Annotated in this window: 52 protein-coding genes; 24 read left to right on the plus strand and 28 right to left on the minus strand. The window is 74.0% G+C overall.

From position 1 onward, the window contains the following. The 10 genes from Q0848_RS17585 to Q0848_RS17630 form a co-directional block, all read right to left on the minus strand. Positions 1-1,041 (minus strand): LysM peptidoglycan-binding domain-containing protein (locus Q0848_RS17585; RefSeq protein ID WP_299039903.1); only part of this gene is annotated, 1,041 nt, incomplete at its 3' end. Further along, positions 1,038-1,490, minus strand: a complete 453-nt coding sequence (locus tag Q0848_RS17590; protein WP_299039905.1) for a hypothetical protein — start codon at positions 1,488-1,490, stop codon at positions 1,038-1,040. The genes Q0848_RS17590 and Q0848_RS17585, both read right to left, overlap by 4 nt. Beyond that, positions 1,487-1,957: a TadE family protein gene (locus Q0848_RS17595; RefSeq protein WP_299039907.1), complete on the minus strand. Its 471-nt coding sequence runs from the start codon at positions 1,955-1,957 to the stop codon at positions 1,487-1,489. Before Q0848_RS17595 ends, Q0848_RS17590 begins: the two co-directional genes overlap by 4 nt. After that, entirely contained in the window at positions 1,954-2,406 is a 453-nt protein-coding gene (locus Q0848_RS17600) for a hypothetical protein (RefSeq protein WP_299039909.1), read from the minus strand. The genes Q0848_RS17595 and Q0848_RS17600 overlap by 4 nt, the downstream gene beginning before the upstream one ends. Positions 2,407-2,478: 72 nt before the next feature. After that, positions 2,479-2,712: a hypothetical protein gene (locus tag Q0848_RS17605; protein WP_299039911.1), complete on the minus strand. Its 234-nt coding sequence runs from the start codon at positions 2,710-2,712 to the stop codon at positions 2,479-2,481. A 124-nt stretch (positions 2,713-2,836) separates the two neighbouring features. After that, positions 2,837-3,733 carry a hypothetical protein gene (locus Q0848_RS17610; RefSeq protein ID WP_299039913.1) on the minus strand — a complete coding sequence of 299 codons (897 nt, stop codon included), beginning with the start codon at positions 3,731-3,733 and terminating at the stop codon, positions 2,837-2,839. Then, positions 3,730-4,644 carry a type II secretion system F family protein gene (locus Q0848_RS17615; RefSeq protein WP_299039915.1) on the minus strand — a complete coding sequence of 305 codons (915 nt, stop codon included), beginning with the start codon at positions 4,642-4,644 and terminating at the stop codon, positions 3,730-3,732. The genes Q0848_RS17610 and Q0848_RS17615 overlap by 4 nt, the downstream gene beginning before the upstream one ends. Further along, positions 4,644-6,248, minus strand: a complete 1,605-nt coding sequence (locus Q0848_RS17620; protein ID WP_299039917.1) for a CpaF/VirB11 family protein — start codon at positions 6,246-6,248, stop codon at positions 4,644-4,646. The genes Q0848_RS17615 and Q0848_RS17620 overlap by 1 nt, the downstream gene beginning before the upstream one ends. After that, entirely contained in the window at positions 6,245-7,114 is an 870-nt protein-coding gene (locus Q0848_RS17625; protein WP_299039919.1) for a hypothetical protein, read from the minus strand. The genes Q0848_RS17620 and Q0848_RS17625 overlap by 4 nt, the downstream gene beginning before the upstream one ends. Next, complete coding sequence (locus Q0848_RS17630) at positions 7,114-7,992, minus strand: SAF domain-containing protein (protein ID WP_299039921.1); 879 nt, start codon at positions 7,990-7,992, stop codon at positions 7,114-7,116. Before Q0848_RS17630 ends, Q0848_RS17625 begins: the two co-directional genes overlap by 1 nt. A 131-nt stretch (positions 7,993-8,123) precedes the next feature. Here Q0848_RS17630 and Q0848_RS17635 point away from each other — a divergent pair, with 131 nt between their 5' ends. Next, positions 8,124-8,519 (plus strand): helix-turn-helix transcriptional regulator, encoded by a 396-nt coding sequence (locus tag Q0848_RS17635; protein ID WP_299039922.1) that lies wholly within the window; start codon positions 8,124-8,126, stop codon positions 8,517-8,519. 186 nt (positions 8,520-8,705) lie between these two features. On the opposite strand, the gene Q0848_RS17640 is transcribed toward Q0848_RS17635, so the two are convergent. The 3 genes from Q0848_RS17640 to Q0848_RS17650 all read right to left on the minus strand — a co-directional run bounded on the left by Q0848_RS17640 (position 8,706) and on the right by Q0848_RS17650 (position 11,781). Further along, positions 8,706-9,353: a hypothetical protein gene (locus tag Q0848_RS17640; RefSeq protein ID WP_299039924.1), complete on the minus strand. Its 648-nt coding sequence runs from the start codon at positions 9,351-9,353 to the stop codon at positions 8,706-8,708. Continuing rightward, positions 9,350-10,270, minus strand: a complete 921-nt coding sequence (locus Q0848_RS17645; RefSeq protein ID WP_299039926.1) for a ParA family protein — start codon at positions 10,268-10,270, stop codon at positions 9,350-9,352. The genes Q0848_RS17640 and Q0848_RS17645 overlap by 4 nt, the downstream gene beginning before the upstream one ends. Positions 10,271-10,863: 593 nt before the next feature. Further along, positions 10,864-11,781 (minus strand): hypothetical protein, encoded by a 918-nt coding sequence (locus tag Q0848_RS17650; RefSeq protein ID WP_299039928.1) that lies wholly within the window; start codon positions 11,779-11,781, stop codon positions 10,864-10,866. 552 nt (positions 11,782-12,333) lie between these two features. Here Q0848_RS17650 and Q0848_RS17655 point away from each other — a divergent pair. From Q0848_RS17655 to Q0848_RS17690, 8 genes are read left to right on the plus strand one after another with little or no spacing between them, the layout of a single operon-like run. Then, positions 12,334-12,594 (plus strand): hypothetical protein, encoded by a 261-nt coding sequence (locus Q0848_RS17655; RefSeq protein WP_299039930.1) that lies wholly within the window; start codon positions 12,334-12,336, stop codon positions 12,592-12,594. After that, the gene (locus Q0848_RS17660; RefSeq protein WP_299039932.1) at positions 12,591-13,751 is read left to right on the plus strand and encodes a conjugal transfer protein; all 1,161 of its coding nucleotides are present in this window, start codon (positions 12,591-12,593) and stop codon (positions 13,749-13,751) included. Before Q0848_RS17655 ends, Q0848_RS17660 begins: the two co-directional genes overlap by 4 nt. A gap of 47 nt (positions 13,752-13,798) precedes the next feature. Continuing rightward, a complete protein-coding gene (locus Q0848_RS17665) occupies positions 13,799-14,257 on the plus strand; it encodes a hypothetical protein (protein ID WP_299039954.1) in 459 nt (152 codons plus the stop codon). 25 nt (positions 14,258-14,282) lie between these two features. Then, the gene (locus Q0848_RS17670) at positions 14,283-14,870 is read left to right on the plus strand and encodes a hypothetical protein (protein ID WP_299039955.1); all 588 of its coding nucleotides are present in this window, start codon (positions 14,283-14,285) and stop codon (positions 14,868-14,870) included. Between the two features lie 5 nt (positions 14,871-14,875). Next, positions 14,876-17,812: an ATP-binding protein gene (locus Q0848_RS17675; protein ID WP_299039956.1), complete on the plus strand. Its 2,937-nt coding sequence runs from the start codon at positions 14,876-14,878 to the stop codon at positions 17,810-17,812. After that, positions 17,809-20,085, plus strand: a complete 2,277-nt coding sequence (locus tag Q0848_RS17680) for a hypothetical protein (protein WP_299039958.1) — start codon at positions 17,809-17,811, stop codon at positions 20,083-20,085. Before Q0848_RS17675 ends, Q0848_RS17680 begins: the two co-directional genes overlap by 4 nt. A gap of 3 nt (positions 20,086-20,088) precedes the next feature. Next, positions 20,089-21,711: a M23 family metallopeptidase gene (locus Q0848_RS17685; protein ID WP_299039960.1), complete on the plus strand. Its 1,623-nt coding sequence runs from the start codon at positions 20,089-20,091 to the stop codon at positions 21,709-21,711. An 11-nt stretch (positions 21,712-21,722) separates the two neighbouring features. Then, a complete protein-coding gene (locus Q0848_RS17690) occupies positions 21,723-22,373 on the plus strand; it encodes a hypothetical protein (protein WP_299039962.1) in 651 nt (216 codons plus the stop codon). Between the two features lie 80 nt (positions 22,374-22,453). Here the strand turns inward: Q0848_RS17690 and Q0848_RS17695 are convergent, their stop codons facing one another. Both Q0848_RS17695 and Q0848_RS17700 read right to left on the minus strand, forming a co-directional pair. Next, the gene (locus Q0848_RS17695; RefSeq protein WP_299039964.1) at positions 22,454-23,245 is read right to left on the minus strand and encodes a hypothetical protein; all 792 of its coding nucleotides are present in this window, start codon (positions 23,243-23,245) and stop codon (positions 22,454-22,456) included. Positions 23,246-23,361: 116 nt separating this feature from the next. Continuing rightward, entirely contained in the window at positions 23,362-25,146 is a 1,785-nt protein-coding gene (locus Q0848_RS17700; protein ID WP_299039965.1) for an SIR2 family protein, read from the minus strand. A gap of 151 nt (positions 25,147-25,297) precedes the next feature. On the opposite strand from Q0848_RS17700, the gene Q0848_RS17705 reads away from it, so the two are divergent. The 3 genes from Q0848_RS17705 to Q0848_RS17715 are packed head-to-tail and all read left to right on the plus strand — an operon-like array spanning position 25,298 to position 27,662. Then, on the plus strand, positions 25,298-25,552 hold the full coding sequence (locus Q0848_RS17705; RefSeq protein ID WP_299039967.1) for a type II toxin-antitoxin system prevent-host-death family antitoxin: 255 nt from the start codon (positions 25,298-25,300) through the stop codon (positions 25,550-25,552). Further along, complete coding sequence (locus Q0848_RS17710) at positions 25,549-25,815, plus strand: type II toxin-antitoxin system RelE/ParE family toxin (RefSeq protein WP_299039969.1); 267 nt, start codon at positions 25,549-25,551, stop codon at positions 25,813-25,815. Before Q0848_RS17705 ends, Q0848_RS17710 begins: the two co-directional genes overlap by 4 nt. Before the next feature lie 53 nt (positions 25,816-25,868). Beyond that, positions 25,869-27,662, plus strand: coding sequence for an SIR2 family protein (locus Q0848_RS17715; RefSeq protein ID WP_299039970.1), 1,794 nt, complete (start codon positions 25,869-25,871; stop codon positions 27,660-27,662). A gap of 25 nt (positions 27,663-27,687) precedes the next feature. Here Q0848_RS17715 and Q0848_RS17720 read toward each other — a convergent pair whose 3' ends face one another. Beyond that, positions 27,688-28,416, minus strand: coding sequence for a hypothetical protein (locus Q0848_RS17720; protein WP_299039972.1), 729 nt, complete (start codon positions 28,414-28,416; stop codon positions 27,688-27,690). Next, positions 28,413-28,694 (minus strand): hypothetical protein, encoded by a 282-nt coding sequence (locus tag Q0848_RS17725; protein WP_299039973.1) that lies wholly within the window; start codon positions 28,692-28,694, stop codon positions 28,413-28,415. The genes Q0848_RS17720 and Q0848_RS17725 overlap by 4 nt, the downstream gene beginning before the upstream one ends. Before the next feature lie 279 nt (positions 28,695-28,973). Here Q0848_RS17725 and Q0848_RS17730 point away from each other — a divergent pair, with 279 nt between their 5' ends. From Q0848_RS17730 to Q0848_RS17740, 3 genes are all read left to right on the plus strand, one after another. Next, positions 28,974-30,521, plus strand: coding sequence for a competence protein CoiA family protein (locus tag Q0848_RS17730; protein ID WP_299039975.1), 1,548 nt, complete (start codon positions 28,974-28,976; stop codon positions 30,519-30,521). 538 nt (positions 30,522-31,059) lie between these two features. Beyond that, entirely contained in the window at positions 31,060-33,543 is a 2,484-nt protein-coding gene (locus Q0848_RS17735; protein WP_299039977.1) for an FtsK/SpoIIIE domain-containing protein, read from the plus strand. Further along, positions 33,540-33,788, plus strand: a complete 249-nt coding sequence (locus Q0848_RS17740; RefSeq protein WP_299039979.1) for a hypothetical protein — start codon at positions 33,540-33,542, stop codon at positions 33,786-33,788. The genes Q0848_RS17735 and Q0848_RS17740 overlap by 4 nt, the downstream gene beginning before the upstream one ends. On the opposite strand, the gene Q0848_RS17745 is transcribed toward Q0848_RS17740, so the two are convergent. Beyond that, entirely contained in the window at positions 33,785-34,783 is a 999-nt protein-coding gene (locus Q0848_RS17745) for a DUF4236 domain-containing protein (protein ID WP_299039981.1), read from the minus strand. The two genes, Q0848_RS17740 and Q0848_RS17745, sit on opposite strands and share 4 nt — an antisense overlap. Positions 34,784-34,953: 170 nt before the next feature. Here Q0848_RS17745 and Q0848_RS17750 point away from each other — a divergent pair, with 170 nt between their 5' ends. The 5 genes from Q0848_RS17750 to Q0848_RS17770 all read left to right on the plus strand — a co-directional run bounded on the left by Q0848_RS17750 (position 34,954) and on the right by Q0848_RS17770 (position 36,880). Next, positions 34,954-35,418, plus strand: a complete 465-nt coding sequence (locus Q0848_RS17750) for a hypothetical protein (protein ID WP_299039983.1) — start codon at positions 34,954-34,956, stop codon at positions 35,416-35,418. After that, complete coding sequence (locus Q0848_RS17755; protein ID WP_299039985.1) at positions 35,415-35,735, plus strand: WhiB family transcriptional regulator; 321 nt, start codon at positions 35,415-35,417, stop codon at positions 35,733-35,735. Before Q0848_RS17750 ends, Q0848_RS17755 begins: the two co-directional genes overlap by 4 nt. Continuing rightward, entirely contained in the window at positions 35,732-36,070 is a 339-nt protein-coding gene (locus Q0848_RS17760) for a hypothetical protein (protein WP_299039987.1), read from the plus strand. Before Q0848_RS17755 ends, Q0848_RS17760 begins: the two co-directional genes overlap by 4 nt. A 105-nt stretch (positions 36,071-36,175) precedes the next feature. After that, a complete protein-coding gene (locus Q0848_RS17765) occupies positions 36,176-36,487 on the plus strand; it encodes a hypothetical protein (RefSeq protein ID WP_299039989.1) in 312 nt (103 codons plus the stop codon). 96 nt (positions 36,488-36,583) lie between these two features. Beyond that, positions 36,584-36,880, plus strand: a complete 297-nt coding sequence (locus Q0848_RS17770) for a hypothetical protein (protein WP_299039991.1) — start codon at positions 36,584-36,586, stop codon at positions 36,878-36,880. Between the two features lie 69 nt (positions 36,881-36,949). Here the strand turns inward: Q0848_RS17770 and Q0848_RS17775 are convergent, their stop codons facing one another. Continuing rightward, entirely contained in the window at positions 36,950-37,792 is an 843-nt protein-coding gene (locus Q0848_RS17775; RefSeq protein WP_299039993.1) for a hypothetical protein, read from the minus strand. A gap of 161 nt (positions 37,793-37,953) precedes the next feature. Between Q0848_RS17775 and Q0848_RS17780 the strand changes: the two genes are divergently transcribed. Then, complete coding sequence (locus Q0848_RS17780) at positions 37,954-38,301, plus strand: hypothetical protein (protein WP_299039995.1); 348 nt, start codon at positions 37,954-37,956, stop codon at positions 38,299-38,301. Here Q0848_RS17780 and Q0848_RS17785 read toward each other — a convergent pair. The 8 genes from Q0848_RS17785 to Q0848_RS17820 form a co-directional block, all read right to left on the minus strand. Beyond that, positions 38,249-39,214, minus strand: a complete 966-nt coding sequence (locus Q0848_RS17785; protein ID WP_299039997.1) for a helicase associated domain-containing protein — start codon at positions 39,212-39,214, stop codon at positions 38,249-38,251. The genes Q0848_RS17780 and Q0848_RS17785 overlap by 53 nt on opposite strands. 77 nt (positions 39,215-39,291) lie before the next feature. Continuing rightward, complete coding sequence (locus Q0848_RS17790) at positions 39,292-40,584, minus strand: AAA family ATPase (protein WP_299039999.1); 1,293 nt, start codon at positions 40,582-40,584, stop codon at positions 39,292-39,294. Between the two features lie 61 nt (positions 40,585-40,645). Further along, positions 40,646-41,395: an A24 family peptidase gene (locus tag Q0848_RS17795; protein ID WP_299040001.1), complete on the minus strand. Its 750-nt coding sequence runs from the start codon at positions 41,393-41,395 to the stop codon at positions 40,646-40,648. Positions 41,396-41,400: 5 nt separating this feature from the next. Next, positions 41,401-42,612: a hypothetical protein gene (locus tag Q0848_RS17800; RefSeq protein ID WP_299040004.1), complete on the minus strand. Its 1,212-nt coding sequence runs from the start codon at positions 42,610-42,612 to the stop codon at positions 41,401-41,403. Next, positions 42,609-42,869, minus strand: coding sequence for a hypothetical protein (locus Q0848_RS17805; protein WP_299040006.1), 261 nt, complete (start codon positions 42,867-42,869; stop codon positions 42,609-42,611). Before Q0848_RS17805 ends, Q0848_RS17800 begins: the two co-directional genes overlap by 4 nt. Positions 42,870-42,906: 37 nt before the next feature. After that, positions 42,907-44,127 (minus strand): DUF2201 family putative metallopeptidase, encoded by a 1,221-nt coding sequence (locus Q0848_RS17810; protein ID WP_299040008.1) that lies wholly within the window; start codon positions 44,125-44,127, stop codon positions 42,907-42,909. Beyond that, on the minus strand, positions 44,124-45,263 hold the full coding sequence (locus Q0848_RS17815; protein ID WP_299040010.1) for a hypothetical protein: 1,140 nt from the start codon (positions 45,261-45,263) through the stop codon (positions 44,124-44,126). Before Q0848_RS17815 ends, Q0848_RS17810 begins: the two co-directional genes overlap by 4 nt. Positions 45,264-46,062: 799 nt before the next feature. Beyond that, positions 46,063-46,479: a hypothetical protein gene (locus tag Q0848_RS17820; RefSeq protein ID WP_299040012.1), complete on the minus strand. Its 417-nt coding sequence runs from the start codon at positions 46,477-46,479 to the stop codon at positions 46,063-46,065. Positions 46,480-46,603: 124 nt separating this feature from the next. On the opposite strand from Q0848_RS17820, the gene Q0848_RS17825 reads away from it, so the two are divergent. Further along, positions 46,604-47,356: a hypothetical protein gene (locus Q0848_RS17825; RefSeq protein ID WP_299040013.1), complete on the plus strand. Its 753-nt coding sequence runs from the start codon at positions 46,604-46,606 to the stop codon at positions 47,354-47,356. Between the two features lie 76 nt (positions 47,357-47,432). On the opposite strand, the gene Q0848_RS17830 is transcribed toward Q0848_RS17825, so the two are convergent. Next, entirely contained in the window at positions 47,433-48,002 is a 570-nt protein-coding gene (locus tag Q0848_RS17830) for an Rv3235 family protein (protein WP_299040014.1), read from the minus strand. Between the two features lie 264 nt (positions 48,003-48,266). Here Q0848_RS17830 and Q0848_RS17835 point away from each other — a divergent pair, with 264 nt between their 5' ends. Continuing rightward, on the plus strand, positions 48,267-48,521 hold the full coding sequence (locus tag Q0848_RS17835; protein WP_299040016.1) for a hypothetical protein: 255 nt from the start codon (positions 48,267-48,269) through the stop codon (positions 48,519-48,521). Further along, positions 48,509-48,664: a hypothetical protein gene (locus Q0848_RS17840; protein ID WP_299040018.1), complete on the plus strand. Its 156-nt coding sequence runs from the start codon at positions 48,509-48,511 to the stop codon at positions 48,662-48,664. Before Q0848_RS17835 ends, Q0848_RS17840 begins: the two co-directional genes overlap by 13 nt. Positions 48,665-48,849 lie beyond the last annotated feature (185 nt).

The following is a 48,849-nucleotide window of genomic DNA, read 5'->3' on the forward strand; positions in this document are numbered from 1 at the left end:
CTCCTGGGCGGCGGCCTCCTGGGCGGCGGCCTCCTGGGCGGCGGCCTCCTGGGCGGCGGCCTCCTGGGCGGCGGCCTGCTCGGCGGCGGCCTGGGTGGGCTCCTGCGGGGTGTCGGCGCTGGGCACGGTGACCTGCCACCCGGGCTGGATGAGGTCCGGGTCGGTCAGCTGCTGCCCGTCGGGCTGCACGGTGGAGGTGGTCGCTGCGGCGATCTCGTCGTAGCGCTGTCCGTCCCCCAGGTCCTGCTCGGCGATGTCCCACAGGGTGTCGCCCGGCTCGACGACGCGGGTCTCGGTGCTCTGGTCGTCGACGGCGGCCGCGGGGGGTGCGGGCAGCGTGAGGGTCCATCCCGGGCGCAGCGTGTGGTCGGTGCCCAGTGACGTGCCGTCGGTCTGGACGACGTCGTAGTTGAGGGTGGCGATCTCGCGCCACCGCTCCCCCGTGCCGAGGTGCTCGGCCGCGAGGTCCCAGAGGTTGTCGCCGGGGGCGACCTGCACGGTCGGCGTCTCGGGGGTGGGCTGCGCGGCCGTGGCCATGCCGACGCGGCCGTCGTCGCCGGCGACGGCGTCCTGGGCGGTGGCCGGGGCCTGCTCGGCGGTGGCGGGCGACTGCTCGGTGAGGACCTGCACGGCCGCGGTCGGCGCGCTGGTCGGCCCGGTGGTGGCGGCAGCGGTGGTCGCGGAGGCGCTGGGCACGACGACGCCAGCGGCGATGACGGCCAGCAGCACGCCGGCTGCTCGCTGCTGGGGGGCCAGGCCGGGCAGCCGGGGCGCGGGCATACGGCGGATCTGCGCGGGGATCTCGGCGACGACGGCGACGGCGAAGCTGGCCCACCCGGCCCAGCCGAGCAGCGCGACGGCGGACAGGAACAGGCGCCCGGTCGGGTCGGGCCGGGTGAGGTCGTCGAGGGTGGGCAGCGGGTCCGGCAGCGGGTTGCCGGCGGCGACGAGCAGCACGTAGGGCACGCCGACGAGCAGGGCGATGAGCAGGACCGCCGCGGCGAGCGCCTTGACGACCGCGGTGGCGCGGTGGGTGGTCATGGGCGCTCCTCGGTGATGCCTCGGGCGGTGCGTGCGGTGGCGGTGGCGGTCAGCTCGGTGCAGGCGACGCGGGCGAGCATCACGGGGCACCAGGTGGTGCTGGTGGTGACCCGGACGCTGGCGCCGGTACCGGTCGCCTGGCCGCTGACGCCGGCGGCCTGCAGGTAGGCCCGTGCTGCCCGGGCGCCGGTGGCGGTGTCGAGCTGGGCGCGGCTGCCGACGACGAGGTCGCCGGCATCCATGGCCTGGGCGGCGGCGCGGGCAGCCTCCTGGGCGGCGGAGTCGACCCGCTTGATAGTGCTGATGCGGTCGGAGGTGTCGGCCAGGAAGCCGAGGCCGGCGAGCAGGGCCGCTCCGACGATGAGCACCAGCATCGCGGCGGATGCGCCGCGCTGGCGGTCGGCGTCCAGGCGGGCGCGGAGCCAGCGGGCTGCGCGGGTAGTGGTCATCGGCCTCGCTCCCGGTAGGTGTCCAGCGGGCTGGTGGCCTCGGCCTGGCGGGTGGTAGTGCCGGGGACACCGGGGACCGACAGGTCGGACAGGGCAACCGTGCAGGTGACGGTCACGGTGACGGTGGCGGGCGTGCCGATGGGGACGGCGTACCCGCTGGTGTCGACGTCGACGTCCACGGCGGCGCAGTCGAGGTCCTGCTGGGTGAGGCGGGCCCGGGCCTCGTCGCCGGCGGCGGCGCGGGCCTGGGGCGCCGTGCGCGCCAGCGAGGCGGTGCGGGCGGCGGAGGAGGCGGCCTGCTCGACGGCGGCCTCGGCGAGCACGGCGCGGCCGATGATGAAGACGGCGCCGACCATGACCAGCAGCAGCGGCGTCAGGATCAGCGCCTGGAGGCTGTTGGCGCCTCGGTCGCGGGTGCTGGTGACCAGGCGCAGGCGGGCGCGCACGCGGCGCTGGGCGTGGCTCACGACGCACCGACGAAGCGCTCGACGGGGCCGGTGGCGGTGCTGGCCACGGGCAGCGTCGGCAGCAGCGGCAGCAGCTGCGGGGTGCTGCCGCTGACGGTGACCGACGCGGTCGCTGCGCTGCGCTGGACGTCGACGGTGATGCCCCGCAGTCGCTGGTCCAGGCCGGTCCGGGACATGAAGTCGGTGGCGGCGGCGCGTCCGGCGTCGCTGGTGGCGCCCTCGACGCGGGCGGCCTGCAGTCCCTCGCTGGCGGCGTTGGAGGCAACCAGCCGGGCCTGCCACCAGAAGGTCACCTGGGCGGTGGCCAGCACGATCGCCAGGACCAGGACGATGATCGGCAGCGCGTCGATGGAGGCGCTGCCGCGGTCGCCGCGCAGAACGTGGCGACCGCGACGCAGAGCCTGGAGAAGGCCGCCGTGGTGGTGATGGTGCGGCTGGTCGGTACGCACGACGGCATCCTCCGGGTCTGGCTCGTGGGTGGGGTTCGCTGTCGCTGCAGGTGGTCCCGCAGTGCGGTCGGCTCAGGTCAGCCGGCCGATCTCCTCGCCGTAGCGCGCGAAGAGGAACGCGGCGACGAGGGCGGCGACGATCAGGACTCCGCCGAGGATGATGATCATCTCGATGCCTTGGATGCCGGCGTCGCGGCCACCGCGGTGCAGACGCTCGCGGACGCTGCGGGCCCGGGTGCCGGTCAGCAGGACGAAGGCGGTCAGCGCGGTGGTCACCGCGGCGGTCATGCGCATGGTCAGGGCCATGGGGTTCTCCTTGGTGATGGGGCCTGGTGTTGCCGGTCGGTGCGGTCGGTGTGCGCAGGGCCACTCGTAGGGGGTAGGCCCTCGGGGGCGCCCTGTTGTGACAGCGGACATCGCAGGGGCCTCCTCAGACGCTCAGCAGCGCGGGCAGCAGCAGCATCACGATGTAAGGGAACAGCAGGACGGTGTTGGGGATGACGGTGCGGGCGGTGGCCGCCCCAGCGCGGCCGTGCTCGGCGGTGAGCATCGCCAGGCGCAGCGAGCGGGCGCGGGCGCGCAAGGAGTCGTAGACCGCAGCGCTGTCCTCACCGGCGAGCCGCATGATGTCGGCGACGTCGGCCAGCTCGGGGACGCCGAGCTCCTCGCTGAGGCTCGCCAGGCCCTTCCACGGGGTCTGGCCGGCGAGGCGGGCGCGCAGCAGCTCTTCGCGGATGCGGCGGAACGGTGCGGCTTGGGCGACCTGGGCGGCCGCGGTCATCGACCCGGTGACGGAGTTACCGCCGACGCGCTCGAGGGCCACGAGCTCGAGGTAGGCGCCGACGGCCCGGGAGAAGTCCTCGCGGCTGGCGGCGGCCTGCTGCCGGGCGAGGATGTCGGGAGCCATGAACAGTGCGACGGCCAGGAACACCCCGAAGACGGCCGGCAGGGCGAAGGCCGCCGACCCGGAGATGACGGTGGTGGCGATGCCGAGAAGGGCTGGTGTCACCAGCCCGAAGATGCCGAGCAGGATCTTCTGCCCGTAGAAGGCGTGCAGCGGCACCTGCAGCAGCGCGAGGTCACGCACGGGTACCTGCAGCCAGGTAGGGCCGGTGCCGATCCGGCGGTGCAGCAGGCCTCCCAGTCGGGACTGGATGCCTCCACCGGAGAGGTCGGCCCCGGTCGTGGTGCCGGCTCCGGTCGGGCGTAGCCGGCTCATCGCGTCGGTGAGGTCGGCCTGACGGGGGACGGCGACCTCGCGCACGAGGAGGAAGAGGCCGAACGCGGCCACGGCACCGGCCAGCAGCGCGAGCTGGGCGGCGCTCACGCGGAGGTCCGCTGGCGTGCGCCGGGGGCGGGCAGAAACCGCGGTGCGGGCTTGCCGACCGCCAGGGAGCGCACCCACACGAGCGCGCCGATGTAGACCGTCAGCAGGACGGCCAGCACCAGCTGGCCGAGCCCGCTGGAGTAGGTCTCGGTGAACGCCGGCCAGAACAGGAACGCGAGGACGAAGACCGTCAGCGTCCCGATCGTCATGAAGCGGGTCGTCTGGCGGGGTGTCTGGAGCCCGGCCTCGATCTTGCGGCGCAGGTTGACCTCCTCGGCGGTGGTCTCTGCGAGGTCCTTCAGCGCTTCGGACAGCCCGCCTCCTCGGCGCTGGCTGTTCAGCTGCAGGCTCGCGACGACGAGGTCGCCGGTGGCGTCGTCGAGGTCGTCGGCGAAGGCCAGCAGCGCCGGGCGCAGCCGCCAGCCGGCGTTCATCCGGGACACCAGCAGCTGCACCTGCGGCTTGATCGCGGCGGGAACCGACCGCAGGCTCGCGCGCAAGGTGGCTTCCAGGCTGCCTCCGGTGGCCAGGACGCCGACCAGGGTGCGGGTCCACGACTCCAGCGCGTCGAGCTTGTCGACGTCGGTGGCGCCTGCCGGCGGGCGCAGGAGCGTAGGCAGGCCCACCACGGCCGCCGGCAGAACCACCACGGCCAGCACCCACCCGCTGAACAGCCACCCGAGGACGCCGGCGGCCAGGCCGGCGACCAGGAGTCGCTGGTGGGTGCGCCGGGCCCGTGTCGGCAGGTGCGTGCCCAGGACGGCGGCCAGCGGCCGCGGCAGCGTGAAGGTGGACCGGCGGCGCCGGGTGGGGGCGCTGGGTCGCTCGGCGCGGGGCAGGAGCTCGCGGGCGAGCACGACGAGCCCGCCGACGGCGACCAGGACCCCCACGACGGTCAGCAGCTCACGCATCACAGCTCCCTGGCGCGGCGCAGGCCGGCGGGAAGCTCGGGCCACGTCGACAGGCGTCGCTCGAAGGCGGTCGGGTCCCAGCCGACGTCCTCGAGGTCCTCGACGAAGCTCGGCGCGTCCTCAGGGACCGCGCGGCCGTCCGGACCGGGCACGAACAGGGCCGTCGGCGCGCCCTGCAGGACCGTGACGTCGCCGTAGGACGGCTCGATGACCTCGCGCACGAAGCGGTGGCGCCGACCGGTGGTCCGGTCGCGGCGGGTGCCGATGTGCACGACGAGGTCGATGTTGCCGTTGACCATGCGGTAGGCGGGCAGGTGGCCGATGCCCTTGAGCATCAGCAGGGTCGCCAGCCGCTCGACGGCGTCCGCGGCGCTGCGGGCGTGCAGGGTCGTCATCACGCCGGCGCCAGCCTGGGCGCCCTTGATCAGCGCCAGCAGCTCGTCCTCGCGCAGCTCGCCGACGACCAGCCGCTCGGAGTTCGAGCGCAGCGTCTTGGGGAACAGGTCGTCGAGGGTGATCTGACCGGCCGAGCGTCCGTTCGGGCCGACCTCGCCGCTACCGGGCCGCTCGGCCAGGGTCACCGGCCTGCGCTCGCGCCCCGGCAGCTGGTCGAGGTAGAGCTCGTACTGCGACTCCAGGGTGATGAGCGACTCCTCCGCGGGGATCTTGGCGGCCAGGGCGCGCAGGAGCGTCGTCTTGCCCGCGCCCATGTCCCCGCAGATGACGACGCTCTTGCGCGCCACGATCGCGGCGCCGAGGAAGTTGGCGAGGGTGAGCTCGAGCATCCCGGCCTCGACGAGCTGCTCGAGGGTGATGTTCTTCAGCCGGTCGATGCGCAGCTTCAGGACCGGCACCTGGGAGACGTTGACGAACCCCTGGACGCGCACCCGCCCGGGCAGCGCCTGCTCCAGCCAGGGCTGCGCGGGCGTGAAGCCGGGGTTGTCGTACTGGCTGGCCAGGAACTGCACGTCCGCGGTCAGCGCCTCGTCGTTGTCGGCGATCGGCGGGTGCTTCACGCGGCGGCCGTCGGCGTGCAGCGTCAGCACGTGGTCGTGGCCGACGATCTCGACGTCCTCGATGGTGACGTCGTCGACAAGCGGCTGCAGCCGTCCGAGCCCGAACACGCCGTCGAAGACGGCCTTGGCGGTGGCCAGGTCCTGCTCGGGCGACGGGACGAGACCGCCCTCGGAGGCCTGTGCCTCCGCGTGCTCGCGCAGCAGGTCGCGGATGAGGGACCGGCCGAGCTCGCGGCGGGTGTCCTCCGGGACGGACCCGCCGCGAGCGCTGATCTGCGAGGAGAGCCGCTCGGAGGTCAGCTCGCGGATCCGGCGCACGTGGTCCCAGTCGACGCCCGCGGTCGGGGTCGTGGTGGGCAGCGGCGCCGACGGGACCTGCGTGGCCGGCGTGCGGTCGCGGTGGGCGACCGGGGGCGTGCGAGGGGTCGGCGGCACCTGGGTCGGAGCCGCACCGTCGAGGGCGCCGGGGCGCACTGTCGAGGTGGTGCGTCCTCGGCCGGCGCCGGACAGCAGCGGCAGGGACCTGATGTCCCGCTCGGCCGGTCCGTCGTGCCCGCCGGGAGGGGCGGTGGGGCGCTGGGTGCTCACGGGGTCTCCTGCACGGGGATGGTGGGGGCTTGGCCGGCGTCGGGTCGCAGGCGCTCCTGCCGGCGGCGGGCCAGGTCCTGCAGCGAGGCGCCCAGGGTGTTGATGGCGCGCACGTAGCCCGACTGCTGGTGACGGCGCCGGGCTGCAAAGCCGTGGCCGTAGACGCCGGCCTCCAGGGGCGCCCACGGCAGCGGCTGCAGAACGTGCGCGCCGGTGACTCCTCGCGTGATCTCCCGCACGGTGTAGGGACTCTCGCCGGCGGGGTGCTCGCCCCGGCCCTCCCCCACCGGCAGGACCGCCAGCGCGTCCGAGCCCGCGCCGTTGGTCTGCAGGTCGTCCACCAGGCGCCCGTGCCGGGCGTCCAGCGCGGTCAGGTCCGGCAGCCGGGTCCCGGTCAGCAGCACCACCGCGTCAGCGGCCCGCAGCAGCGGGACGGGCCCGTAGGCGGCGCCGAGCCGGCCGACGTCGACGATCGCGTCGACGCCGGCGCGCTCGAGGCCCAGCAGCACGGTGGTCAGCTCGGCCCAGATGCCGGGCAGCGCCTCGGCGTGGCCGAGGTCGGACAGGCCCAGCCCCTGGGCGGGGTCGGACAGACCCGGCACCAGGTGCCGGTCGGGGCCCAGCGTGAGGGTGTTGTCCCACAGGTCCTGCACGGTCAGCGGTGCGGAGCGGCGGGCGAGCCCGAGCTGCACCAGCCCGCGGTCGTGCGGGAGCGAGGCGCGCAGGTAGCCGGCCATGACGGCGCTGGTGCCCGAGACGTCGGCCTCCACCAGCACGGCCGGTCGGTGCCACAGCATCGTCAGCGCCACCGCGGTGGTGCTGACACCCGGGGCGCCCTTGGCGGACGCCAGCGCGACGATCGCCATCAGCCCTGGCCCTGCGGGGTCGCGGGCGCAGCTGCCTCGAGGGCCGCCTCGGGAGCGGTGGGGGTCTGGGCCTCCGCCGCGGGGGCGGTGCTCCCCTGCTCGGTCTCCTCGGCGGCGCCCTCGTCGGTGGCGGTCTCGTCGTCGGCAGTCGCCGGTTGGTCGGCCGCGACGTCCTCGGCGGCGCCCTGGCCGGGGGCGGTGTCCGCGGGCAGCAGCACCAGGGCCAGCCGGCCGGCGGCTGCCCGGGCCGCCAGCGGCGCGGCGGGGCCGGCCTCGAGGGCGACGTTGACGACGGTCTGGTTGGTGTCGATCACGGTGCTGGTCGACAGGACCTGCGCCTGCGTCGACAGCGGCGCGCCCTCGAGGGTCTCCCCCGCCGCGGGCGTCTCCACCAGCAGGACCTGCCGGCCGGGCGCCAGCGGCTCGCTGGGCATCTGCGCGGGGGTCAGGACGACGCCGACGGTGGACGCCTGCGCGGGGGTCGTGGGCTCGGGGGCCACCGCGGCGCTGGTCAGCAGGGAGCCCGGCAGCAGTTCGACCGTGGCGTACTGGCCGACGAGATCGGTGATCTGGTCACCGGGGACGGTCTGCACGGTGGGGTCGAGCGAGATCGAGGCGGTGCCGAGGTCGTCGACGGTGAGCTGGTCGCCGGCGACGACGGCGGAGGTGACGACGACGACCGGCACAGTTTCGGAGGTCGAGGTCACCAGGTAGGAGGCGCCCAGCGCCCCGGCCGCGGTGAGGGCGACGCCGATGCCGATGAGGGCCGGCCGCCGGCGGGCCCGGGCGGGGCTGCCCACGGGCGCGGCCGGCGAGGTGGTCGGCGTGCCCGGGGTGGTCTTGGTGGTGGGGGCTGCGGGTGTGGTCCTGGTGGCCATGCGGTCCTCTGCTCGTCGGCTGCCTCGAGGTGGCAGCAGGTGGCGGGACCAGGTCCCGTTCTGGGTGGGTTCGCAGTGGTCGGCAGGCGCCACCGTACCCCAATGGTCTGTCTTAGACATACAATTTGCGGATGACGTCCTGCGATGCTGCGCCGGTGCCCGTGGTTGTCGAGCCTGACGTCGACGTCCCTGCCGACGTCCGCGCCGCCAGTCGCGCGTTCGCCTCTCCGCTGCGGGTGGCGATGCTGCACGCGCTGGCGCAGGAGGCGCTGAGCACCGCCGAGCTGGTCGCCGAGCTCGACCTGCCGACGCGGCAGACGCTGCCGGCGAACCTGCGCGCGCTCGAGGAGGCCGGGGCGATCACCGGGACGCCTGCGCCCGGGCACCGCCGCGGCCGCACGGTCAGGTGGCGCACCGACACCGGCCGCGTGCGGCAGCTCGTCAAGGCTCTGGAGGCCTTCGCCTCGGGCCAGGTGCCCCAGGCGCCTGCGCGCCACGTCACGGCTGCCCCCCCTGCGGTCGACTGACCGACGACAACCCATTCGTGCCGAGTTGCGCTCCCCCACCACCCACAGTAGGTCGCTGCACCGACTGGGTGACGGGCCGCCAAGACCTCGAACAGGTGACGCCTCTGGCGATAGGGGTGACAGCGGGCCTGGTCGCTGGCCCGCTGCTCCACGCCTGACGTGCCAGGTCCTGTGCGGCAGGGCTGCTCACCCGTCCGCCTCCCGCCGAGCCAGGTAGGTCGACAGCGCCAGGACCACCAGCGCCGACCGCTTGCGGGAGCTGCCGCCGGTGACCTGCTTCACGAGGTCGTCCAGGACGGCCTGGTTGGCCGGCGACATCGCGACGTACCAGCTGATCTGGGGCTCGACGCCCGAGCGCTGCGGCGCGCTGTCGCGGCTGAAAAGGCTGCGCCCCTGCGCGTGAGGACTGCGCAAGGACTCCGCCCACAGCTGCGGCAGCTCCTCGGCCGTCGCCTCGAGGGCGTCGAAGAGCAGGTCGGCGTTGCGGGCACCGGTCCGCTCGAGGTGGTCGTTGATGCGCTGCCGCAGCGCGGTCGAGGTGTAGATCACCACCGCGCCACGTCGGTCACGGCCAGCGCGCCCACCGGCGGGGTTGGAGTCCGTGCCGGCGCCCGCCGGGCGCGCGTCGTCGCCGGTAGCCGGCGGCTGGTCCTGACCCGCCAGAGGTGCGTCCTGCTCGTCGCCCTGGTCCTGCGGCGGGGCCTCCGCGGGCGCCTGCTGGCTGCCGGCGCCGCGTCCCGGCCCCAGGCGCGAGGCGAGCCCGCTGGTGCGGCCGAAGGCGCCCGCGAGGTCGGTGGCCGGCAGCCCGCCACGACGGTCCTGCGGCTCGCTCACGACTGCGCTCCCCCACGCTCGCCCTGCTGCTGCTCGCGCTGCAGCAACAGCTCCACGATCTCCTCGGCCACCAGCTGCAGGTCGGCGGCCACGGTGCTGGCCGACCGCGGCAGCGCGGGCTCGTCGACCGCCGTCCCGGACCGACGTCCGACGTACCAGGGGCTCTGCGCCGCCAGGGCGCCCTCGAGCTCGTGCATCAGCTGGCCCCGCTCGCGGGCGTCGGCAGCCGCGGCCTCGGCGTAGCGGACCGAGGCCGTCAGCACCGACGCGGCGCCGCCGAGGTCGGCGGCCAGGTTCTCGCGGGCGCGGCGGTCGATCCTCGTGGCGGACTTGGTGACCGCGAACAGCACCACGCCCAGCAGCTCCAGGTCGGGGTTGAGCTCGCGGGCGGCCGCGAACCGATCAGCGACCTGCCGCAGGCCCTTGCGCGAGGAGGAGTCGCTGCGGGTGGGCACCAGCAGCCAGCGGGCGGCGGCCAGCGCGGCGTCCTGCATGACGCCCTCCCCCGGCGGGCAGTCCAGCACCACGAAGTCGTAGGAGCCGGCGACCTTGGCGAGCGCGCGCGCCAGGCCGAGGACGGCTGCGTTGCCGTCCCGGGCGACGCGCGAGCGCAGCACGGCGCTGGTGTCCTCGAGCGCGACGCCGCCGGGGATGACGTCGAGGTTGGGACGGACGGCGCGAGCCGGCACGGGCGCGCTGGAGGCGGTCAGGGCCGTGAGCAGTCCTCGGCCCTCGTCGTCGACGTCGGTGCCGGTGTAGCCGAGGTCCTCGGCGAGGTTGCCCTGCGGGTCCAGGTCAACCAGGAGTACCTGCTGGCCCGCGGCGGCGAGCAGGCCGGCGACGTTGGCGGCGAGGGTGGTCTTGCCGACCCCGCCCTTGCGGTTCATCACGGCGATGGTGCGCCTGAGTTCGTCCATGGGGGTGGCTCCCAGAGGTGGATGGTCGATCAAGTGGTGGCAACAGTAGAGGGAACACGCCCTCGTGTGCGGCTAGCAGCGCCGCGGCGTGTGGATAGCCGGTGGCATACGAGAAACCAGCGAGCACGCTAGCGCGGCCCTAGTAAGTGGCTAGTAAGCGCCTAGCAGGCCGTCTACTAGCCGACATGCAAGCCACACACGCGCCGCCCACCGGCGCCTTACTAGCGCCACGCCAGGGACATGCCGTTCCAATACGTGTCGCCGGTGAGTCTCCAGCGGGCCTCTAGCGAGCCTCTGGCGAGCCGCTGGCGAGCCGCTGACTAGTCCCTCGTGCGTGGCGCGTGGCCCCGCTCGTCCGGAGCGTGTCGGCCCTCCGGCCGCCCGGGTCTGGTTGGGACTGGGGGGAGCGGGCGGTCTCCTGCGGCGCCGGGCGCTACCGGTCGGTGGGCGCTGTGACCGCGTGAGCGTCGTGGGGCGCACGTGTCCCCAGGGTCGCCTCGAACGGGGGTCGTCCGGGGCTCCGTGGCGACCTGGTCCCGGCCGGGCCGTGGCTGGTGTGGGCCTGCCGGGGGCGAGGGGTTGCTGCGGGCGACTCAGGCGGCACGCAGCGCCGGCGCAGGCGCGCCGGCGGCTGCGGGGTTGGGCTCGAGCTCCCACATGCCCTGCAGGTGGTCGACCGGCGTCTCGACGATCGAGCGCACGTGGTCGGCGAGCCGCTGCTTGAGCCGGGAGACGCGCTTGCGCATGGCGAGGTAGGAGATCCCGACGTCGTGCGCCAGGCCCTGCAGATCCCGGCCGTGCGGGCCCTGGTCGGCCAGCTGCACGAGCCAGGTGGCCTCGGTGACCGTTACGACGTGCGAGCGCACCGCCCAGGCGAGCACCTCGGTCAGCGGCAGGTCGGTGGCGCTGGTGCCGGGGGAGGGGAGCGACTCGTGGTCCTCGGTCAGGGGGACCTCGTGCGGTCGGCTCTTCTGGTCGCGGGTGAGGCGCTTGAGGGTGTCAAGGGTCAGTCGCGTGGCGGTGCCCTCGGGGTGGTCGGTGGGGCACGTCGGGATGACCAGGACGAGCCACCCGACGAGGTCGACATGGACGTCGTCGGTGCTGGCGCCGTGGGTCCGCCGCAGCCGGCGGCCCATGGCCACCAGGTCCCCAAGCAGCAGCTGGGTGATGGCGCGGACGGCGAGCTGGTCACCGGTGTGGGCGAGCTGCACCAGCGCGTTGAGCACCTCGTCGCGTCGGGCACGTCGGGCTGAGGCGTCGACGAGCAGGGTCCCGCGGGCGTGCTCCTCGAGGTCGACCAGGTCGCTCAGGCCGCCGAGCGGCTGCGGGTGCTGGCGGCGCCAGTCGTCCAGGCCACGGGCGGCCGCAGGGGAGGCGGCCAGCTGCTCCCACTCGCGGTTGAGCGCGCCGACGAAGCCGCCGCAGCGACGCGGAGGGCGAGCGGCACCCCGCGTGCTGGCGCCTCCGGCGACGGTGCCGGCGGGGGGCGCGGGAGAAGGCTTCGTGAACATGACGGGCGTCCGGGAGGGCGTCCGGGAGGGCGTACGGGCGGGCGCGTCGGCCCTGCGCCGGGGGGCAGGGACGCAGGTGGCGGCCGGGGCGGTGGTGGGCACGGGAAGTGCGGCGACAGGCATCGGGGTGGCTCCTCTGCGCGGGTGCTGTGTCGCTTCCCGACAGTCCTCACGCCGCCTTGCCCGTGGCCTTGCCCCAGCGCGGCCCTGCAGTGTGACGTGCATCACATTGACGCTCGGATGGTCTTGTCCGCACGCGTCGTCCCAGGTCAGCGGGTTGGGCAAGGCCTTCGGCTGACGGCAACTGCCCCTCCGGTGACGTGCGCAGGACCTGATGGCGAAGTCGGCTGTCACATCTGCGCCGGTCCGGGACCTACCCGTGGTGAGGGCCGGCGATGGGTCCTTCACGACTGGAGGGACCTGGCGATGACGCGACTGCACCTGGCAACGAGCAGCACCGACGCTGCTCGATCTGGCCCTGCTCGAGGAGCCCGTGCCGCCTCGTCGGCGTCCCCGGGTCCCGGGCCGGACAGCGACCACCTCGGCGACGTCGTGGAAGTGGTCACCGCCCGGCGCCGCGTCGACGAGGTCTTGGCCCGGCTGGTCGCCCAGCCCTTCGACGAGGCCGCGATGGCCGACCTCGACCGGTGGCGCCAGGAGTGCCTGCCGTCGGCCCGCGGCGCCTGGGCGCGGCTGCGCTCGGGCGGCAACGGCCCCTTCCAGACCCCCGAGGCGGGTGAGCCGACGCCGGTGGCTGGCTCGCGCTCCCCGTCTCGGGTCCGCCGTCCTCGCGCTGCGGCGGCCCGCGCATGAGCACCTTCGTGCTGCCGCCCTTCGACGAGGTCGTCGACGACCGCGCCCCCCAGCCCCAGCCCGAGCGCGACCGTCGACCGGCTCGGCCGTGGTCGAAGAGCTCGCATCGAGCGCGTCGTCACCGGCGGGCGCAGGCCCCGGTGAGGGCCCAGGCCCGCTGGACCGGAGGCAGTGCCCTGGCCGCCCGGGCGACCACCGGTCTGGTCGGCGTAGCGCTGCTGGCAGGGCCGGCGGCACTGGGGCTGGTGGCCTACTCGGCCAGCCGGCCGGCGGTGTCCGCCGCCGCCGAGGCCGGCCCACAGGAGGGGAGCCCCGACGCCCTCGTGGCCGGCCAGCGCGCCCAGCAGTGGGTCAGGGCCTGGCTGACCACACCCAGCTCGCAGGAGGAAGCCCTCGGCGAGCTGTGGATCGGTCGGGTCCAGCTTCCGGCGGTGGCCTCCCAGGTGCAAGAGACCACGGTCGCCGACCTCACCCAGGTCGCCTCAGGCCAGTGGTCGGTCACCGTCGCCGCCGTCGTCACCGACCCCGCCCCCGCGGGCGGCGCCGGTGAAGGGGAAGGGGCCGTGCCGGCGGCGCAGCCGGTGACGCGCTTCTTCCAGGTGCCGGTGGCCGTCGAGCGCGGCGACGCGACCGTGGCCACCGTGCTGGCGCTGCCGGCACCCGTGCCGGCTCCCGCGAGCGGGACCGCCCCGACGGTGAGCTACGCCGACACCGTGGGCGCGGACGCGCCGGTGTCCCAGGTCGTGACGTCCTTCCTGACGGCCATGCTGACCGGCCAGGGCGACCTGGAGCCCTACCTGAGCCCGGGCACAGCCCTGGTGCCGGTGGAGCCACCGGCTGCGACGTCGCTGGCCGTGCGCAGCGTCGGTCCGGCGATCGCCGACCAGCCCGTCCTGGAGCCCGAGGTGCCCCAGGACGGCGCCCGGCTGCGCGTGCTCGCCCAGGTCGACCTCGTCGACGCGAACGGCGGCGAGCGCGCGAGCACCTACCCGCTGACCCTGACGGCCCGCGACGGGCGCTGGGAGATCACCTCCCTGGACGCCCTGCCTCTGCTGCGCACGCCCGCGCCGTCGGCCACGACCGCCCCCGCAAACGGGCCCGCCCCGGGCTCGTCGCCGGCGGGCACCCCGAGCGCTCCCGCGACCGCGGGCAGCTGACCCACCCACCCCCTGCGCCCACCGGCGTCCTTCTGGAGGAGAACCCCATGACCATCACCACCCTCGTCATCGAGCAGTCCGCGGTGCTGGCCGCTGCCTCGCCCCCGGTGCTAGCCGGCGCCGGCGTCTTCGACCGGGTCAGCGGCCTCTCGCAGGAGGCGCTGGACACCATCAAGGTCATCGGCGTGCTGGTCGGGGCCTTCGTGGCCCTCGGCGGGATCATCCGCGCCCGCGGGGCCGTCGCCGGGTCAGTGGTGGCCTTCCTGGTGGGCGCCTTCATCGGGTGGGCGGTGTGGAACATCGACAACCCCACCCTGCGCAACGAGATCGGCAGCGACCTGACCAGCGCCCCGGCGTCCGCGCCGGCCTGGGAGCAGCCCGCACAGGCTGCGGACCGCCAGGAGCAGTCGGCCGCGGAACCGGTCGCCCAGGCCGGCCCCTCGAGCACCTTCGTGCTGTCCCTGCCCTCCGACCGGCCCGCCGGCCCGTCCGTCGACGCGGCCTGAGCTGCGACGCGCGCTGGAGACCATGATGGCTGAGACAAGCCCGACCCTGGTCATGCGGGTGTTCACCCGTGGCCTGAAGATCCCCACGCTGATCGGCAAGCTTCAGGGCGGGGTGCGGATCTGGGGCGGGCCGTACACGACCACGCAGGTCTACGGCGCCATCGCCATCGTCGTCGTCGGCTTCATCTACGGCGACCTGCTGCTCCCCTTCGGGTGGGTGGGCAACCGCGTCACGGTGGCGGCCATCGCCCTCGGCGTCGGGTACCTGCTGGGCCTGGTGCGCGTCGGCGGCCGCGACCCCGTCTCGGCTGCCCTGGCCCTGGTCGCCGTCATGTCAGGACCGACGGCAGGCCGCTACGGCGGGCGGCCCGTGCGCCTGCCTCGCCCCGGACGGGCCCGCCAGCGCATCCAGCTGCAGGCGGGCCCGTCCTCGGCGCCGGCCGCCGAGGCCCCGCCTGCCCCTGCAGGTGAGACGCAGCCGGCGACGACGTCGGCCACCACGCCGTCTCAGCCCGCCCTCACCGTGCCCGCCGCGCCCGCTGCGGCCGGGCGATCTCTGAGCGGCCTTGAGCAGCGCCTGGCCGTCTCGACCGCCACCTCCTCGAGGAGCTGACCACGATGCCCACTCAGCGCCAGCCGGCACTGACCATGACCGGCCACCTGCAGTGGACCCGCCACGGGCAGGTCTGGGCCACCTGGCGACTGCGCGCGTCCTCCTACGGGATGCGACCGGTCCGCGAGAAGAAGACCGTGCGTGACCTGCACCGGGCGCTGCTGCGAGGCCTGGACGGGCAGGCGCTGCTGCTGGGCGTGGTCGCCCTCACCGACCCCACCGAGGTCGTCGAGCGGATGATCGAGGGTGTCGACCTCGACTCGTGCCCGCAGTGGGTCGAGGAGGCCGAGGCGACCCTGGACCGGCTCTCGGAGCTGCCGATGGGCGCGCGCACCTTCTGGTTGTCGGTCCCGTTGGCCAACACCGGCCGCGACCGGCTGCTGGCGCCCGGGGCTGCGGCCGTCAACGCCACCCGCGAGACCCTCGCCCTGCCCATGGCCAGGCCCTCCGCGGCGCAGATCGAGGCGCGGATGGCTCAGGCCGCCGTGCTGCAGGCCGCCATCCCGACCACCTTCGCCCCGACGCCGGCGAGCGTCGCCGAGCAGGTCTGGCTGGCCGCGCACGCCCAGCGCCGCGGCCTGATGGACCTCCCCGTCCCGACGTCGGGCAGCCCCGCCGCTGACGAGCTCGTCACCCGCTCGGGCGCGGCGCTGGCCGAGCCGCTGCTCGACGAGGGCGGGCAGGGGGAGGGGCGACGAGGGGACCTGCGCCGGGTCAACCCGTTGAGCCAGCGCTTCCTGAAGGTGAGCGACCCCGCAGCCGCCGACGTCCTCGACCAGCCGCCGTCCTACCAGGCCCTCATGGTGCTGGGTGACCTGCCCGCCGGCGGCATCGTCTTCCCCGGCGCGGAGTACCTGCAGCAGCTGGACCGCGTCGAGGTCGACGTCGACTGGGCCGTGCGCCTGCAGGTCCACAACCGCGACAAGGTCCTCGCCCGGACCCGCAAGGCGGTCAAAAACCTCAACGACCAGTACGACCAGCAGGACGGCGCCACCAGCACCGGTCACCACTCCCTGGACCTGGCCAAGGAGCTCCTCGCCGAGTACGAGGCCTCCTTCGCCCACGACCGCATGGAGATCGAGGTCGAGCACACCACGATCATGGCCGTCGGCGGGATCACCGCCGCCGAGGCCGAGGGCGCCGCCAAGACCGTGTGCAAGGCGATGGCGCAGTTCGACATCCGCCTGGACCGTCCCGTCGGCGCGATGACCGACCTGTGGTGGCAGATGCAGCCCGGGGTCGCGACCAGCCGGCTCACCGGCCAGCTGGCGCAGATCACCACCAGCTCCCACTACGCGATGGTCTGCCCGGTCACCACCTCCCGGCTCGGCGACGCCGCCGGGATCCCCATCGCCCAGACCCGCGCCACCAACCGGCCCCAGATCGTGCTGCACGAGATCGACCGGCACACCCAGGGCAACGTCGGCGCCTCCGTCGCCATCGCCGGCGAGACCGGCGCCGGCAAGACCTACTTCCTGCTGTCGCTGTGCGGCGCCGTCGCCGACAGGGGTGGGCAGTTCCTGTCCATCGACCGCTCCTCCGAGGCCGAGTACGCCCGCCTGGCCGCCGAGCTCGACGACCACACCGTCGTCGACATGGCCGACCCGGCCTACTCGATGGACCCGTTGCGGCTGATCGCCGACCCGGGCCGGGCAGCCCAGGCCGCCGAGACCTTCCTGCTGCCGCTGACCGGCATCAGGGCGCAGTCCCCCGAGGGCGACACCCTTTCGGAGGTCCTCAGCGCCGAGTACCGCGCCCGCCACCATCTCGAGGGACTGCTCGACGTCGTCGAGCACCTCAACTCCCCGGCCTGCGAGCTCCCCGACGCCGGAACCCTCGCCTCGCGGCTGCGTTCCTTCGCCCGACGCGGCCTGGGCAAGGTCGTCTTCGACCGGTCCCTGCCGCCGATGCCGATGACCTCCCAGGCCACCGTCTGGCTCACCCGCGGCCTGGACCTGCCCACCACGGAGGAGCTGTCCCAGCAGCACCTGTTCAACGGCCTGTCGATGGAGAAGCTCTTCGGCCGCGCCTACTACGCGCTGATCGCCGGCCTGGCCCGCGAGATCGCCCGGGTCGACCGGTCGCGTCTGACCTTGCTCACCTGCGACGAGACCCACCAGATCAACTCCTCGCCGGAGTCCCAGCTCGCGGTGACCTTGTTCATCCGCGAGGGGCGACGCACGAACGCCGGCGTGGGGCTGGGCAGCCACGCTCCCGAGCAGGACTTCGGCGACGAGGTGCAGCGTGGCCTGATCCGCACCCGCGTCGCGGTCCGCCAGCCCGACCGTGCCCTGGCCGAGCAGACCCTGCGCTGGCTCGGTCTCGACCCCCGCGAGGAGGCGTTCGAGCACCACGTCGAGACGCTCATGCTCGACACCTCCCCGCTGGACCCCGCCACCAACAAGGTCCGCCCTGAGCGGCGCGGCGAGGGCTTCATGAAAGACGTCCACAGCGGCATCGAGCCGGTGCGCATCCTCGGCCCCGCACTGGCCCGCCGCCGTCGCGCCATGGACACCACCCCCGGTGCCCACGCCCAGCTACCCACCGCGCGCCGCCCCGTCGACGTCGACGTCCCGGCGACGAGCCCCGCCCCTGGCGAGACACCGACCACCACACCGGAGGTCCCGGCGCCCACCGGTGAGCCGGCCCCGGCCGCAGCCACCTCGCCCACCAGGACGCGGACGAGGACCACACCGGCAGCCAAGCCCGCGGCGGCTAGGACGGCCAAAACGACGGCCAAGACGACGGCCAGCGGGGCAGCACACCGGTCGACGGCCAAGACCAGCGCCAAGGCGGCGGCCCCTGGGACCGCCGCGACGCCCCCTCGGGCGCGCCGCACCGCCACGTCCCCGGAGCAGGCGACGCCCGCGCCCACCGACGAGCCGGACGCGGCGCCGACGGTCGCGCGCCCACGCCGCAGCCGCGCGACGGCGACCTCGTGAGCACCCGCACGCCCCGTCCCCGGCGCCCCGCCAGCCTGGTCCTCGCCGGAGTGGTCCTGGCGCTGCTCGGCGTGCTCACGGCCGCAACGCCGGCCTCGGCGTCGTCGGCGACCGCACTGGCCGACCTGATGGGCACCGAGGACCCCTCCGGGCACCAGATCACCGACTACCAGCTCGCCGTCGACGACGGCGGCTGGAGCGGGCGCACCACCGGCCAGAGCATCAGCGCCTGGCTCCTGACCAGCGCCTGGGACAACTACCGCTTCACGGTCGGCGTCGCGCTGTGGCTCTACGAGCAGGCCCGCGCCCTGACCTGGCTCGAGGTCGTCCGGGCACCGCTGGAGCAGGTCGCCACCGTGCTCGAGCAGGTCGTCGACGAGCTCGGCCTCATCCCGCTGTTCGCCGTCATCGCCGCCGTCATCGCCGGCGCCTGGGCACGCTCGGGCCGCTACGGCACCGCCGGGTCGCAGTTCGCCATCGCCCTGGTGCTGTCGGTGCTCGCCGGAGGGATCCTGGCCAACCCCGTCGCCGTCCTCACGGACGAGAACGGGGCCCTGTCGACCGCCCAGGACATCGGCCTGGAGATCAGCGACCGGGTCAGCGCCGGGCCCGTCACCTACGGGCCGCCGGCACCCGGCGACTCCCAGATCGCCCCCCAGGACGAGGGCGTGTCCAGCCAGCTGATCGACCTGTTCGTCCGCACCCCGCACCAGGTCCTCAACTACGGCTCGGTGATCTCCCCAAGATGTGTCGAGGCCTACGACCGCTCCCTGGACGCCGACGACACCGAGGAGGCCCGCGAGATCGTCGGGGACTGCGACGAGGCCTACGCCGAGGCCGCCGCAGCTCCGGGCGACGCGCTACCGACGATGACGGTCATCGCCCCCGGCGCAGGCGTGCTCCTGCTCCTGCTGGTGACCCTCACCGCCGTCCTGATGATCGCCACCCTCGGCGCGTTGTGGCAGGCCGTGATGCTGGTGGTCAACCTCGTCAAGGGCATCCTCCCGGCGCAGGGGCGGCTGGAGTTCTGGCAGTGCCTGTTCCAGATCCTGTCCTGGCTGCTGGTGATGGTTCTGGCGCTCGTCGGGGTGGGGCTCTACGTCCGGCTCCTGCAGGTCGTCCTGAACACCGCCGAGTGGGGGCCGCTGCAGACCTTCCTGATCGTCGACATCCTCATGCTCATCGCCGCCGGGTGGCTGGTCAGCATGGTCATCAAGAACCGCAAGGCCGGGAAGAAGTGGGGCAAGAGGGTCTCCGACAAGACCTCACCGACCCCGGTTGCGCCCAAGACGCCCTCGCCGGTGGCCACGATGGTCCAGTCCGCCGCGGGCCAGGGGCTCGCGATGGCCGGCAACCGGGCCATCGGCGGCGTGGGCAGCGCGCTCACCTCGGGCGCCGGCGCTCGAGGCGGCACCTTCAGCGGCGCCGGCTCGGGCGGGCCGACCCCCACCGTGACCCAGCGCGCCGCGGGAGCCGCCCGGCTCACCGGCAAGGGCGCGATGCTCGCCACCAAGGTGGCACTGGGGTCGACCGTCGGGCTGCCCGTCTACGCACCCCGCGTCGCCCTGCAGGCCGCCAGCGCCGCCTCGTCAGCCAGCACCGCCATGCGCGCCAAGCTCGCCGCCTCCAAGGCCCGCGCCAGCGCCGGCGTCGCCGACCGCGTCGGCCAAGCCCGCGACTTCGGCCAGGAGTACGCGCACAACGTCGCCGTCGCCGGTCGTGTCGCCGGCAAGTACAGCGGCGCCACCGCGGCGGGTCGGGCCGTCGGCAAGGGCGCGACCACGGCCGCCGGCGCCGCCGCCGCAGCGTCGGTGGCGCCCCGGGTGGCGGCCCAGCTGCGCAGGCCCGCGGGTGCGAACCCGTCGGCGACCCAGGCAGCTGTGCAGGAGCTGGCCCGCCGCCGCGCTGACGCCGACGCCCGCACCTCACCGGCGTCGCCAGCAGCCCCCACGGCAGTCTCAACGGCGGCTCCGGTGGCGCCGTCCCCGGTGAACGTGCCGGGCGCGACCGGCCACGACGAGGTCACCTACGACCGGCTCACGGTCGGGCAGCGGCTGCGGCAGCGGGCGCAGACGGCGTGGGCGGCTAGCCCGCTGGGGTCCACGCGGGAGTCGTCGACGCCGCCCGCGGCCGCCCAGGCCGCCTCGTCCTCCGCGTCGACGCCGCCGGCGGCCCCGCCCGCCCCCGGGGCCGGCGCCAACGACGGCGCCGCCGCTGCGCGCGTGAGCGAGCTGCGCGCCCGCCTGGCCGCAGCCCGCGGCCGCCAGCGCTGATCCGTGGACGTCGACGAGCCCGACGAGGGCGGCACCTCGACCTGGGTCGTCGCTGCGATCGCCTCCGTGGTCGTCGGCGTCCTGGTCGTCGGCCTCATGGCCGCCGGCGCGGTGTTCGTGGCCGTGCTCGGCGGGGCAGTGGCCTCCAACACCGCGGCGCAGGCCGCCGCCGGCTCTTGCCTGGGCGCCGGCACCAGCGGTGGCGTGCTCGTCAGCGGCCCCGGCGCCGGCGGTGGAGGCTTGGCGCGCTCGGACCTCAGCCCCGAGCAGGTCGAGCGGGCCCGCGAGATCGTCGCGGTGGGGGAGCAGCGCGGACTGCCGCAGCGGGCGGTGGTGATCGCGCTGGCGACCGCGGCGCAGGAGTCGGGGTACCGCAACTACGCCAACGACGGCACCGGGCAGCTGCGCGCCGACCAGCGGGACGTGGCGCTGTCGCTGGACTTCCCCCACGACGCGGTCGGGCGCGACCACGGGTCGGTCAACGCCTTCCAGCAGCAGTACCCGATCTGGGGGCCGCTGGAGGTGCTGATGGAGCCGCTGTCGGCGGCGGGCCTGTTCTATGACGCGCTGCTCGAGGTCGACGGGTGGGACCAGCTGCCGGTCACGGTGGCCGCCCAGCGGGTGCAGCGCTCGGCGTTCCCCGACGCCTACGCCGACGACGAGGCCCTCGCGGTCCAGCTGGCCACCGAGCTCGCCGGCGCCGGCGCCGGCGCCCTCAGCGGTGGCACGGGCGACGTCGTGCCCGCTGCGGCGAGCGGGCCGGTCCTGTGCGGCGGCGGGCCGGCGCTGACGTGCGCCCCGACCGGCCTGGCCGGCGAGGAAGGCCTGACCCCGGACGCACTGCGGGTGCTGCGGTGCGTGCAGCAGACCTTCGGCGACCACACCTACGGCGGGGTGGGGAAGCGGGCGGCCAACCCCGGCAGCGACCACCCCTCGGGGCGCGCCGTCGACGTGATGGTCGACGCCTGGGACACCTCGGCCGGGCGAGCCCACGGCGACGACGTCGCCGCCTACCTGCAGACCAACGCCGCCGGCCTCGGCGTGAAGTACCTGATCTGGGGCGCCCAGATCTGGCACGCCGAGCGCCCCGACGAGGGCTGGCGTCCCTACACCCACCCCTCCGGCGGCGGCGGGCCGACGCTGGCGCACCTGGACCACGTGCACGTGTCCGTCTACGGCGACGCCGCCACCGCCCCCGCCGGCACCGGCGGCCCTTGGGTGCTGCCGACGTCGGGCCCGGTGACCAGCCCCTTCGGCATGCGCATGCACCCGATCCGCGGAGTCATGCGCATGCACAACGGCCAGGACCTCGCCCCGCCCGCCGGCACCCCGGTCGTGGCGGCCGCGGCCGGCACCGTGACTCACTCCGGCCCGATGGGCACCTACGGCAACCTCGTGATCATCGACCACGACGGCGGGGTGCAGACCTACTACGCCCACCTGCAGAACGGCCTGCTGCCCCTGGTCGGCACGCCGGTGCAGGCCGGCCAGCTGATCGCCCGGGTCGGCAGCACCGGCGGGTCGACCGGCCCGCACCTGCACTTCGAGGTCCGCGTCGCCGGCGAGCCGGTCGACCCGGTCGCCTACCTCGCCCAGCGCGGCGTCATCGTCCTCAGCCGAGCGTGAGGACCACCGCCATGCCCACCCCCACCCGGAGGCCCACGTCTCCGCCGGCAGCAGCGCCGACGTCGCGGCGGTCCTGGCTGGTGCCCGCGGCCGCGGCCGCCGTCCTGTTCGCCGCCGGCGCGTGGCTGCTCGCCCCGACCGCCGCCGACCTCCTCACGCCCGGCCTGTCGGCCACCTCGTCGACGACCGCCCCCGCCGGTCCGGCGCCCGCGCGCGACGAGCCGGCCGCCGACCAACCGCCCGTCACCACGACGTCGACGTCGACGAGGGCTCCCTCGAGCGCCCCGCCCTCGGACCAGCCGCAGCAGCCCACGCCCGCGGCCATCGAGACCGCGCCCACCGACACCGGCGAGGCGCCGCCGGAGCAGCAGTGGCGCCCGGTCGCCGAGGGCTTCGCGGCAGACTTCGCCGCCCCCGGCGAGGACTGGGCCCAGCGCCTGGCCGCCTGGACCACTCCCGAGCTCGCGCAGGCCTACGCCTACACCGACCCGAACCGCCAGCCCTCCGCCGACCTTGCCGAGCTCGAGATCCACGAGGAGGGCCCAACGAGCGTTCGCGTGCTGGCGACCTACACCAGCGTGGTCGATGGTGACTTCGCCATCGACCTGCGGGTCCTGCTCACGCTTGATGGTTGGCGTGTCAGCTCGGCAGCGCCTGCGTGAAAGGTGCGGCCGCCGTCAAAGCCCATGCCTAACGTGGTGCTGCGGCCCGCGCTGCTGCGCGGAATTGCAGGCTCGACCGGTCAGTGGTGACGGGAGCGGCGCTGCTCGTAGAGCGCTGACGCAAGCTCGACTAGGTTGAGCACAGTGGCAGCAATCATGGTCAGCTGCTCAATCGACGCGCTAATGCTGATTTGACGGACGTCGCCGTTGTCGAGGGTCACGTCTTCGTGCTCCAGCATGGCGAAGGTGGCCCAGGCGCGACCGTGTGCGATGCCGCTGCCGGTCATCCACAGCAGTTCTAATACGTCAGCAGGAAGGGCTGTCGCGGTGGCTGCCTCGCGGACCACCTTGACGTAGCTGAATCGGCCCAGCACGGCGTCGGGGTCCTCGAAGCCGCGAGCGCGTGCGAGTTCCCTGATTTCTTCGTAGCGCTCGGCGGGCAGCCGCCCCGGCGGGGCCGGCGAAACGCCGGACAGCTCCTGCGCGCGACCGGACTCATAGACATCGTGACCGGCCAGCTTGAGCCGTCGACGGATGCGCTCGTCACGGGAGGCGGGGGCCAGGAGCCACACGGCCGTCGCGGCGTGCTCGAGCGCGGAGCGCAACAAGGTGTGGTGCGCCCAGGGCTGTGTCCGGTGCGCGTCCTCGACCAGTGCTCGGACGGCCTCGAGCTTGTCCAGGGCGAGGGTCAGGGCCAACCACGCCGCGTGAGAAAGGTGCAGCGGTGCCGTCGCGGCGTCGTCACCGGCCGACGCGCTGCCGTCCTGGACGGTCGGGGACGGCTCCTGGGTGATCAAGAAGTTGTTGCGGATCCGCGCGAAGATTTGCTGCGGGTCAGGAACTCCAGGAACTGAGCTCGGTGCGTCGTTCACGGCCTCAGCCTCGTCGAGAGGCAGGAGCGGCGGCCAGCTGAAGGCGTACCTCGGCGTCCCTGGGCCGGCGCTGAGCCCCTTCGGTCACCGCCAGGACGTGCGCGCCACCGGTCGGATCAGCGGACGGTGAGGTCGGGACGTCCGAGGTACCGGGGTTGCGTGTTGATCCAGCCAGAACCGCCTTGCCGCGCCAGGTCCGCCAGCTCGTCACGCTCGGCGAGCCGGTCCAGCACCCGTTGGAAGTTGACCAACTCGACTTCGGCGGCCTCGACGGTGCCGCCGAGGTTGCCGTGGCCCAGCAGCCCGACTCCCTGCTCAGCGGCCTCGAGGTCCCGTCGCAGCAGCGTGAGCGCCGGCGTGCTGACGGGCTCATGGTCCTCGACGAGCAGCAGAGGGTGCGCCGGCCTGTTGTGTCGCGCGCGGTGGCGCTCGAGGTAGGTCAGGAGCGCCCACCGTTCCCACGCCTCGTCATAGGCGCCCACGCCCAGGCCGAGGTCGCCCTGCAGCAGCGGTCGGAGGTGCTCGCGCATCGCAAGTTCGGCGTCATCGCCGTCGGCCCACAGCACGTGAGGTACCAGCGTGGCCCCGGACGAGTGCTCCCCGCGCTGCCACACGATCCGGTAGCCGCTGATCAGGCGTGCGACGAGGTCGTCGCGTCCGGCCGCGCAGGCGCTGATACCGGCGGCGTGGGTGAGCAGGGTGGCCGGGCCCAGCCGCAGGTCGATCAGCGGGGTGATCCCGCCGTGCACGCCACGGGGCGCGAGCCTGCCGATGGTGGGCACCCACCACTGGTCGGTGCGGGAGTCGCCCCAGTACGCGCTTGTTGCTACCAGCGCGGTGAGCGTTTCGGCGCCGGCGAGAAGTTGATCACGGCGTCGGGCGTACTCCTCCTGCCACCCCCCGTGGACCTCGAAGTCCGTGCTGCGCATCACCTCGAGGCTGGCCACCCGGTCGACGTCGCGGCGCAGGGTGTCGTGCAGCGGGATGGCGACCGACCGGCCGGACAGCGCCCTCTTGGCGTAGGACACCGCAGCGGACCGGGTGGTGGGGTCCTGCACGCGGCGCTCGCGGATGGCCTCGACGGCATCGGCGGCGCGGGACAGGAAGTCACCGGCGTCGGCGGTCACCTCCTGGGCTCGCCGGGCAACCGCCAGCTGTTGGGCGTGGTCGGACAGCAAGGCGCGGTCGACCCACCAGGTCCCGTACCTGCTGCTGCGGGCCGCCTGCAGCCGACCACGCAGCGCGGTGTCCCAGGCCGCGGACCAGCCGAGCACGAGCAGGCCGTACCGGTCGAACACCTCGTCCACCAGCGCGGTGGTGGCCTGCGGGTAGGTGCCGAGCTCCTCGGGGGTGTTGAGCGTCTCGGGGGACAGGTAGTGCCCGTGCAGGTGCACCACCAGCGCGCGTTGGTGCTGCAGCGGGTCCATCCCGGCGATGGCCGCCGCGGAATCCAGGACGACGGGCTCCACGCCGACCCGACGGATCGCGGTCTCGATCAACGGGTCGAAGTTGAGGGTCAGCACCACCTGCACCGCACCGTCGGCCACCAGCCTCGCCAGTGCGTCGTGGACAGCACCGGGGCCCTTCTCCTCACGGTCGCGCTCCTCGGCGGTCGGCTCGAAGTAGCCCCGCAGCAGGTCCCGGCGTCCCTGCGGGGTCGGCGCGAGGGCGGCGAGAAGGTCGTCGTACCCGGCGCCGCCCTCGCCGCGGGCGCGCCACCACGACTCCGGGTCCGCCGGCTCGGGGGCTCTCTCGGCCACGGCGACCTGGCGGATCAGGTCCTGGCGCACCTGCCACGCGGTGGGAAGGCCCGCCGAGGCTGATGCTCCCGCGCCGACAAGAGCGGCGACGGTGCCCGGTCCGGCGGCCAGCGCCATGGCCAAAGAGACGTGTGCATCCACGCCACCATGTTGCCCCGGCCCCCTTGCTGCAGCCCATCACCGATGCCGCCGGCACCGGCGGCGGCTGCCACGGCAGACGACGACCGTCGCCGCCGGCTGTGCGTTCGCCGACGTCGCAGCATCTGTGAGTCCCTTGCGTACAGTGCCCGTTGTGACCGAGCAGGTGTCCCTCAGCGAGGCGCACGCCCGTCTAGACGACCTGGTCTACCTCGCCGCCCGCTCGAGGGCCCGCGTCACGATCACCGATCACGGCGAACCGGCTGCTGTTTTGATCAACGCGGAAGAGCTCGCCCACCTCGACGAGGTCAGCGCCTTGGCCGACTACCGCGCCCAGCGAGCCGCCGGGACCGTGCGCACCGTCGACCACGACGAGGTCCGCGCACGCCTCGGGCTACAGCGAGAGTGACCTACCGCATCACCTGGACCGAAGGCGCGACCGGGACCGCAGCCGGCTTCCTCGACGATGGCCCGGGCCTGGCTCATCTGTTCGAGGTCCTCGACAGCCTCGCTGTCGACCCGCGGCCTGCCGAGTCGGTCGCGTACGGCTCGCCGGACACCAGGCGTCTTCGGGTCGGGCGCTACAGGGCCCTGTACGTCGTCGACGCAGCTGGGGACACCGACCCAGGGGACGGCACGATCACCATCGTCCACGTCGGCCGAGTGCCCTGAGCCCGCTCAGGGCACACCTCCGCCGTCGGACCTCCTCGGTAGCGTCGCGCGTCGTGAGCAACGCCCTCGAACCCCTGGCTGTTGTCGCCACCGGTGTGCACGCTCAACCGGGCGTCTACGCACTGCTCCTCGGCTCCGGGGTTTCCACTGGAGCCGGCATCCCCACCGGCTGGGGGGTGGTGCAGGCGCTCGTCACCCGCCTCGCCACCGCGACCCATCCCGACGACCAGGCCGCTGTCGAAGCCGCCCGCGACGACCCTGAGCAGTGGTGGGTTGAGCACGGTGACGGCGCTGCTCTGGGCTATTCCAACCTCCTGGCCGCGCTCGGCCCGACGCCCGCAGCCCGCCGTGCCTTGCTCGCCGGCTTCTTCGAACCGACCGACAACGACGTCACCGACGGTCTCAAGGTGCCCAGCGCTGCCCACCGCGCTATCGCCCAGCTGGTCAAACGTGGCTACTTCCGCGTCATCCTCACCACCAACTTCGACCGCCTCATGGAGAAGGCGCTCGAAGACGTCGGAGTCTCGCCCCAGGTCCTCGCCCGCGCCGAGGCCGTCGCAGGTCTCACCCCGCTGCCTCACGCGCCGGTGACCATCGTCAAGCTGCACGGCGACTACGCCGACCTGGACATGCGGAACACCCTCGAAGAGCTCTCGACCTACCCGCCCGCATGGGACGCGCTGCTGGACCGGGTGTTCGACGAGTACGGGCTCCTGGTCTCGGGGTGGTCAGCCGACTGGGACACCGCACTTGTCGCAGCGCTCGAGCGCACCCCCAGCCGCCGCTACCCGCTGTACTGGGACTCTCGCAGCAGTTCTGGCGACAGCGCCACCAGGCTCCTGGCCCAGCATCGCGGCACCGTCGTCCCCGCAGGCTCAGCCGACGACCTCTTCACCGGTCTTCGCGAGCGCGTCGACGCTCTGGAGCGACTCGCCGAGCCTCCCCTGGCGACTGCCATGGCGGTGGCCCGGCTCAAGCGCTACCTGCCTGATCCGGTGCGGGGCATCGACCTGCACGACTTGGTCATGGGGGCCGCCGAACAGGCTGCGGCGGTACCTCGCGCCACTACCGGGGTGTCGATGCAGGGTAACGAGGCGGGGCAGCGGCTGCAGGACCTCTACGCCGGCTACTTGCAGGCAAGCGAGCCCGTCCTCGCCCTGCTGTGCGCCGGCGTCTTCCACGACCGCTCCCGGACCCACACCGACTTGTGGGTCGACGTTGTCCAGCAGCTCCTGCACGCCCGGACCGTGCCGACCGGCACCTTCTACGACCAACTCGAGCGCGCCAAGCACTACCCCGCGCTGCTGGCGATGCGCGCTGCCGGGGCGCTCGCCGCCCACCTCGATCGCGACGACGTCACGCTGCGCCTGCTCACGGAGCCGTCATGGCGCGAGGTGCTCGGCGACCAGGCGCGCCGTCCCGCCTACGAGGTGCTCGACGAGTACTCCATCGCGTCGGAGGAGGTCGTCAACGCCATGCCGCGGTGGGGGACGCGTTGGCTCTATCCACCCAGCCACCTGCTGCGCGAGGACCTGCGCGGCGCACTGAGTGTGTACGTGCCCGACGGTGAGTACCGGGCTGTTTGTGACCGCTACGAGTACCTTCTGGCGGTGCTGATGCACAGTCTCCCGTCGCCTTACGGCAGCCGAGTCATCCCGGGCGAGTTCATCGGTGAACGCAGCTGGACGCCCGACAGCCGCCGCCGCGCGGAGGTCGACTTCGTCGAGCGTGCTGGGCGGGCCCCGGACGACTGGCCTTGGTGGTCGATTGTCGGTGGCCGCGACAACCTGGAGGCCTACGTCGGCGAGCTCTCAGTGGTGTTGGCGGCGGCGACCCGGCACGGCTGACTGGCGAGTCGACTTCCGCGAATCGTTATGTCAGGCGCCCGCAAGGCGTACGGACCATGGTTGCTCCTCGGTCCCTCGGGTTTAATGGAGCGCCCGGCAGGTTCACTGAGGCGATCACCTCGAAGCCGTGTTGGGCGTACCACCGCGTGAGCCTTTCGGTGCGGGTGGACAATCGTAAGGCCTGCGCAGTGCCGTGCTTTTCAAGAGTGGCCTCGAGGAGGGTTGAGCCCAGCTCCTCGCCGCAGGGGTAGGCAGACACCCAGTGCAGGAGCGCGGCGTGCGGGTACTCGGCCTCGGCCTGTCGGTCGGTTCGGCCCAGGGCTCGCGTGCGCCACGCTAGGACGGCTGCGGGAATGACCTCGAGCAGCACCAGGACGAGGAAGACGGTCACCGCTCCCGCGACGGCGACGGTAGGCAGCAGTACCAGGGCCACGAGGGTGCCGGCGCAGGCGAGAACGGCGACGCCAGCGAGGAGGAGCAGCGTTGTCAGGGTCAGGCCGTGCTGCTTGGTGGGGGTCAGCAGCAGGACGGCTCGGCCGGGTCGTCCCGGCCGGGCGGCGGTGCGAACCTGGTCGCCGGACAGGACGACGAAGACGCCGAGCAGCGCCGCGTAGGGCAGCGACCACAGGTCACCGCCCCAGCGACGGGGAATGGGGCTGTTGGCGCGAGCCATGACGAAGCCGGCGTGCGGCACCTGGTGCCAGGCGACCCTGCCCACGACGGTGTCAGTGGCGCCCTCGGTGGTCGACCTCACGAGATGCCTCGAGGTCGGAAGCGGGCTGCGGCGCCCTGTCGGGTGACGCCGAGAGCTGCGGCGATCTGGTGCCAGGTGGCGTGCTGGCGGCGGGCTTCGCGCACGAGGTGGACCTCGGCGGCGCCGGCGGCCGCTTGTGCCGCGGCCAGCGCCTCGAGCGCCTCAAGGGTGGAGCGCTGGTCCTCGTGACGGGCGCCCTCGAGGGTGCGCTGCAGGTGTCTGGTGGCGGCGGACATCTCGTCGACGGCCGCGGTGTCGAAGAGCGGCTGGTTGGTCACGCCAGGTGGAGGCGGTGGGCCGTTCCGCCGGCGGCTTGCCCTCGGAGTTTCTGCGGCAGCAGCGGCGCGTGAGCGTCGACGACGACGCCGCTGGTGGCTGGGGCGCCGGAGGTGCGCGGGTGGTCCACGGGAGCTCCTCGAGGTGGGTGCGCGTGATGGCCGAGAGCAAGGTTAGTTGCCCTTCGTCGGCGGGGGCAACGGTCCTTGCGTTGCTCCGTCGGGCTGACGAGACGACGTCCTCCGGCGCGGTCGCCCCGGCGCGGGCGCGACCCTGGCGACGTGGGCGGGCACGCGGCGGAGGTCGTGCGCCGCTTCACTGGCGGTGAGACGCGGCTGGTCTACGCCCGCCGGGTCACCGACCCGACAGGGCCGCTGTTATTCCTCGCCCACGGCGCCGCCGAGGCGGCCCGCGAGCTCGCGAAGAGGGGCGAGCTCGAGTGCCCGATGCCCGAGTGCGACGACCGGCGCCTGCGGGCGGTGTCACGGACGCGGTCGGGTCGCCGCGACGGCTTCACCCACCACCGGGGAGCGGGCGCGCACGGCAGTGACGCGGAGGGCCTGGAGCACCTGCAGGGCAAGGCGCTGGTGGCGGCGTGGGCAAGGCGCGCGGCGCCCGAGGCGAGCGTCGTCGTCGAGGGCCGGGTGCCGTCGGCCGGCCGGGTCGCCGACGTGCTCGTGACCTGGCCGGACCGTGCTGCGGTGGCCGTCGAGGTGCAGTGCGCCTCGCTCACGGTGGTCGAGTGGGAGAGGCGGCACCGGGCCTACGCCGCGGCGGGCGTCAGGGACGTGTGGCTGCTCGGTCGTCGGTACCTGAGAGCGGCTCCCGGCGCCACGGCCACCGCGGCCGTCGCGGCCGCCGCGGCGACCAGGCGAGGTGACCCGACCGGCCCGGGTGAGCTTGTCGAGGTGCCCGCGCTGGTGCGGGCCATGGCCGCGGCGGAGGTGCCGGTGATGTGGGTGTCGCCGACCACCGGCGAGGTCGCCGTCCCGTGGGTCCGGGCTTGGTCCCACACCTGCCTGACGCGCAGGTGCACCTGCCCGCCGCGGACGCGCGAGCGGTGGTCGACCTTCTCCGCTGGCGCCGGCGCGAGGCCGTGGCGCGACGTCGGCTTCGCCGAGCCGCCGACGGGTGAGACCACAGCGAGCCAGGTCTGGGCCAAGCTCCTCGAGCGGTGCCGGCTCGACCCGGCGGCCGGCATCGCCCATCCCGTCGAGGATCGGCTGCGCGCCTCCCAGCGCGAGCTCGTCGAGGCCCGCGAGTGGGACGCGATGGTGCAGCGACCGGCAGTGCTGGCTCAGCAGGAAGCCGACCAGGTCGCCGCTCACCGTGCCGGCGCCCGCGCCCGGCGTGAGGACGCGCAGCGGCGGCGGTGGGCCAGCTCGCCCCTGCGGGCGCGGCTGGAGCGCGACTTCGCCGTCCCGCCCGCTGCCGTCGTCGTCGAGCTCGAGCACGCCGGTGGGGTGCACGCGCCGCAGCCGCACTGGCACGCCGTCCTGCTCTACGACGTCCTGCGCGCGGGGCGACCGGGGGACCCGATCCCGCTGGCTGCGTGCCGTAGGGCGCTGGCGGCCCACGGCATCGCCGTCGACGACCCGGCCATGGCCCGGTCGGTGCATGAGTGGTTCGAGCAGTGCCTGCTGAGCAAGGTGTACGTCCAGCGGGCCCGCCCGGTGGGCGCGGGGCGCTGGTGCATCGGCCGCCACCGGCTGCTCACCGACGCCGAGAAGACCGCCCGCGCCGAGGTCAGGAGTCAGGAGCTGGCGGGCGACTACGAGCGTCTGCGCCGGTCCGTGGAGGGCAGGCAGTACCGCGGGCGTCAGCGGTAGGTCGGGGGCCCGACGGCGTGGGCGGTCGCACTTCCAGGCTGTTCAGGAAAGCCCCGCGGGTGTAACGTGCGAAGAAGCGCAATGAGGCGCATCCGAAATACCGGGCAAGGTGCTTTCCTGGGTATTCTTCTTACGACCTACGCACGTGATCCGTTGCGAACAAGTACGGACGTTCACGAGCGTAAGTCGGCTGTCAAGCCGACCGTAAGGGGCTCGTAGGCGCGCAGCGAGTGGCTAGCAAGGTGGCTAGCGAGGTGCCTTGCTGAGGTGCAGCCAGGGCTAAGCGTGCGGCGTGCCGCCGCCTCCTGTGCTGGCTCGTGGGTCGCTCGCCGGGCGCACCTTCGCCCCTCGCCGGCTCCTCGCCGGCCTCCCGTGGGCCGCTCGCGGGTCAGCGGGCGAGCGGACGTCGGCCGCGCTCGCCCGGCGGCTCCGGCCGAGGCCGCGGGGGCGTCGTCGCCTGCCGCCGGTCACATCTGCCCACGCGAGGGGCCTACCCGGTGCAGAAGCCCACGCCGTCGCCTGACCTCCGGGGGAGCCCGTGACCGACCTGCTGCACCACCGCCGAGGACCTGCTGCCGCAGCTCCACCACCTCCGGCGCCGGTGGCCCCGTCGACGTCGTCGGCCCCGGTCTCGAGGGCCGTCGGCCGCGGCCCTGCGCGGGCGGCCGCGCCGGCGGAGCAGGCGCCGGCGCCGCCGTCGCCGGTGCAGGTCAAGACCGCGCTCAGCGGTGAGCAGCTGGTCGCCGCGCACCGTGTCGCGGCGACCTGGTGGCGCCGCCCGGTCGCCCTACTCGCCGCCGGCGCGGTGCTCTGGGCGCTGGCGCCTGCGCTGGGACTCGGCGGCGCGGCCGGGACCGTCGTGCTGACGACCGCCGCGGCCGCCGCGGTCGGCAGCGCGCTGGGTGGGTGGCGCGCGCAGGTGCGCCGGCAGGTCCTGGCCAACGCCGAGGCGGCCCTGTCGGTGGTGGTCGGGCCGATCCGTCTGCGGGTGCTGTGGTGGACGCGCCACCGGGGCCACCGTGGCCGTTGGCTCGGTCGTCCCGCGCGGCTGTGGGGCTGGTACCTGCCGGAGAACGTGGAGGACGACGTCGCCGCCTGGTCCTCCGAGCTCGCCCGGGTCGCAGGTCTGAGGCTGGGTGGGCACTACGCCGTCCGGGCGGTCGACACGAGCCGGTGCCGGGTGACCCTCGTGGCGACCGGCGCTCCGCCGCCGCCCCCGCCGGAGCAGCCGGGGGCCCCGGCCGACGTCGAGCGGGCGGAGCGGATCTTCCGCGAGCTCCTGGGCCCGGAGACCCATCTGGAGGTCACCCGGGGCGACGCCGGCGAGTTCAGCAGCCTGCAGGCCGGCTTCGTGGGATCCGCCCGGGTGTCGACGTCGGCGCAGCGCGTCCGGGTCGAGCGGGTGATCGCCACCATGCTCGAGGGCCGCTGGCGGGCCTCGTGGGACCTCGTCGAGGACACGGTGACGTTCGGCCAGCGACCGGGCTTCCCGGAGAGCGTGTGGCTGCCGGTCGAGCACGCCGATCCCGACGTCGACATCCTCGACAGCTACGACGAGGTGGAGATCCCCTACGGGGTCGACGAGGACGGCAACGTCCTGAGCTGGCGGCCGGCGGTGGACCCGAACCTGATGCTCGTCGGTGCACCCGGCACCGGAAAGACGGTGACCGCGCACACCATCCTGGTGAAGGCGGCCGACTTCGGGTGGCCGGTGTGGGTCGCCGACGGAAAGAGCATCGAGTTCCTCGGCTTCCAGGACTGGCCGAACGTGCAGGTGGTCGCCACCGAGGTGCAAGAGCAGGTCGCGGTCATCCACCGCGCGCACGAGGTGATGGAGTACCGCTACAAGCTGATCACCTCGGGAAAGGCGACTGAGCGGGACTTCCAGCCGTTGCTGGTCTTCGTCGACGAGTACGCCGATTTCCGCGGCAACCTGGCCACCTGGTACGAGGGGGTGAAGGTCAAGGGCAGCCCGCGCCAGCCGCAGGTGCTGTCGCTGGTGCAGTCCATCGCCCGCAAGGGGCGTTCCAGTCGGGTGCACCTGGTTTTCGCGACCCAGCGTCCCGACGCCCAGTATTTCGGCGGCGACATGCGTGACAACTTCCGCATGCGCGTCTCGATGGGTCGGCTTTCGCCGCAGGGCGCGATGATGATGTGGGAGAACCCCGCCGTCGGCACCAGCATCCCGCGGGGCTGCCGTGGGCGAGCGACCACTATCAACCCCGACAACGTGCCGGTGGAGGTCCAGACCTACCGCACGCCCGACCCCCGCAAGGTTAAGCCGGGCTCGTCGGAGGCAGAGCTGCTCGAGCAACTGCGCCCGCCGGTGGTCCGCCACGAGCGGCTGCTGATCCGCGAGCCGGAGGTCGAGTACGACCTCGACAGCACCAGCGATGAGGTGGTGGAGCCGACCTACCGCCACTACGCCCAGGCGGACTGGGTGCTGGCCAGCGAGCACCCCGAGATGGACCCGGTCGTCCAGCGCGCCCGGTACGCCGGTGTGACGGCGCCGAGCTCGCACATGACCCTCTTCGGCCTCGAGCGGCGCTCCACCATGGCCGCGGCCGCCACCACGGGCGTGTTCGTGGACCTCGAGGAGGACGGCGACGTCGACCTGCCCGGCGCCGAGAGCCAGGACGTGACCGACGGTCGGCCGGCGCTGCGCCTGGTGCCTTTCCAGGGGGGCGACGGGGCCGCTGGCGGTGGGGAGGTCGACGCCGAGGAGACCGGCGACGAGCAGGCCTCGGAAGGTGGCGGGGACGACGCAGGCGAGGGCTTCGACGGGTACGGCCCCGCGATGGAGGTCGCCGCGGCCCACCTGCAGCCCGGCGACCTCGTCCTGGTCGACGAGAGCGCCGACGAGTGGGGCACCGTCGAGGAGGAGGTCGAGGAGGACCCGATGGACCCCGACCTGGTGCTGGTGTCCTGGCGCGACGACGTTGACGGCGGAGGCGGGCTGTCGCTGCCCGGCGAGAGCTCGTTGACCGTGCGCCGGCCTGCCGAGGTCGAGGACCTTCGGTGAGCGGCGACCCGTCGTCGCCAGAGCCGTTGCCCGCGGAGGTGCGGACCGCGATCGAGCGCGGCCGCGTCGTCGACAGTTCGCGTGGTGCGCACCTGGTCGCCTACGTCGTCGGCGCCGACGAGCGCTACGGCCGCCCTGGTCGTCGGTGTTGGGCCGTGGTGGGCCCCGGGGACCGTGTCCTTCTCGTGGACGACGACGACGAGCTCGCAGCTCGCCTGCACCTGCCGGGGGCGTGCGTCCGCTAGGAGGGCAGCTTGGTCAGGGTTTCCTGCAGGCCCGGGTAGGCGGAGTTCTCCGCGAGGACGCGCTCGAGGTCCTTGCGGGCCAGGGAGTTCTTGCCCTCGGCCAGGTAGGTCGCGCCGCGCTCGAGCCACGCGCGGTGCCGCAGCTCGGCGGGGCGCGAACGCACGCGCAGGGCCTCCTTGAACGCCTCGCGGGCCGCGGTGGGGAAGCCCTGCTCGCGCAGGGCGACGCCCCGTTGGACCAGCAGGAAGGTGGCGGCCTCGTCGACATTGGTGAGGCTCTCGGTCAGGTCGATGACCTGCTGCCACTCCTCCAGCTCGGCGTACAGCTCGGCGAGGCTGACCGCGGCGACGGTCGAGGGAGTCAGTCCCTCGACGACGGCGATGGCGGCGCGCTGATCGCCCGCGCGCTGGTGCAGCTCGGCCAGCAGCAGGCCGACGGTGTCGCGGTCCAGCGGCAGCTGCGCGGAGACGCCGTCCGCGACCTCGAGGGTGGCGGTGACGCCCGGCAGGTACTTGGTGACGAAGGGGTCGGAGGCGGGGTCGAGGTCGGCGGCGTGGGCCTGGGCGACGAGGTCACGGGCGCGCTCGAGGTCACCGGCCGGGACGGCCCCGCGCAGCGCCTCGAAGAGCTGCGCGAGCGGGCGCGCCTGGGGGTGATCGCGTCCGACCGCGACGAGAGCGGGCAGGTCGTCCGGCTTCTTGACCAGTGCCCTGTGGAGGTCCTTCTCCCACCGCGGCGCGAACAGGCCCGGCGAGGGTGCGCTGGGGGCCGGCGCGGTCGCTGCCCGGGGTACCGCGGGGCGACGTCCCGAGGCCAGGGTGCTGGTGTGGGAGACGCCTGTGCCGGGGACCCCGAGGGTGCGGGTGACGCGGCCCGAGGAGTGTGCGGAGATCCGGGCGCCCTTGACGCCACCGCTGACGCCGACGCCCCGCGGCGTCACGGTCATCCGCACGCCAGGGGCGATCTTGAAGGACTTGCGCATCCGGAAGCCCACGTCGCCTGCTCCGCTCGTCGGTTGGTGATCGCTGGTCGGCCCCGACCGTAGGTGCCCGCCAACGGCCTGCGTGCGCGATCCGCCGGTCACATCTGGCGCCGGCGAGGGCCTATCCCAGGTGACGGCAGCCGGGGAACGGCCCTGGTGCCCCTCACGACCGGAGAGCAGCGATGAGCGAGACCACGAGCCGCGACGACGGCGCCGCGGCAGGAGCGCTGATCACCCCCGAGGTCCTGGCCACCGCACTGGCGGCGGTCTCGGCCGAGCTGCGCTGGCCGACGTGCCCCGGCGAGGCCTGCGGCCAGCTCGTCCTGGACGCCGACGAGGTCGTCCTGCGCCAGGTCGTCGCGCCGGCGCTGGTGCGCGAGGTTCAGCGGCTGGTCTGGGCGGCCACCGCCGAGCGGGTCGTCGCGTCGTCGGTGCCTGCGCCGCGGCTTCCCGCAGAGCACGTGGTTGCCCCGTGCGACAGCTGCTGCGCCGCCCGAGCGACCTACGCCCTGGCCTACCCGGACGTGCGCCGCCGGGTGTGCGCGGCCTGCCTGCCGCCGGACCTGCTCGTGGTCGCCGAGCTCCTCGAGGACGACGACGACCTCGCCGTCGACGAGCGTCCCGCTCTCGAGCGGATGGCCCCGTGAGCGCGGCGACAACGGCGCTGCAACCCCCCGCCCTGGTGGTCGCGCCGTGCACCGAGAACCCCGACCTGTTCGACCCGGACATCGGCGACGTCGAGGCCGCCAAGCGGGTCTGCGGTGGGTGCTCCCGCCGGGAGGCCTGCCTGGGCGAGGCGCTGGCCAACGGGGAGGAGGGCGTCTGGGGCGCCACCACCGAGGCCGAGCGCCGCAGGATGGGCAGCGCCCCGGTCCAGCGCGGGCGGCGGGACCGGCTGCGTCCGGTCGGTCCGGGGCAGGGCGGCTCCTCGGCGCCGGCGCCAGCGACTGGGACACGGCGATGAGCGGCGCCGGTGGCGCCGGGCGAGGCGGCGGGTCGGGACTGTCCTTCGAGGACACGCTGTGGCTGGTCGGCGCTGCGGCGCTGGCGGTCTCCGTGGGTCTGGTCGACCCCGCCGGCATCGCGACGTCCGCGCTCGGGTGGCTGGTCGACCACCACGTCCTGGTGCCCCGCGAGCAGGCCCTGGTGCCCCTCGTGGGCGACAGTGGCCTCGACCTGCGCCGGGTCGTCGGGATCGCCGCGGCGTTGGTCCTGGTGGCCCTGCTGGTGCGCGGCCGCGCCCGACGCGGCGACGCGGCCGCGGCCGGCCCGGCGGGGCCTCCCGCCGGGCGGGTGTGACGGGCCTGTGGACGACGCCAGCGCCCTGTCGGGGCCCCCGCCTAACCTGATCAGGTCGCTCTCACGCGAGGTGAGAGCGCCCCACGACGCCGGAGGGCAACGCTGATGAGCGACCAGCACCAGGCCGCCACCGCTGCCGCCGGAGACCTCGAGCTCGCCGGGACCACCTACCGCGTCGAGCACGTGCCCGGCCCCGGCGGGCACCGGGTCACCTACCTGGTGGCCCCCGACGGCGAGGTCTTCGTCCTGCGTCCCTACCTGGGCGCCAGCACCGGCGTCCATCAGGTCGTGCGGTGCGGCTCCGGCAGCAGCGACCCCGCTCGCCAGCTGCTACACCACGAGGGCCGCCAGGTGCGGGTCCTCGTCCTCGGCGACGTCCTCGAGACCGCGCCGACCCCCCGCCGCCGCCGGTCCTGACGTACCGGCGGCGCGTCCGCCGGCGGTCCTACCGGCAGCCGGCATGCCGGTCGAGCGCGGAGCTGCTGTCGGTGGTCGTTGCCTACCGTGGCGATCATGAACAGCGCAGAGCGTCCCGGCGCCGCTGTCGTCCGGGAGCTGCGTGCGGCCCCCACGGGCTACGTCCTCGGGCCCCTGGCCTTCATCGGTCTCGGCTGGTGGCTGATGGCCACCTCGTCCGCGACGTGGCTGGCGCTGCTCCTGCTGGTCATGGGCGTGTCCTTGCTCGTCAGCGGCCTCGCCAACGCCGTCGTGGCAGCCACCGGGTACGCGAAACCCGGGTGGTGGCAGCGGGCCACCGGCCACGCGCCCCGGAGCGCCGCCGGTGGCCAGGACGAGCCCACGAGCGCCTGACCGGCTCTGCGCGTCCGCGCGAGTGGTCGTGCCCGACCAGAAGGCGGCGAGGCCATCCGGGCGTGGGCGCTACCCACCCGCCGGCGGGTGGGTAGTGCTGGCGTCGGCCTCGAGGGCTGCCCAGCCGGTCTCCTGGCCGTACCGGACCGTGCCGGTGCCGTCGACCCAGATCAGGTGCTGGAACCGCCCGCGGTCGAAGCGGGCGCCGGTGATGCGACGGCCGCGCAGGTCGTAGGCGTCCAGGTCCTTGCTCGTGGTGGGCACGACACCGGTACTGGGGTCTTCGCACAGGCGGCCGACGTCGACGTGCAGGGCGCCCGGGACGTAGCGATGGGCCAGCGGGCCGGCGCAGCCGACGAGGGCGCGTGGCCGGCTGTCGGGGTCGGCCTCCCACGCCGGTGCCAGTCGCTGCAGCAGCCAGGTGTGGGTGACGTTGTCGACGATGACGTCGTCCTGTTGCTGGGACAGGGGGTCCAGCCGTGGCCGCCCGTCGGACAGGTCGGCCCCGAAGGCATTGCGCACGAGCAGCGCGCCGCCGGTGCGCCGGCCGACGTCGGCCACCGTCAGTGGGTCCCTGAGGGGGCGCTCGGCCAGGTGCCCGGGCACGCCGAGCGGACGGAAACTGGGGCCGGCCCCGGGCGCGAGGTTGGTCAGGGCGGCCTGTGTGCCGCTGCGCTTCAGAGCAGAGATCAGCGCGGCCTCGACGAGCGCGGCCTCGGAGGTCGAGGCGTAGGGGCCGGCGACCTCGAGGGTGTAGTTGCCGCTCTCGATCAGCGTCCGCAGTCCCTCGTTGTGGGAGCCGCCGGTGTGCTGCAGCGCCCGGTCTGGAGAGGCGCCACGGCCGACGTAGCGGATCTGCGCGCCGCCGGTCGACCGGTAGAGGTAGACGCAGGCCTGCGAGGCGTCGGTCATGGCGGTCCTCCGGTGGCTCCGGTCGCTGGCCCGCCGGGCGGGGCGGGCGACTCGTGCTCACGACGGGTGGTGCTGAGCCCGCGACGCTAACGGCCAGACGCCGTCACGGTTCGGGTCGCCGTCGGGACCACCTCGACGGCAGCACCCGACGGAGGCACTTGATGACCAAGCCCACGGCTCGCGAGCTCACCGCGGCCAGCTGCGAGGTGCGCCTGCACAGGGCGGCCGTCCACCTCCTGCTCGAGGACCACCGGCCCCACGTCTCGCTCGAGGTCCTGCAGCAGCTCCAGGGCCTCACTTCGGCGCAGGCTCGTCACGCGCTCGACCGGCTCCTGGAGCAGGGCCGCGTCCGTGTCGACTGGCCGGCGGGCGCGCCGCTCGACCGGGTGCGGGTGACCGCGGTCAGTCGTGCGCCGGCGCCCTCCGCGGTCGTCCTGGAGGGCGCCCGGCGGGAGATCAGCTCGCAGCCGGCTGCGCGGTCGTGCGGCCGCGGCGGTTGGCGGACTTGATCTTGTCGAGCTCCCAGCTCCAGCCGGGGAGGGCCTCGATGGCCTCGACGTCGTCGGGGTGCAGCGGCGCCGCGGTGTCGCCGACGGTCTCCAGGCCGTGGAAGCGCCGGCGGTAGAAGGTGGCGCGCTTACCGACGGGGTAGGCGATCAGGCCGTCGTCGCCGGGCGTGCCGAGGTCGACGTCGGCGCGGGGTCGTAGGTGGACCGTGGCCGAGCTGGGCAGGCCGGCCATCGTGGTCCCGGCCGGCTGCGCCTGGAGCCAGCCGCGGGCGGCGACGACGAAGGCGCCGGCGCGCCGGCGCCGGTCGACCAGGGCGCCGGGGATCGCCTCGAGCTGGGCGCGCTGGGCATCGGTGAGCTGGGCGCGTCGTTGCCGTGCGACCCAGCGCTGCAGCGGCTCGGGCAGACCCTCGAGGGTGTGGTGCGCGCGGTAGTGGGCCTTGATCTGGTCGGCGCTGTCCTGCCACTGGGCGTTGCGGGGGTCCCAGGCCCAGCCGGGCAGCTGCTCGAGCTCGGCGACCCGCTCGGGCGCCAGCTTGCCGAGGCGGTAGTCGTTGCGGGTCTGGTGGGTGCGCTTGCCGAGGGGGTAGGGGGCGCCGTCGACGACGCGCGAGGTGGCGTTCTGGGGGACGTTCGCGCTGCCGTGGGTGTCGATCCACCACCGCAGCTCCTGCAGGAGCAGCGGCCAGGCGCGGGCGCGGGTGGCCTCCCACTTGGTGGGCGTGCTCGCGTCGATGCCGGCGGCCTGCAGCTGCTCGACCCCGACGTCGGCCGGGATGCGGCCGGCGCGCAGCTCGCGCACCACGGCGTCGACCCACGCAGCGGTCTCCGCGGGGGCCAGGGCGTGGAAGCCGGTGCGTGCGTGGGCGGCGCTGGCCTCGTGCAGGTGCTCGTCGACGGTGGTCGTGGTCACGGCGTGCTCCCGGGTGGGTGCGGTCCGGAGGCGCTGGTGCGCCCTGGGCGTGTCGGTGACCACCACGGTAGTGGTCATCACGCGCTGCCGAGGGCGTCGAGGACGCTGGCGTGGACGCTCGTGGCGGGGTCCTCCTCGCGGCGCAGCGCCCGCGCCAGGACGTCCGGGGTGGTCGGGTCGGTCACCAGGCTCAGGTGGCTGCGGTGGCGGCTAAGGGTGACGCACAGCCGTCCGGTGTCGGTGGCGTAGGAGGGCAGCGCCCGGTACCCGGCCAGGGGGTGCACGGCGACGACGGCGTGCCGCTCGGAGCCCTGGGCCTGGTTGGCGGTCGCGACCAGGACGTCGGGCTCGTCAGCGAGGTGGGCTGCGATCGCGGCGACCTGCTCGACGTGCGGGGCGATTACCGCGACGTCGGCGGCGGTGGTGCGCCGGGTGGTGACCTGCCCGGTGGCGGGGTCGGTCTCGGTCAGCGTGGTGCCGAGCAGCGCGCGGGCGCGGTCGGCGGCCGCCGCGGCCAGGCGGGCGTCGGTGCGACCGGTGACAGCGACCGGCAGGGTCGTGACCTCGGGCAGGGGCTGGGCGTCGTGGTGCAGGACGCTGTGCGGGCGGGCGCTGGTGAACGGCAGGTCGGGGTAGAGCGTGGGCTGGATCAGCCCGGTGGTGACCGGCCCCAGCCGCCAGGTGCGGCTCAGCCGCTGCTGGGTGACGTGCTCGGGGTACAGGTGCACCAGGGCGCTCGGCGCGGGCTGGTGCGGCCCGGCGGGCGAGTGCGCCCACCGGGTGGTCACGCCGGTGACGACGGGGTCGATCTGGCTGGGGTCGCCGACCATCACGACCTGCTCGGCGAGGGCGCCGAGGGACCCGGCGTCAGCGAACGTCAGCTGGTAGGCCTCGTCGACGAGCAGGACGTCGGCGTGGAAGTCGCGGGGCTGGGTCCAGGCCCAGCGCGCGCTGGTCGCGACGACGATCCCGGTGAAGTTGCGCGCCGCGGCGGCACCGGCCAGCCAGGTCGCACTCGCGGGCACCCACCCGGGCCGGGGGGTCTTGGAGGCGGCGAGCAGGCCAACGTCCGGGGTGAGGGCCGCTAGCCGTGCGGTCAGGTCCGCCGCCTGCGCGCGGGTCTGGGCGGCCAGGGCGATGGTCAGCCCGGCGCGCCGGGCGAGCTGGTCGGCCAGGTGGGTGACCAGGCGGGTCTTGCCCGCCCCGGGGGGAGAGGACACGACCACCGCCGGGTCGCCCGACCAGGTCGCGAACAGCGCCGCGGCGAGGTCGGGGTCGGCGTGGTGGGCGCTCGCGACCGGCTGCGGCGCTGGCGCCGGCTGCGCCTGGGCGGCGGGGGTGGTGACCAGGCCCGGGGGGAGCGTCCTCATGGTGAAGAGGCTACCCCGTTCGATCCGATAATCACAAGTCTAGTGGCCATCCTGGGTGCTCTCACGACGTGAGAGCCGCCGCGTAGGCGCCGACGACGTCGTCCCCGAAGCCGATGCCGACGCCGGCCCCCAGGAGCATCAGCGGGCCGAAGGGCAGCGGCGTGCCACGACCGGCGCGCCGGGTGAGCAGGAGCGCCAGGGCTAGGGGGGCGCCCAGGACGTAGGCGCCTGCTCCGCCGACGACGAGCTCGGGCCAGCCGAGGTAGCCCAGGTGCATCCCGAGCAGGCCGGCGAGCTTGACGTCGCCGAAGCCCATGGCGCTGGGCTGGGGCAGGGCGAGCACGAGGTAGGCCGTCCACAGCCCGGCGAGGCCGGCGGCGGCGCGCACGAGCGCCTCGAGGTCGGAGCTCGCGGCAGCTGCCAGGCACAGCAGGGCGGCGCCCACGAGGTAGGACGGCAGGACTAGGGCGTCGGGCAGCCGGCGGTGCTCGAGGTCGATGACGGCCAGCGCGGCCCCGGCCCATGCGAGGTAGAGCAGCGCCGGCAGGTGCGGGGTCCAGCCGGCGGCCGCCGCTGTCAGGGCGAGGATCGCGGCGGCGACGAGCTCGAGCAGCGGTGGGCGCTCGAGCAAAGGCGTCGTGGGGCCTCCACCGGTGCGTGCCTTCCGACGCCGGCGCCGGTGCGGCAGGGGTGTTGTGAGGGCGTCGGCCAGGGACGAGCCGGCGGGCAGGTGGTGGGCCAGTCGCCGCAGCAGGGGCCCGCTGAGCAGTCCCAGGACGGCGCAGCCGGCGGTCAGTGCGAGGGCGGGCACGGCGGCTACTCGGCGGCTGCGACGACGACGTCGAGGGGGACGTCGCGGCGGCGGGCGGTGGGTCGGGCGCCGGTGGCGAGCCAGTTGTCGGTGCGGGTGTAGCGGGTGCGCATGTTGGTCCGGGCGTTGGCCTGGGCGCGGGGGTCGGGCGGGCTGGGCGCGAGGGTGATGCTCGCGCCGACGCGCAGCGCGTTGTCCTCCTGGCGCAGGCGGGGGGAGCTCAGCGTGATGTGCAGGTCGCCGCTGGGGTCGATCGTCGTGGCGGTGATGGTGGCGCTGGCGATGCGGTTGGCGGCGGCGGCGTCGGTGGCGACGTCCTCGGGCAGGCCGAGCCAGCCGGTGACGTCGTGGCCGGTGCGCAGCCGGGACAGCGGCTGGTGGGCGCGAACGGTCATCGTGGCGGCGTCCAGGTCGGTGATGGTGGCGGCCACCACGGTGCCGGTGAGGGCCTCGCGGGCGGCCACCCGGGGGTCGGCGCGGCGCAGCGCGTCGTGGTGCTCGCGGGCGTGGCTGCGGGTGGCGAGCCCGAGGGCGGCGGCACGGCGGTCGTCCGGCAGGTGCCAGGGGCGTCCGGCGGCGGTCTGCTCGGTGCGCCAGTCCCACGAGCGGGTGTCGGCCTGGGCGGCCTCGTCGAGGCCGGGCAGCGGGATGCCGGTGGTGGCGAGGCGGGCGAGGGCGTCCAGCACGGCCAGGCGGGCGCGGGTGCCGGGAGCGGTGTCGGGCAGGTGGAAGGCACGCGCCCAGGCGTCGAGGTCGCCGTCGAGGTCGGGGCTGTGGGCGGCGGCGTAGCGGCCGCGCAGGGCGTCGGTCAGCACGAGCGTGGCCCGGCTGGTGGGGTGCTCGGCGCGCTGGCCCCACCAGTCGAGGGTGGCGCCGACGGGGGCCAGGGCGCCGGTGCGGGCGTGGGTGTCGGCCAGCGCGAGCAGGGCGCGCAGGTCCTCGCGGGTGGCGACGACGAGGGTGCGGGGGTGCTGATCGGGTCCGGCGCCGGTGCCCGCGCCGAGGGTCGCCAGGGCGCTCAGGGCGTCACGGTCGGCGCCCTGGGCGTGCTGGTCGCCGGTGCTGGCGGCCAGGTGCAGGTGCTGGCCGTCGGTGCGGGTGCTGACGAGCAGGGGGGCGAGGGGCGGCAGCACGTGGGCGTAGGTGGTCCGGGGGGTCGGGTGCCCGGCGGTGGCGGCGCGCAGTCGGGCGGCCAGGTCGTGCAGCTCGACGCTCATCGCGGGTCTCCGGGGGTGGTGGTGGCCCAGCCGGTGCGCAGGGCCGTGACGGTGGCGGGGTCGGTGCCGGTGGGTGCCGGGTCGCCGGCTGCGACGGCCAGGGCCGTGCCCAGGTCCAGGCCCGTGGGGGCCAGGAGGTCCTCGGCGTGTGCGCGCAGGTCCTCAGGCAGGTCCTGGGGCAGGTGGGCGGGGCGGGTGCTCGCCGCAGCGCCCGCCGCAGGGACGGCGGCGAGCGTCTCGCGGGGGGCTGCGTCCATGGGTCCAGCGTAGCCGTCCGTACCGACGACCACGAGGTTAGTTGCTACGGATGTGGACGGTGCTGGCCCAGGGCGGCGCGGGCGGCGCGTGCTCGGGGTTGTCGCTGACCAGGGCCACGACCAGGCGGGCGCGCGTAGGTGCTGACGGCCACGGAGTGAAGCCGTCGCTGAGCACGACCACGACGTCGGGCCGGGGGGTGGAGTCCAGGGCGGCAGTGATGCCGACGCGCATGTCGGTGCCGCCCCCGCCGCGCAGGTCCAGGCGGGCCGCGTCGCGGACGGGGCGTCCGGCGCTGACGTCGTAGGCCTGGGCGTCGCAGGTCAGGACCCGCAGGTCGGCGCCGTGGCCGGTGGCCGTGACGATGCCCTGGACCTCCGCGAGGGCGGCGGCGACGTCGGCGGGGCTCATGCTCGCGCTGGTGTCCAGGACGGCGGCGACGTTGACGCGGGGGCGGCGCATCGCGGGCGTGACGACGCCGGGCAGGCGGCGCCGACCGGGGCGGGCGTAGGTGTAGTCGTGCGCCCCGGCGACGTGGGCGGTGGCGCGGCGGACGGCGCCGGCCAGCACCTGGCGCCAGGGGACGGTGGGCGGCTCGAGCTGGGTGGTCGCCCAGCGGTCGAGCCCGGCGGGCACGGTGCCGCGGGTGCGGGCGTGCTCGACGACGTCGTGGGCGGTCTGCTGGCGGGTCAGGTGCTGGTCGGTGGGGCTCATGGCCGGGGTGGTGGTGTCGTCGGGGGGGGCCTCCCAGCCGGCGGTGGGGTCCCCGGCGCCGGAGCCGCAGCCGACGTCGTCGGGGTCGGGCGCGTCGGTGCTCGGCAGGGAGGCGTAGTAGGTCTCCTCGATGCCGCCGGGCGGCAGGCCCAGGGCCTCGGGGGTGACGGGGGCGCCGGGCAGCGGGATGCCCGCGGCGATCAGGTCGTCGTTGATCGCGGCGTCGGTGGCGTAGTTCCAGCGCAGGTGCTGGACGTCGCCCAGGGCGGCGGCGCGTCCGGCGTGGTCACGCACCAGGTGGCCGACCTCGTGGACCAGGACGGCGCCGGAGTGCTCGGGGCTCCACTCGGCCAGGACCGTGGGGTCCAGGTAGAGCCGCCAGTGGGCGTCCACGGCGTAGGTGCCGAGATTCTCGGCCGCGAGGGGCGCGACGGCGAACAGGGCACGGGCGAAGTACGGCGCGTGGTGCAGCGCGTGCAGGCGGGCGGCGGCCAGCGCGCGGACCTCGTCGGCGGTCAGGGGGCGGGTGGTGATCGTGGCGCTCATGCGGTGGCCTTCGTAGTGGCGGGGATGAGCCCGGCGTCGGTGAGCAGGGTGGTGAAGGCGCGCGCCTCGCGCGGGGGGCGGGCGTTGGCCGGGCGGGCGGTCAGGAGCATCCGGGCGCAGGCGGCGGCGACGTCGGCCAGCCCGGCGTCGGCGGCGGCGGCCAGGACGGCCCAGCCGGAGCGCCAGGCGGTGGTGGTGGCCGGGGCGGTCGCCAGGGCGACGGTGCCGGTCAGGACGACCCAGGCGCGGGAGGGGTCGAGGTCGGCCCAGGTGACGGTGGCGGGGTCGGCCAGGACGTCGGCGGGGTCGGGCAGGTCGGCGTGCTGGCACCACAGCAGGAACTCGGTGGCGGCGCCGGGGCCGACGAGGCCGGTGGCGGCGAGCATCCGCGCGCTGGTGTCGGTCTCGGGCAGCAGGGCCAGGACGTCGGCGGTCATGGTCCAGGTGCGCCGGGAGGGCCAGGCGCGGCCGGTGGTGGCCGGGTCGGTCGGGTAGTCGTGCAGCAGGTTGGGGTTGCGCCGCAAGAAAGCGGCGATGAGGGCGCGGGAGACGGCGCGGCGGGTGGGCGAGGGCTCGTGCACCCGGCGGGGCGTGGGGGCGCGGAACCCGGCGGTCATGCCGTCCAGCCAGTCCTGGGTGGGCGGGGCGAAGTCGATGTGCAGCAGACGGTTTGCCAGCGGCGGCGCGAGGTCGTAGCCGTCGGCGGCGCGCTCGGGCGGGTTCGCCGCGGTCAGCACGTTGACCCCGGCGGGCAGGCGGACGTCGCCGACGGTGCGGTCGAGGACGACGCCGAGCATGGCGGCCTGGACGGCGGGGGTGGCGGTGCTCAGCTCGTCGAGCAGGAGGTAGCCGCACTCGGCCTCGATGAGGCGCCGCGCCCAGGCGGGAGCGTGCAGGGCGACGCCGTCGCCGGTCACGACGGGCAGGCCGCCGAAGTCGCTGGGCTCGCGCAGCGAGCCGAGGACGACCTCGTAGGGGACCTGGTCGGCGTCCGCGAGGGCGGCCGCCAGGGATGACTTGCCGACGCCGGGGTCGGACCACAGGCAGGCGGCGACGCCGGCCCGTCCGGCGGCGCGCAGGACGGTGGCGGTCGTGCCGAGGGCGGTCGTTCCGGCGGTGGACTGGTTAGTGGCCATGTAAAGAGGGTAGCCGCCTTATCCGACAACCGCAAGACTAGATGCCACCTGTGGACAGACATCGTGCGGGCGGGCCGCCGGGGTGTGGGCCAGATCGTCGCCCCGTAGGGCGCGCCTGTGGGCGGCGGCTGCGCGCCGGTCGCTCGGCCGCCCACCATGTGCGCCGTGCACCTGTGCCTGTACGTCACCGCCGTCGGCCACGAGCTCGTCGCACGCCGTCGGGACGGCGTGGAGCACTCGCGCTGGGCCGTGGCCGACGTCGACCCGCTCCAAACGCTCCTCGACCACGAGGCCGGCGTACGTCCGCGAGCGCGCCCGTGGTCGCTGGAAGCCCTCGACGAGGCGATCGAGCGCCAGGGGTACCGACGAACAAGCGAGTGGACTCACAGCGACACCGGTCCCCATTGTTGGCTCACCGCTCTAGAATGACCCGCTCCAACTACTTAAACGACGGCGACCAGAGCAAACGGGGGGAAAGACGTTGGACAAGCGCGTGGCCATACTTCTAGGAGCCGGGGCATCAGTCGAGGCGGGCCTTCCACTTACCTACGATCTAGCAGAAAAGATCGTCGAGAGAGCGAACAACCAGGACCTTAACCCCGGACGCCCCGAATGGGTCCGTGCGCTGAACTTCGTCTACGGCTCGATGGTTGGCTACCGTGCTGACTCCGGCGCCAACCCGCTTACAGCAGTCGACATCGAGCAGCTTATATCGGCTTTACGACTGCTTCGTTCGGCGGATAGCCACGAAGTCGCGCCCTTCGTATCTTCGTGGAAGCCGGGCGCTCGTGGTTACGGCTCATCCATAGTTGACTCGACACGAGGTGCGGATGTCGCATCCGCGGTCGAATCCGTAACCGCCGGCGTTTATGACGCGGAGCGGCAGCTGTATCTGAGTATCGCGGCCATTGCGCGAGACGCTGCCCGATTGGGCAACCCGGACATCTTTGGTCAGGTCGAGTCTCATATCCTCAACATGCTGAGTTCTCTCCTTTCGGATCTTTCCTCCGTCGACTATCTCAGGCCCATTGCCGATCTGGCGCGACGGCAAGGCGGTGGCGTTGACGTCATCACCTTGAACTACGACTTGACGATTGAAAGCATGGCCGCTGCGAGCGGCGTCAGCGTTGAAAGAGGCTTCGAGGACAAGTGGCGACCAGGCAAGCCGCTTGACTTTGGTCAACGCGATGATGAAATCAACCTGTACAAATTGCACGGATCACTGGACTGGGAACTAGGGCCTAAGTGGGGAGCGCTTCACTATTTGGCTCAAGCTCCGTCGATCTCGGTTGCTCAGAGCCCGCAGGCGCCGGACACGCAATCTCAGTCGTATGCGCGGAGTGAGCGCCCCGTGGATCGTGCTTGGTCATCGAGAAAAGCTTGCGACGGACGGCCCCACTCTCTCCCTGCTGCGCGCGGCGGAAGACGCGCTGCAAAGGGCCAGCAGCCTTGTCATTGTTGGATACTCGTTCGGAGACGCACATATCAATTCCGTCGTGCGCGACTGGATGTTGGGCGACGACACCAGAACCCTCACCATCGTGGATAAGAACTTCACCAAACCTCTGTTCTCCGACTTCCGCGAAAGCCTCATCCACAGTTACGGGCCTATGATCGGCTCCCAGAACACCACGGCCAGAGTTAGGCCGCTGCGCGGCGCGGCCGGCGAGGTGTTGGCTGACGCGATTAGGGCTGAGCCTTTGCCTTTCCCTGAGCCGTACATTAGGGCTGAGGTGAAGCATCGCGGGCACTATGTTTCTATCGCACTCACACTCGTCGGCCCGTCCCTCCTTGATGCCCAGTTCATGATGGAGGTGTCAACACAAGGGTCGAATGAACCAATATATGCCCTGGGAGCGCTCTTCAGGTCTCCGCCAGAGGTCGAGCGCTATACGGGCGCAGCTTACGGCCAGAGTGTTCCTATCATGGCGGCGAGCGAGTGGGAGCAGGGCGAGACAATCGAGTGCTGCGCGGCTGTGCCAACTGCTGGGCTCAACTCGGCCTCTATTAAGTGTGATGCGCGGCGACTGGATCTGCCCAGTGGCCACCACTTTGAGATCCAACTAGAGGCCAGTGCTTTCAGTCAACTATGAGTGATAGATTGTCGAGGCGCAGGGTGTGTCCACGTACGTATGACGCACTACGTGCTGTGGGGCCCATTAAGGTCGGTTAACCGATTTCGAGTGCGGTGAGCCGCCAGCGGGTGTCCCAGCCCTCCAGGCGCAGCGCGATGGCGCGGACGCGGTGGGTGTCGTGGACGACGGCGGCGGCTTCGACGACGCCGTCGGCGGGGTGGGTGATCCGCACGCGCCGGACGACGGCGGCCCGCTGGCTGCGAGCCGGGCGCAGCCGGTTCGCGAGCGCAAGGCGCCGCGTCAGCCCTTCCTGGACATCCATCGTCGTCCAGCGCGTGAGCTGGGCGACCGGCCGGCGGCCTGCGAGGACCTCGACGACGGCGCTGGCCAGGGTCGCGCAGACGGGGGTGGGGTCGGGTAGGTCGGTGTCGCTGGTGGGGCGGGCGGCGACCACCGGGTCGATGTCGGACGCCTGCGTCCAGCGCGGCGTCCCCACGCCGGTGGTCAGGGCCAGCACCAGCTGCCCCGGCCCGGCCACGCCGCCGGGGCTGCCGAGGGCGGACGGCTGGCCCGGGAGCAGTGGTGCGGGGCGGGACTCCGGCACCGGTAGCAGTCGCACCCGCCCGCCCCGGTCCGTTCCGGTGGGGTGCTGGTTAGTGGGCATGTGATGACTGTAGCCCGTCCGTACCGGCGACCGCAATGGTAGCGGCCACCTAGTTAGGTCACGTGTTGGTCACGGTGGGGCGGCGGGAGGGCGGGCGCCGGGGCCGGTCGTCGGCCAGAGCAGGGGAAGAAAGTTGGCCGGTCGTCCGCATTCTGGGATGGGGGAGGGGTGTGGGGGGTCCCGTTGTCGGTGGTGGCACCTAACGTATGTGGTGTCGAAACGGGGAGTGTTCCGGTGCCGGGGTCGCCCCGGGCAGGTTCGGCAGTGGGAGTGGTCATGTCGTGGAACGCGCTGGTGCGGCTGGAGCAGGCGTCTCGGGTGGACGTGGTCGTGACCTCGGTGGAGTGCGAGGCCGAGGGCTGCGGGCTGGTGGACGAGACCGCGGAGGTCGAGGTGGCCGCCGGTGACAGCGCCGGGTGGTGGGCCTGCCCGTCCTGCGGGTCCGAGCGGGAGGTCGAGGTGGACGACGACGAGCCCAACGACCCCGAGCCGGAGGAGCCCTGGGGGTGGGAGCCCTGAGCCCCCAGGGCGGCGCCCCCGGCCCCGGGGGTGCCGCCCTCCCTCCGGGCAGGGGGGAGGGCGGCCCCGCCGTCGGCGGGCGCCTGGCCGTCGAGCACCTGCGGGTGCTCGCCCCGGGCGAGGACTTCGACCCCCTGACCTGACCCCCTGACCTGACCCGCTGACCTGACCCCCTCGGCCCGGGGCGGCCGGGCGAGCGCTCCCCGCCCGCACGGCCGCCCCGTCCACCATGAGCCACCCCCAAGAGCCCGCAGGAGCCCCCAGGAGCCCCCAGGAGCCCGCAGGACGGCCGCAGGACGGCCGCAGGACGGCCGCAGGACGGCCGCAG

It is taken from the genome of uncultured Pseudokineococcus sp., from assembly GCF_947495735.1.
Classification (GTDB): Bacteria; Actinomycetota; Actinomycetes; order Actinomycetales; family Quadrisphaeraceae; genus Pseudokineococcus.

Bases quoted from the DNA above. Each gene is read 5' to 3' on its own strand.
- Q0848_RS17590 (WP_299039905.1), bottom strand. From the start codon at position 1,490: ATGACCACTACCCGCGCAGCCCGCTGGCTCCGCGCCCGCCTGGACGCC.
- Q0848_RS17605 (WP_299039911.1), bottom strand. From the start codon at position 2,712: ATGGCCCTGACCATGCGCATGACCGCCGCGGTGACCACCGCGCTGACC.
- Q0848_RS17615 (WP_299039915.1), bottom strand. From the start codon at position 4,644: ATGCGTGAGCTGCTGACCGTCGTGGGGGTCCTGGTCGCCGTCGGCGGG.
- Q0848_RS17625 (WP_299039919.1), bottom strand. From the start codon at position 7,114: ATGGCGATCGTCGCGCTGGCGTCCGCCAAGGGCGCCCCGGGTGTCAGC.
- Q0848_RS17630 (WP_299039921.1), bottom strand. From the start codon at position 7,992: ATGGCCACCAGGACCACACCCGCAGCCCCCACCACCAAGACCACCCCG.
- Q0848_RS17635 (WP_299039922.1), top strand. From the start codon at position 8,124: ATGACGTCCTGCGATGCTGCGCCGGTGCCCGTGGTTGTCGAGCCTGAC.
- Q0848_RS17645 (WP_299039926.1), bottom strand. From the start codon at position 10,270: ATGGACGAACTCAGGCGCACCATCGCCGTGATGAACCGCAAGGGCGGG.
- Q0848_RS17650 (WP_299039928.1), bottom strand. From the start codon at position 11,781: ATGTTCACGAAGCCTTCTCCCGCGCCCCCCGCCGGCACCGTCGCCGGA.
- Q0848_RS17660 (WP_299039932.1), top strand. From the start codon at position 12,591: ATGAGCACCTTCGTGCTGCCGCCCTTCGACGAGGTCGTCGACGACCGC.
- Q0848_RS17665 (WP_299039954.1), top strand. From the start codon at position 13,799: ATGACCATCACCACCCTCGTCATCGAGCAGTCCGCGGTGCTGGCCGCT.
- Q0848_RS17670 (WP_299039955.1), top strand. From the start codon at position 14,283: ATGGCTGAGACAAGCCCGACCCTGGTCATGCGGGTGTTCACCCGTGGC.
- Q0848_RS17675 (WP_299039956.1), top strand. From the start codon at position 14,876: ATGCCCACTCAGCGCCAGCCGGCACTGACCATGACCGGCCACCTGCAG.
- Q0848_RS17690 (WP_299039962.1), top strand. From the start codon at position 21,723: ATGCCCACCCCCACCCGGAGGCCCACGTCTCCGCCGGCAGCAGCGCCG.
- Q0848_RS17750 (WP_299039983.1), top strand. From the start codon at position 34,954: ATGAGCGAGACCACGAGCCGCGACGACGGCGCCGCGGCAGGAGCGCTG.
- Q0848_RS17760 (WP_299039987.1), top strand. From the start codon at position 35,732: ATGAGCGGCGCCGGTGGCGCCGGGCGAGGCGGCGGGTCGGGACTGTCC.
- Q0848_RS17765 (WP_299039989.1), top strand. From the start codon at position 36,176: ATGAGCGACCAGCACCAGGCCGCCACCGCTGCCGCCGGAGACCTCGAG.
- Q0848_RS17770 (WP_299039991.1), top strand. From the start codon at position 36,584: ATGAACAGCGCAGAGCGTCCCGGCGCCGCTGTCGTCCGGGAGCTGCGT.
- Q0848_RS17775 (WP_299039993.1), bottom strand. From the start codon at position 37,792: ATGACCGACGCCTCGCAGGCCTGCGTCTACCTCTACCGGTCGACCGGC.
- Q0848_RS17780 (WP_299039995.1), top strand. From the start codon at position 37,954: ATGACCAAGCCCACGGCTCGCGAGCTCACCGCGGCCAGCTGCGAGGTG.
- Q0848_RS17790 (WP_299039999.1), bottom strand. From the start codon at position 40,584: ATGAGGACGCTCCCCCCGGGCCTGGTCACCACCCCCGCCGCCCAGGCG.
- Q0848_RS17800 (WP_299040004.1), bottom strand. From the start codon at position 42,612: ATGAGCGTCGAGCTGCACGACCTGGCCGCCCGACTGCGCGCCGCCACC.
- Q0848_RS17805 (WP_299040006.1), bottom strand. From the start codon at position 42,869: ATGGACGCAGCCCCCCGCGAGACGCTCGCCGCCGTCCCTGCGGCGGGC.
- Q0848_RS17810 (WP_299040008.1), bottom strand. From the start codon at position 44,127: ATGAGCGCCACGATCACCACCCGCCCCCTGACCGCCGACGAGGTCCGC.
- Q0848_RS17815 (WP_299040010.1), bottom strand. From the start codon at position 45,263: ATGGCCACTAACCAGTCCACCGCCGGAACGACCGCCCTCGGCACGACC.
- Q0848_RS17830 (WP_299040014.1), bottom strand. From the start codon at position 48,002: ATGCCCACTAACCAGCACCCCACCGGAACGGACCGGGGCGGGCGGGTG.